A 40421-nucleotide genomic window follows, 5' to 3' on the forward strand; every position below is an offset into this window, starting at 1 on the left:
GTCAAGGATCATCTCGCCAATCGCAACTCCGCAGCGTGCATCACCGCCCTTGGGCGAAAACACGCCATAGGGCAGGTTGTTGAGGGGGAAATCGGTCTCGGGGTCATTGGCGCTGTCGACCCAGCTGTGTCGTAATCCGGTCATGCGGTCCTCATTCGGCGTCGGGTTGGGTTTCAGGGCGCGCCGCGTCGAAGGCCGGAAGGGCCAGCGCGGCACGCTCGATCTCTAGCAGGCGGGGGAAGCGGAACAGGCCCACCCCCCACCGATGAGCGTTGTATAGCTGCGGGATCAGGCAAATATCGGCCCAGGTCGGCGCGTCGCCCAAGCAGAAACGACCTTCCGGCGCAATCAGCCTCTCAAAGGCCGCGAAGTTGCGCTCCATGAAATGCACCATCCAGTCGATGCCGCCCTGTTGATCGGCGCCACAGGCGGATTTTAGATGCGCCACGACGCCCACATTGGTGACCGGCTGCGTGTCCATGGCAATGACATGGGCCGCCGCCAGCACGCGGGCACGGGCCAGCGGGTCGGCGGGCAGTAGCGGCGGATTGGGCCAGGCCGCCTCCAGGTAGTCGAGAATGGCCAGCGACTGAACAAGTTCTGTCCCATCGTCCAGCACCAGCACCGGCACGAAACCAGACGGGTTATGCGCCAGGTAGGAGGGATCGCGCTGTTCACCTTTCACCAGGTGGACCGGGATACTCTCCCACGCCAGCCCCTTCAGTCCGAGCGCGATGCGCACCCGGTAGGAACAGCTCGACCGCCAATAGGTGTAGAGTTTCATCTCGTCTCCGCGAAACTTTCTTCGAAGAAAGTTCCCAAGAATTTTCGAAAATTCTTGGTCACCCTACTTCACACCCGGCGTGCCGTCGAACTTCTTTTCAAGGCTCTCCCAACAGTCGATATAGTCGTCCTGCAGGGGGGCTTCTTTCGCGGCAAAGGCCGTCAAGTGCTGCGGAAAGCGGGTTTCGAACATGAAGCTCATGGTGTTGTCCAGCTTCTCAGCCTTGAGTTCCGCGTTGGAAGCGCCTTCGAAGGCGCTTTTGTCCGGCCCGTGCGGCAGCATCATGTTATGCAGAGACATCCCGCCGGGAACAAACCCCTGAGGCTTGGCATCGTACTGGCCATAGATATTGCCCATCAGCTCCGACATGACGTTCTTGTGATACCAGGGCGGGCGGAAGGTATTTTCGGCCACCATCCAGCGTTCGCGGAACAGCACGAAGTCGATATTCGCCGTGCCTTCCACGCCCGAAGGCGCGGTCAGCACCGTGAAGATCGACGGGTCGGGATGGTCAAAGAGGATCGCACCCACCGGGCAATAGGTGGTCAGGTCATATTTCACCGGCGCGTAATTGCCATGCCACGCCACCACGTCGAGCGGGCTGTGCCCGATCCGCGTCTCGTGGAATTGCCCGCACCACTTGATGGTCAGGGTCGAGGGCACTTCGCGGTCTTCAAACGCCGCGACCGGCGTCTTGAAATCGCGCCGGTTCGCCATGCAGTTGGCCCCGATGGGGCCGCGCCCCGGAAGGTCGAATTTCTGGCCGTAGTTTTCGCAAACGAAGCCCCGGCAGGGTCCGTCCAGCACCTCCACCCGGTAGACCAGCCCGCGCGGCAGAATGGCGATCTCCTGCGGCTCCAGGTCGATCACGCCCAATTCCGTGCAAAACCGCAGCCGCCCCTCTTGAGGGACAACCAGTAATTCGCTGTCGGCGGAGTAGAAATAGGCGTCCACCATCGACTCCGTCACCAGGTAGATATGGCTCGCCATACCGACCTGCGTGTTCACGTCCCCCGCTGTGGTCATCGTCCGCATGCCCGTCAGCCAGGTCAGCCCTTCGTCGGAATGGGGCACCGGGTCCCACCGGTACTGGCCGAGCGAAATCACGTCCGGGTCCACATGCGGGGCGGATTTCCAGTAGGGCAGGTCGATCTTGGTGTAGCGCCCGGAATGCTTGACAGACGGCCGGATGCGATAGCACCAGGTCCGTTCGTTCTGGTGGCTCGGCGCGGTGAAGGCCGTGCCGGAAAGCTGCTCACCATAAAGCCCGTAATTGCATTTCTGGGGGCTGTTCATGCCCTGCGGCAGGGCGCCGGGCAGCGCCTCGGTTTCGAAATCATTGCCGAAACCCGGCATGTATTGCAGTTCATTGGGACGGGTCGCCGCCGTCACCATGCCCTTGGGCAGATCATGGGTGGTCATCGCGCGTTTCCTTTTGCGTAAGAACCGGGGCTGGTCCTCTCCCCCCTGCCCCGGCCCTGAAATTCAGGCCTTGTTCAGCTCCTTGGCGTGCAGCCATGCGGCATGCTGCGGGGCTTTCTTGGTCCGCGACCATTCCTCCAGCATATCCCATTTCACCGCGTCCATGCGCTTGAGCAGCGCCTCTTCCTCCGGGTCCGGGCAGGCCAGTTCGATCCGGTGGCCATTGGGATCGAAGAAATAGATGGAATGGAAGATGGAATGGTCGGTGACACCCAGCACCTCGACGCCATTGGCCTCCAGATGCTCCTTGAAGGCGATCAGCTCATCGCGGTCCTTCACCTTGAAGGCGATATGCTGCACCCAGATGGGCGTGTTGGGATCGCGGCCCATTTCAGGCTTGGTGGGCAGCTCGAAGAAGGCCAGAACGTTGCCGTTCCCCGCATCCATGAAGATATGCATGTACGGGTCAGGCTCGTGGGTCGAGGGCACGTGGTCCTCGGCAATCGCCAGCACGAAATCCATCTTGAGCATCTTGTTATACCACTCGACGGTTTCCTTCGCGTCCTTGCAGCGATAGGCGACGTGGTGAATCTGTTCGATCTTCATGCGGCGTCCTCCTTGGACAGGGCGGCGGCTTTCAGGGCATCGCTCAGGATCGCCCGGTCGCCGATATGGTTGGCCAGCACCAGCACCAGCCTTGCGTTCAGTGCATCGCTTTCGGCTTTGCTCAGGCCCTCATGGCTGGCCAGAAGCTCGGCGTAGAAATCATCCGCGCCAGGAATGTTGGGGGTCAGGATCAGGTCGGACATGGGGCTCACTCCTTGCCGATGGCGCGTTTCAGCGCGGTTTCGACGGCGGCGGCGTCATAGGCGGGCCAGCGGGCGGCGACGTGCTGATCGGGGCGGATCAGATAGACCGCGCTTGCCGCGTCGCCCAGATAGCGTTCCCTGACCTCCGGCGTGGTGTCCAGTGCAAGGCGATGAACACTCAGCCCCTCCGCCTCCACGCGCTCCGGCGCCTCGGCTCCGATGGTCAGCAGCGTAAACCGGTCCCCCAGGTGCGGCAGCAGGTAGCCGTCGCCCATAGGCGCATCCGCGCAAGGGCTGCCGGGGCGCGAGCGCGCCGGGCCGCCGGGCAGCGCGTCGGGCGTGTTGAGCGGCGAACCGTCATAGGTGCAGGGCACGCTGAGGCGGCCGGAATTCACCAAGGGCCGGGCAAATGCGTAATGTTCGGACAGGTCCAGCACCGCGTCGCGCAACACCCGGCTCATCTCCGACTTCGGCGTGATGAAATCCGTGGAACGCGAGGAATTGAGGATGTTCTCATCCGCGCCATGCACCCGCTCGACATCATAGCTGTCCAGCAGGCTTTCGGGCGCGATGCCGTCCATCACCAGCTTCAGCTTCCAACCGAGATTGTCGGTATCCTGAAGCCCGGAATTCGCGCCCCGCGCGCCGAACGGCGACACCTGATGCGCGGAATCGCCCGCGAAGATCACCCGGCCATGGCGAAACTTCTCCATCCGCCGGCACTGGAAGGTGTAGATCGAGACCCATTCCAGCTCGAACCTCACATCCTCGCCCAGCATCGCCTTCAGTCGCGGAATGACGTTCTCGGGTTTCTTTTCTTCCTCCTTATCGATGTCCCAACCCAGTTGCAGGTCGATCCGCCAGACCCCGTCGGGCTGCTTGTGCAGCAGCGCCGATTGCCCCCGGTTGAAGGGCGGGTCGAACCAGAACCAGCGTTCGGTCGGGAAATCGGCCTCCATGATCACATCGGCGATCAGGAAATTGTCCTCGAAGACACGGCCCACGAAATCGAGCCCCATCATCGCGCGGGTGGGCGAGGCTGCCCCGTCGCAGGCGATCAGCCAGTCGGCCTCCAGCTTGTATTCCCCCTCGGGCGTGTCGATCAGCAGGCTGACATGGTCGCCCGTGTCTGTCACGCGCAGTACCTTGTTGCGGCCCCGGATCTCGATCGGTGCGCCTTGGGCCTGCATCGCGCGGACCCGGTTCACCAAGTACTCTTCGAAGTAATACTGTTGCAGGTTGATGAAGGCCGGGAACTCGTGGCCCTTTTCAGGCAACAGGTTGAATTCATAGACCTGCCGCTCGTCGAAGAACACCTTGCCAAGCTGCCATTCAACGCCCTTTGCCACCATCTCATGCCCGCAGCCGAGCCGGTCGAGAATTTCAAGCGGCCGCTTGGCAAAGCAGATCGCGCGGCTGCCGAAACTGACCTTGTCATTGTCGTCCAGAACGACGACCTCCACCCCCTGCTGCGCAAGGTCGATGGCGGCCCCAAGCCCGATGGGCCCCGCCCCGATCACCACCACCTTGCGGCGCACGGGCGCGGGCGCGTCCTGATCGGGGGACCGCTCATAGGCATAGAGCGGCACCTCGAAAATCTTCTTGTCGCTGATCTGGTTCATCGGCTCCTCCTCCCCGAGGATCAATTCCAATAGGCCTGCGCGCTTGGCACGCGGCCATAGTCCAGGTGAAAATCGTCAAGCTGCGGCGGCGCGATCCCGGCGTCATGCACCATCGTATGCGCCTGCCCCCGGTGGTGAATCTGGTGCTGGAAAAGATGCAGCAGCAGCGCGCCGACCTTCTCCGTCACCTTGCCCTCACGGCGTTCCGTAACGCGGTCCTCTTCCAGCATCTGCGGTGTCAGGCCCTGACAGAAGCGCGCCAGCCGCATGTCCACATCAGCCTGCGCCTTGGCCAGTTCCGCCACCGATCCGATCTCCTCCCGGTCATAAACGGACCGGGCACACCCACCCGCCTCCAGCGCATCAACGTAGTAGAGATCGACCTCGTAGATGTGGTTTAGCGTGGCCTTGAGCGACGGAAAGAACCCCGGCCGCGGGGCGGCAAACGCCGCCTCTGACAGCCCGGAAATCGCCCCGTAAAGCGTCGCATTCGCCCAGGCATTGTTCAGCGCCATGGTCAGGAACGGATCGCGCATCACCGCTTACCCCTGCAGGGCCTCCCACATTTCCAGGTCGCGCTGCGCCGTCCAGATGCGCGGCGTGTCGATGCCGCGCGCCTCGTCATAGGCGCGGGCCACGTTGAAGGGCAGGCAGTGTTCGTAGATCGCGTAGTCGCCGAACTTGGGGTCGCATTCCGCGCGCACCGCGTCCCAAGCCTCTTTCAGGCTGCCACCACGCGCCGCGACACGGGCTGCCGGGCGATAGGTCGACTCCACGAAATCGCGGGTGTTCTCGATGGCCGCATTCACCATCTCCTTGCCGACCAGCGCATCGCCGCGCCCCGGCGCAATCGCGTCCACGTCGAACCACTTGATATTGTCGAGCGTATCGCCCCAATCCGCGAAATGCCCGTCGCCGCAATAGCAGGCGGAGTGATATTCGACGATATCGCCGGTGAACATGACGTTCTGATCAGGCACATGGATCACCGCATCGCCCGCCGTATGGGCGCGCCCCAGGTGCATGATATCGACCCGGCGATTGCCGAGATAGACCGTCATCGCATCGCTGAAAGTGGTTGTCGGCCAGGTCAGGCCGGGAATACTCTCATGACCCTCGAAGAGGCGCGGGAAGCGCTGGAATTCGCTGTCCCAGTCCTCCTGCCCGCGTTCGACGACCATGGCCCGGGCCACGTCCGACATGATGATCTGCCCAGCGCCATAGGCCGAGGCCCCCAGCACCCGCACCGCGTGGTAATGGGTCAGCACCAGATGGCTGATCGGCTTGTCGGTCACGCCGCGCACGCACTCAATGACCTTGTTCGCCAGACGCGGCGTCGCCTGCGCCTCGACGATCATCACCGACTCATCCCCGATGATGACGCCCGAATTGGGGTCGCCTTCTGCGGTGAAGGCCCACAGTCCCTCGCCCACTTCCGTAAAGGAAATCTTTTTCTCCGACATGTCCCCCTGGGACGCGAAGGCCTTGGCCATATTCTGTCTCTCCCGTGTGTTCGCGCGCTTTGACGGTGCGGCCCCTTGGCCCTTCCCGCCGGTCCTTGGCTCTGGTATCGTTGCAATTGCAACAAATGTCAACGCCGTTGCAACTGCAACGAATTATCGGGGAAAATCGGACGGATGGCGAGCGGAGACTTCATGCTGGCAGAATTCCTGCCCTACCGAATCGCGGTCCTGTCCGAGCGTATCAGCCGCCGCCTGTCGCTGATCTATGGGGCCGAGGCGGGGATCAGCATGGCGGAATGGCGGGTGATGGTGCACCTGGCGCGCTGCCAAGAGGTCTCGGTGCGTGAAATCCACGACTGCGTGAACCTCGACAAACCGCGCGTCAGCCGCGCCGTCAGCCGCCTGACCGAGGCAGGACTCGTCGCCAAGACCGGCAGCGCGACGGATCAGCGTCTGCTTTCGATCTCTTTGACCGAAGAAGGACAGAGCCTTCTGGCGCGCATCCTGCCCCCGGCGCGGGCCTATGAACGCCGCCTGCTGCACGCCCTGTCACCCGAGGAACAGGCGATGCTGTCTACGATCATGGAAAAGCTGCACCGGGTCATGGACACGGACCCGGACGCCCGGCCCCGCTCCCGCCTCGACCTGCCCCGCGACGCGGCAGAATAGCACCCGCTGTCATACGGATCAGGCCGGAAAAGGACAGTTCAGCCCATGGCGCTGTCGAGCGCGTTTTCCAACCGGGCCACGGTCGCATCCACGTCATAAAGCTTGTCCAGCCCGAATAACCCCAGCCGGAAGGTGGAAAACCCCTGCGGCTCATCCACCTGCAACGGCACACCCGCCGCGATCTGCACTCCCTGGGCACTGAACTTGGACCCGTTCTGAATGCCCGGATCATCGGTGTAGCTCACCACCACCCCCGGCGCGCCGAACCCCTCCGCCGCGACCGAGCGGATTCCGCGCGCGGCAAGCAGAGCGCGCACCTTGGTCCCTAGGTCCCATTGCGCATCGCGCAGGCGCTCGGTTCCATAATCCAGCGTCTCGGCCATGGTATCGCGGAAGGCTTTCAGCCCATCCGTGGGCATTGTGGCATGATAGGCATGGCCACCGCCCTCATAGGCCGCCATGATCGACCGCCATTTCTTCAGATCAGCGGCAAAGCTGCTGCTCTGGGTCTCCTCCATCCGCGTCAGCGCCCGCTCCGACAGCATCACCAGCCCCGCGCAGGGGGTCGAGGACCAGCCCTTCTGCGGGGCCGAGATCAGAACATCCACGCCAGTGGCTTTCATGTCGACCCAGGCACAGCCCGAGGCGATGCAGTCCAGCACCATCAGCGCGCCCACCTCATGGGCCGCCTCCGCCAGCGCAGACACATAGTCCTCCGGCAGGATGATACCCGAGGAGGTCTCCACATGCGGTGCAAAGACCACGGCGGGCTTCCCCGCATGGATCCGCGCCACGACCTCGTCAATCGGGGCCGGTGCAAAGGGCGCTGTCGCCTCATTCCCGGTCTGGCGCGCCTTCATCACCACGGTGTCCGCCGCGATCTGCCCGGCATCAACAATCTGCGACCAGCGGAACGAGAACCAGCCATTGCGCACCACCAGCACCTTTTCGCCGCCAGCGAACTGCCGCGCCACGGCCTCCATCCCATAGGTGCCGCCACCGGGGACCAGCGCCGTCGCATCGGCGTTGTAGACCTGCTTCAACCCGGCATCGATATCGCGCATGACCTCGCAAAACTGCTTCGACATATGGTTCAAAGACCGGTCAGTGAAGACCACCGAAAACTCCAGCAACCCATCAGGATCGACGGTATCGAGCAATGCGGACATGAAAGCCTCCCTTTCGCGGCATGAATTTCTTCTTGGTTCAAATACTCACGATCCGACGAAAAACGCCAGCGCCGGTTTCACGGCAAGGGCGCCAAACGGGATGGCGGGTGGGGCGATGGCCCGTCCCGAAGGGCGGGCCGAGCGTCACCCCGCCATCAAAGGCCCCGGCCGGCGTTCCTCGCTCAGCAGCACATTGGCCTCCACATTGCCCACGCCGGGCAGAGTCATGATCCGCCGCCGCAAAACCCTCTCGAAATCGGCAATGTCGCGGGCCACCACCCGCAGCCGGTAATCATACAGCCCCAGCACATGGCTCACCTGCTGCACCTCGGGGATCGCGCTCACCGCCCGCTCGAAATCATCCAGAGACACCCGCCCTTTCGTCGCCAGCTTCACGCCCAGGAACACCGTCACCCCGAAACCGAGCCGCGCGATGTCGAGGTCAAGCGCCCGCCCCGCGATCACCCCCGCCTCCTCCAGCCGCTTGACCCGCCGCCACGCGGCGGGCTGGCTCAGCCCCAACCGCCGCGCCAGCGTGGCAGAGCTTTGGCCCGCCTCTTCCTGCAACGCCCGAAGAATGGCGAAATCCACTTCGTCCCATCCGCTCATATCGGCAATGTCCTCACGTCTTTCAGCGTCGCCACCTGCATCAGCGCCTCGATATCGGTGATATGGGGCAGCGCCAGGATGCGGTCGCGATAGACCTGCTGGTAATGGGCCATGTCGCGGGCCAGAACGGACAGGCGCAGATCGACCCGGCCCAGGAAGGTCTGGATCTCCACCACTTCCGGAATCTCGCGCGCCGCCGCCATCACCTCGTCGAAGGCGCGGCTCTGGGTCTTGTCGAGCGTGATGCGCAGGCTGACCTCCACCGTGAAGCCAAGCGCGCGCCAGTCGATCACTGCCCGTGTGGCGCGCAGCACACCCTCCTCGCGCAGCCGGTCGAGCCTCTTGTAGCAGGTGGCAGGCGCGATCCGGGCGGCCTCGGCCAGATCGGCCACCGGCATGTCGGGATCGGCCTGAAGATGGCGCAGAAGGCGCCTATCCGTGTCATCGAGCATGATCTACACACATATTTCTGTATACGTGAATGATTTTCTATCAGAATGTATAATTTCTTCCAACCCAAACCTCGCCCCCACCTAAAAGGGCGGATAGATAGGGCGCCAGAGTTTTATCCAACGGAGGAGAGATCCGATGCGCGTTTACTATGACCGCGATTGCGACATCAACCTGATCAAGGACATGAAAGTGGCCATCCTGGGCTACGGCTCCCAAGGTCACGCCCATGCGCTGAACCTGCGCGATTCCGGCGCCAAGAACGTCGTCGTCGCCCTGCGCGAAGGCTCTGCCTCCGCTGCGAAGGCCGAAGGCGAGGGCCTGCAGGTCATGGGCATCGCGGAAGCTGCGGCCTGGTGCGACCTGATCATGTTCACCATGCCCGATGAACTTCAGGCCGAGACCTACAAGAAATACGTGCATGACAACCTGCGCGACGGCGCGGCGATTGCCTTCGCCCACGGCCTGAACGTGCATTTCGGCCTGATCGAGCCCAAGCCCGGCGTCGACGTGATCATGATGGCCCCGAAAGGCCCCGGCCACACCGTGCGCGGCGAATACACCAAGGGCGGCGGCGTGCCCTGCCTGGTGGCCGTGAACAACGACGCCTCCGGCAAGGCGCTGGAAATCGGCCTGTCCTACTGCTCCGCCATCGGCGGCGGCCGCTCGGGCATCATCGAGACCAACTTCCGCGAAGAATGCGAAACCGACCTCTTCGGCGAGCAGGCGGTTCTCTGCGGCGGCCTCGTCGAGCTGATCCGCATGGGCTTCGAGACCCTGGTCGAAGCAGGCTACGCCCCCGAAATGGCCTATTTCGAGTGCCTGCATGAAGTGAAGCTGATCGTGGACCTGATCTACGAAGGCGGCATCGCCAACATGAACTACTCGATCTCGAACACCGCGGAATACGGCGAATATGTCTCCGGCCCGCGCGTCCTGCCCTACGAGCGGACCAAGAAAGAGATGAAGGCCATTCTGCACGACATCCAGACCGGCAAGTTCGTGCGGGATTTCATGGCGGAAAACCAGGTGGGCCAGCCCTTCTTCAAAGGCACCCGCCGCATGAACGACGCCCACCAGATCGAAGAAGTCGGTGAAAAGCTGCGCGCCATGATGCCGTGGATCTCTGCCGGCAAGATGGTCGACAAGTCGAAGAACTGATCCTCTCGGGGACCGTCACAGGAAAGGCGCGGGCTGGACAACCACCCCGCGCCTTTTCCTGTTCCCGACGGGCCGCGATCACCCGCCACCCATCATCCTCTCATGCACCGCCTGCATGCCGCGCGCGGCCATGTCGCTGACCTCGGCGGCGTGGGTGTGGAGCGCGGCGACGAGATCGGGGTCGTCCGTGGTCTGGGTCACCACGATGCCCGCTTCGGTCACTTCGATGTCATTCACCAGCCCCTCGTAACGGGCGAAGAAGATGTCGAGCGTTGGGCTCTGGATGAAGATCTGGGGATCATCCCCCGCCTCGACCCGCGCAATCATCTGGGTCACGTGGCGGGTCAGCGCGTCCATCACGTAAGCGTCGGTCGCGCCAGTCACGGTGCGGATGCCGTTTGGCAGGTTCTCCACCTCGCGAAAAAGCGTGTCGAAATGGTGGAACATGACCATCAGATCGGCGCTTTCGCCGGGCGTGGCGTTTAACCCGCGCAGCCCCGGCATGGTGACCTCGTCATGGCCGATGCCGTCCTGGCCGTGATGCATCATGCCATGCCCGCCACCGTGGCCGTGCATCTGCGCGGGCGCGGCACCGGTCAGCGCAATAAGCGTCAGCGCGGCAGCGGCAAGCCTTCCAGCAACTGGAATGATTGTCATTGTCAATTCCTCCTGACAAGACCCTACACGGGTTTCGCGGCTCTGCAATCCGGCCCTGCCCCTGTGCATGGGTGCGGATTGTCACATTTGCGTGCGCCCCCATCTGGGGGGCATGACCCACCACATCACCGTGCGGGAGGGCCTTCCGCCCGAGATGCGGAGCCTCCTGCGGGACCTGCCACGCGACAGCTGGCAGGCGCATCCCGCTTTCGCCCGCTCCATCCAAAACTGGATGGGCGCCCACCAGATGTTCCGCCAGCTTGGCGAAATCGTGCAGAAGGATAGCGAGACCTTCCTCGACAAGGGGATGGAGACCGACCGCTACGCCGGGCGGCTGGCGCATTTCGGCAACCTCTTGGTGCGAAACCTGCACGGGCACCACACATGGGAAGACCGCAGCTATTTCCCCGAGTTGCAGGCCGCCGACCCACGGTTTGCCGACGGGCTGGAGATGCTGGAAGGCGACCACGCGGACTTGGACGCGCTGCTTGACCGCTTCACGCGGGGGGCCAATCGCGTGGTGCAACTGGCCACGCTCGACCCTACCCAGATGGCGGAAGAGGCCGGACCGGTGCGCGACATGGCCGAGCAGTTGGGCGGCTTTCTTCACCGGCACCTGACCGATGAGGAAGACCTGATCGTGCCGATCCTGCTGCATCACCGGCTGCGGGGCTGACTGTCCGGGCGCGACCTGTGCGCGCCCGGCTCAAAGCCCGGACCTCGTCCCGAGGGTGCAGATGGCCCTTCCCGCGAGACGCTGCCTACCCCGCGTCGCGCCCCGTCGCGTCCGAGACGAAGGTCGTGGCAATCTCGCCCTTTAGCAGGCCAATCAGAGTTCTGGCGATCGCCTGTCGGTTCTGGTCCGGATCAATCTCGGGCAGATGCCGCAGGGCCCAACGGCTGACCGCCCCGTCATGGCTGGCGGCAGCCAATTGACCGAAGGCCTGTTCCAGTGCCGCGTGATCGACACTGCCGCCGGTAAGGGTGTCGTAATCGAGCCGCTCGTCGAACCGGTGCACACCCGGCATGTCCGCCATCCAGCTGACCCCGAACAGAAGCGCGGGCTTGCCAGAGGTCACCGCCTCCCATGCGGCGGTGCCGGAAATCGTCGCGACGCATTCCGACGCGGCCGTCAGCTTGTGCGTATTCGCATGCGAAGGCAGCAGGCGGACCGAAGCAATCCGGCGCAGACGGTGAAAGAACATCGGGCTGCGATACTGGCCGTTCTGCTTGGGGTTTTCCTTGACAAGGATGCGGACATCCTCGGGCAGAATCGCCGCCAGTTGCTCGATGGCCAAAGCCTGATCGCGGTAGATCCCGCCAAGGATGGCGGTCGTCATTTCGGGCTGCATCTGAAGCGGGAAGTAGACAAAGCGCTGATCCAGGTCGACCGGGGCCTCCTCCAGCTCCGCCAGCGTTTCGGCATAGTCCAGCGCATCGGTGTGAAAGAACCGCGCGAACGGATCGCGCCAGTCCGGCAGCCGCCGGGCCACGCGCCACATCCGGCGGATCGTCCGGGCCAGCGACATGGGCCGCACCAGCAGCGACGGCTCCTGCATCATGACATGCGCGGCAAGCTGGCCAAGCGCCCGCCCTGACAGGCGCCCGCGCGGCCCCTGCTCTTGCGAGATCCCTTTCATGTAATAGAGATCCGACGCGGCACCCGGTTCGATGGGAACGGGCGGCGCGGGGTCCGCTTTTGGCGACAGGCGGCCCAGATCCTCGATCCGATCCATGGAATAGAAGGTCGCCGGGTCATAGCCGACCCGCAGGATCAGCGTGCGTATCCCGAGATGGCGCGCCAGACGGTACAGCATGATGTCGTAGAACAGGTGCGGGATATCGAAGAAGACCACCGCATTGATCCGCTCCGATTGCAGAATGCCGGCCAGCCGGTCCGCGACGATGCCGACATAGTTCGCGTAGTCTGAAGGGTGTTTCAGATCGTGACTGCGATAGGCATGGCCCGCCGCACCGCGTTGCAGGCTGTCCATCGCCTCGTGCAGGATCCGGTCGAAGCCGGGCGCGCGGGTAAAACTGGCCGCCGCCCCGCAGAACCGGTCGCCTGCCATGACATGGCCCCGGCGTCCCCAGGCATCGGTCATCCGCAGCAGGCTGGAGGCCTTGTAATCCGCATCCGTGCCACCAAAGGTGACAAGGTGTTCAATGCCGCTGTCAGGCTGGCGCATGATCTCGCGCACCACATCGACACCCGGAGAGGACGTGGCGACCGCGCAAAGACGAAGGGGCGTTTCACTCATTCTGGGGACCTACCCGCGCTTCCCGTCATCAATGCACCCCCTGAGAGGAGCGTTGCCCCGAGGGTCCTCCGCCACATGTGCCATGCGTCGCTGCCCCCCGTTCCTCGTGCGCATCCTGCCTGTGGGCGCCAGACTTACCCGGTTTGACTGGCCGCGCCAAGTGGGGCCGGGGTCAGCTGTCCGCGACCTTGGTAAAGTTCCACTGCGGAATGCCCAGAATGGCGGCCCGCCCGCCCTGTTCGGCCATTTTCCGGGCCTGATCGGCATGGGCGCGGGCATTTATGGCCTCGGGGTCCATGATCGCCGTCAACCGCGCCTCCGCCTCGGCCCGGATATCGGGGCGCGCGGTGGCGAGGTCCGTGGTCTCACCGGGATCGGCAGTGAGGTCGAAAAGCTGCGGCGGATGACCCTCGGCGTAGTGGACGAATTTCCACTGGGTCCCGTCCGGCGCCTGCCAGCGCAGCATGGTCATGCCGACCGAGCATCCCCCGTCATGGTATTCCGACAGAACCGAACGCCCCGGTTCGGGCGCAGCCAGCAGGGACCGGCCCGAGAACCCTTTGCTGCTTTGCCCCATGGCCCCGGCAATCGTCGGCGCGATGTCGATCAGGCTGACCGGATCGGCCCGCCGCCCCGGCGCCACCCCCGGCCCCGCCACGATCAGAGGCACGCGGGTCGCGCTGTCATACATCACGGATTTGGTCCAGAAGCCCTTTTCCCCCATCATGTCGCCATGGTCCGAGGTGAAGATCACCAGCGTATCGTCCGCCTGCCCGCTGGCCTCCAGCGCCGCCAGCACCTTGCCCACCTCGGCATCCACGAAACTGCACAGCGCCCGATAGGCGGCATGGGCCAGCCCCCGCGTGTCATCCGTGAAATGCCGGTCATGGGCGAAGAACCCGGCAATCTCGCGCAGGATCGGGTGGTCGGGGACAGGCTCCGCCGGACGGGCATAATCGGCAGGGTCGTAGAGCGACAGGAATTCTTCGGGCGCGATCAATGGGTAATGCGGGCTGAGATACGACACGAAGGCCGCCCAGGGCCGCTGCGCCCGCTCCGGCTCCGCCAGCCAGGCACAAGCGGCCTCTGTCACCCCAAGGTCATACCGCGTGTAGCCGGTCCACCCCGCGCCAAGCTCCTCCGCCAGCCCCGCCGTGGCGTCATATCGCGGCACCGGGCGGCGGACGAGGCCAAGCAGCCAACCCTTGCCCTCATGCACATGCAGCGGCTGGATCTGACGGTCGAACCCGGAGTCGTCGCGTTCATCCCGGTAATGCAGCTTGCCGATGGAGACGACCTCCACCCCGCCCTCGCGCAGCCGATGCCCCCAGGAGGGCACCGCGCCGTCATAAGGCTCGGCTGACGACCAGTATCCGGTCTCGTGCACATCCCGCCCGGTGGCAATCGCCGCCCTTGCGGGCACGCAGATGGGCGAAGGCGTATAGGCCGCGTCGAAGACCATCCCCCGTGCCGCAAGCGCGTCGATGTTCGGCGTCTTCGCCCCAAGCGACGAGGCGGACCCAACGGCCCACCACGCCATTTCATCGACCATCAGGAAAAGCGTGTTCACCCCGCATGCATCCGTTTCTTGCGCGCCCGTGTTTCTGCCGTGCCCTCGGCGCTGCCGTCATGGAAGGTGCCGAACCAGCGGTCCCAGGGCATCTCCTGGTTGCCGTAATTGCACTCGTAATAGCGGTGATGCAGCTGGTGATAGAAGGTGCCAAGCGCCAGCCGCCGCTTGTCGCGGATCAGCAGGTCCTCATAGCCCGTATGGGTCATCGCTGCCCCCGGCCCCTGATAGACAACGTGGAAGATCAGGTGGATCGGATGGCTGGGCACCACACAGTGGATGAGCAGGGTGGAGAGATAGAGGAAATGCTCTACCGGATGCATGGAGAAGCCCGACCAAGGCCCGATATTGACGTTGCGGTGATGCAGCGAATGGACGTGGCGATAGAGCACCGGCACATGCAACAGCCTGTGCACCCAGTAGAAATGGAAGGCCGACCAGATCGGCAGCAGGATCAGCGCCAGAACGAACCAGACGGGATGCTCCGCGAAGGACATCACCGGGGCATAACCATTTGCCATCATCCACATGACGAACACCTGAAACCCGGTCAGCTGCAACACGCCGGACCCGAGCGACCAGAACATGTTGTCATGTACCTGGTTGCGGAAATTCCACAGCGCGTTGCCCTTCGCCTGATCGCGATGGTCAAACTTCAGCCGCTTGCCCTGCCCCTTGCGCATATAGAAGAACCAGTGCAGCCCGCCCGCCGTCAGGAAAATGATGGCGAAATTCACCGCCCAGACCTGCGCGATCCAGCCAAGGGCAAACTCCTCTGCCCGGTCGAGCGACGGATAGGCCCAGTACCACAGGGCCACAGAGACGATCACCATCATCACCCGTTCCGAAAGCGTCAGCCAATTGCGGGCAAACCACCGCGCCAGAAAGCCCGGATCGGGCGGCCAGCGAAAGATCGAGGGGTCGTGCAGGGGCAGGTCCGGGTGGTAGTTCCACTCACGGCTCATCCCCTCCATGTCGCCTGTGTCGCTCATGGGCTCATCTCTCCTGTTCGTGACATCTGTCAGCGCGCGTAATCCGAGCCTTCCTCGTCGAGGATGGCTTTCAGTTCGGCCATGTGCCGTTCGGCCTGACCGGGATAAGTCTCGATCTCGCTCGCGGTCTTTTCCGCGATCTCATCGGACAGCACCCGCAGCGGGCGGCCGGTCTGAAGCGCGCGGATATAGGTCTCGGCGGCACGCTCGAAATAATAGAGCCGGTTGAACGTGTCGGCGACGCTGTCGCCCAGAACCATGACGCCGTGGTTGCCCATGATCATGACCTTCTTCGACGGGTCCTGCAGCGCCGCGGCGCAACGTTCGCCCTCGTCCTCGAAGGCCAGCCCGCCGAAATGTTCATCCACCACATAGCGGTTGAAGAAGGTCGCGGTGTTCTGGTCGATCGGCGGCAGGGTGCTGTCGGCGAGGCTGGCCAGAACCGTGGCATGGATCGAATGCACATGCATCGCGCAGCGATGATGCGGGCAGCGGCGGTGGATCGCGCCATGCAGGCCCCAGGCCGTGGGATCGGGTGCGCCGGGCATCTCCAGCGTATCGGGATCGTTCGCATCCAGCAGCAACAGGTCCGAGGCCTTGATGCGCCGGAAATGCATCTGGTTGGGGTTCATCAGGAAGCGCGTGCCGTCCTCGTTCACCGCGAGGCTGAAATGGTTGGCCACGGCCTCGTGGAAATTCAGCCGCTCCGTCCAGCGGAAGGCGGCGGCAAGGTCCACCCTCTCCTGCCAGTGGGACATGTTGGGATGGGCGGCAATGCTGGCGGTCTGGGTCATCTGGGCGTCTCCTGTCCTGCGCGTAAGACTGCCGCAAATCAGCCTGTCTTTACCAACGATGAATTCGCAAGTATTACATTAGAAAAACTGATCCATAAGGGGAGCACCCGCCCATGCAGCCCTCTGCCCTGCCGCCGCTTGGCTGGCTGCGCGCCTTCGAAGCCGCCGCGCGGCACCTGTCCTTCACCCAGGCCGCCGTGGAACTGAACCTGACCCAATCCGCGATCAGCCAGCATATCCGCAATCTGGAGGGCTTTCTGGGGCGGGAACTGTTCGTGCGCCGCACCCGGTCGCTGATGCTGACCAATGCGGGCGTGAATTACCTGCCCATCGTGCGAGAGGCCTTCGACATCCTCGCCGCCGGCACCCGCAGCTTCATCGGTGGCGCGCCCCACAACACGCTGAACCTGCAATGCAACCTGGCCTTCTCCACCTTCTGGCTGGCGCCCCGCATGGCGCGGCTGAAGGCGGCGCATCCGTGGCTGGTGCTGAACCTCGTCACCCCGATTTGGGACCCCGAGAAATTCGCCCATACCGCCGCGGTGGAAATCCGCTTCGGCCGCGCCGCCGACATGCCCGCCACGGCGCAGCGCATGACCCGCGACCGGGTGTTTCCCGTCTGTGCCCCCGGCTATGCCGAGGGTGCGCCGGACTGGCGGCGCGATCCGCTCTTCGACTGCGGGGGGATCATGTCGAACTGGGACTACTGGGCCGCCAGTCAGGGGCAGAGCCTGCCGCCGGACCAGCAGGTGACGATTTCATCGAGCTACACGTTTTCCCTGACGGCGGCGCGGTCGGGCGCGGGGCTGGCCATGGGGCATGAAACGCTTTGCGCCGATCTGTTGGACCGGGGCGAGCTGATCCGCCCCTTCGACCACGAGGCCGACCTGCTGGAGGCCTATTTCCTGATCGCCCCGCCCGAGCGTGACGCCACGAAGCCAAGCCGCGCCTTCTGCGACTGGCTGATGCAGGAATTCAGCGCCTGACCTCAGCCATGCGCCTCGTCATCATCGAGCGGCCGGGTGCCGTCATCGCCGGTGCCATGATATTTCGGCAGACCATCCCGCATTTCGATCCAGGGCAGCCGTTCGTTATAGTAGATATGCGCCTTGGGAACGTAGGCCGAGGGATCGTCCAGCGTCACCGCCGGGATATGCGTCTCATCCGGCCAGCGGGTATGGTTGCGATAGAACAACGGCGTTCCGCAGGTTTCGCAGTGTCCACGCTCCACATCGTCCGACGAGGCATATGTTGCCACCGGCCCCGACCATGTCAGCCCACTGTCCGGTACCCCGAACAGCGCCACGAAGGGCGTCGATCCCGCCCTCCGGCAGCTCTCGCAATGACAATAGGCGGTCCATCTCATTCGCCCGGTGGCAGACCAGGTCACCTGGCCGCACAGGCATCGTCCCGTAAGTGTCGTCATAAAATCCTGAACCCAACTATTCTCAATGTCAGAATGGACAGCATGGGAATGGACCGGCAAGCAAGAGGACCGATGGTCACGCAAAGGTGATCGGCAGGTTCAACAGTGATCTTCGGCCAATTACCGCCGAATTCAGCCCGCCGCGTCCCAGGCCACCGGCATCGACAGAGGCCCTCTGAACGCCCATCCCCCGAATCGGCCCGCCTCCGGCGGGTCAAGGCGCAGGCCCTTGAGGCGATCGAACAGCATCGGCAAAGCGACCTCGCCGATCAGCGCCTTCGAGGCCCATGCCCCGGCGCAGAAATGCGGCCCCGCCCCGAAGGCGATGGAGGCGCTGCAATCCTGCGTCAGGTCGTAGAAATCGGGCCGGGCGAACACCGACTCGTCGCGGTTGCCCGATCCGAACATCAGGAAGACGCGGTCCTCGGGCTCGAACGTCACGCCGTTCACCGTATCGCGCTTTGCCACCCGGCGCGGTGACATGCCGATGGGGCTGATCCAGCGCGCATATTCCTCGAAGGCCTGCATCCATGTGGCCTGACCGGTCTGCACCATCGCCAGTTGATCGGGATGGGTCAGCAGCGCCCATGCCGTGCCCGCAAGGGCATCGCGCGGCTCGTTCTGGCCGCCGGAAATGGCCAGCTTCACATTGGCCCGGATCTGCGCGTCCGACAGCCCCGCCTGCATCTGCACCGACAAAAGCGAGCGGTCCGGGCATTTGCGCAACTCCGGCATCCGGTCGTCAATGTGCCGGTCAATCGAGGCCGTGCAGTCATGGCACCGCGCCTCGACCTCCGGGTCGCCCGCGTAATTCGCGCAGCCGTCGATCATGCCCTGACTCACGCGGTCCATTTCCGCGTAGCTCATGTTGGTGAGCCCCGTGATCGCCTTCAGCGCCTCGCCCGAGACCGGCAGCGCGAAGTCCTTCACAAGGTCACAGCGCCCAAGCGGCGCGATCCGGTCCAGCACCTCGCCCGTGCGCGCCCGGAATTGCGCGGTCCACACGTCGCGCACCGTTTTGGGGGACACCGTGGGGAAGACCGCCTTGCGCTCCGCTGCATGATCCGCCCCGTCCTTGCGCATCATGTTCTGGCCCATCAGCACCGTCATCAGCCCGTCGGGCTGGTCCGAGGAAAACACCTCGACCCGCTTTTCCTGGGTGAAGATATCGTCGCGCCGGGTGATCAGCGTGGCATTGAGCTGCGGCACATAGGCAATCGGCACCTCGGCCCGCATGCGTTTGAGCGTTGGATAGGGATCGGCCCAGAAGGTGGGCGGGTCGATCTCGAAAACCGGGGCGTCGGACATGGCTTTCCTCCAGTGTTGTCATGTCAACACACGCAACGGTGCCGCATCTCTGTTGTCATGTCAACATACATCCCCTACCCTGCCCGCATGACCACAGACCTGCCCGACGAGCTGTTCCTGATCCACCCCGACGACACGGGCGGCCCCGCCACGCCCACGCTCAGCTTTTCGCGCAGCCCCACGGTCCTGCTGAACTTCACCGCCAACCGCTTCACCCGCAGCGCCGCCCGCGCTTATCAGGATCGGTTCGGCATCGGCGCGATGGACTGGCGGATGCTCGTCATGCTGGCGAGAGAGCCGCGCAGCACCGCCGCCCATGCCAGCCGCACAATCGGCATCGACAAGGCCGCCGTCAGCCGGGCGCTGGCACGACTGGAAACCAAGGGCCTTGTGGCCCCCGCCGATCCCGACCAGGGACGTCTCGGGCGCGAATGGGTGCTGACCGAATCTGGCATCGCGCTGCACCGGCAGGTTCTGAGCGAGGCGCTGAACCGGCAGAAGGCGCTGCTGGACGGTTTCACGCCAGAGGAGGTCGCGCAGTTCACCGGCTTCCTGACCCGGTGCCTCGGCAATCTCGACAAGCTTTCAGGCGACTAACGCGCAGGCCTTGCGCGGGGGGCGGGCTTGGGGCAAATCCTGTGCATGGCCAAGCTCTATTTCAACTACTCCACCATGAACGCAGGCAAATCGACCCTGCTGCTTCAGGCGTCCTACAACTACATCGAACGCGGCATGCAGACCTATCTGCTGACCGCGAATTTCGACGACCGGGCGGGCATGGGCCAGATCGGCAGCCGCATCGGCATCGCCGCCGAAGCCGACACCTATACCCAGTCCGACGATCTCTACGCCAAGATCGCGGCGCGGCTGTCGGACGGCCCCTGCGCCTGCGTGCTGGTCGATGAGGCGCAATGGATGACGCGGGACCAGGTCTGGCAACTGGCGCGCGCGGTGGATGACCTGCGGGTTCCGGTCATGTGCTACGGGCTGCGCGTGGATTTCCAGGGCGAGCTGTTTCCGGGATCTGCGGCGTTGCTGGCGCTGGCAGACGAGATGCGAGAGGTGCGCACCATCTGCCATTGCGGCAAGAAGGCCACGATGGTGATCCGGGTGGGCGAAGACGGCAAGGCGCTGCGCGAAGGGGCACAGATCGAGGTCGGCGGCAATGACCGCTACGTGTCGCTGTGCCGGGTTCATTGGCGCGAAGCGGTCGGGGATCGGTAGGGATGCGGTTTCGAAACCGCGTGGAAGGGCCTTCGAAGGCCCTTTTCCGCGAGCGGACAGGACAGCGTGTAACCAGTGAGGCCGGGACCGGCGCATCCTGTGATGCGCCAAAACGCGGTTTCGAAACCGCGTCGCCGCCGGTCTTCACCCGATCTTAACCCCGATCTGTCACGATGAGCGCCGGTTAACCGATTCCCACAGCGTGGCCCGGTCCGCCGATCCGATCCCCAGACCACCCCGACAAGGGTGCAGGTGACGAGACGCGCCAGAAGCTTCGCCAGACCATCCGGCTACGCACGCCCCAACGGGCGGCGCCGCCCATCCGATTACGCCACCCCGACACTCCGGGGCTTTCCAGCCAGAGACATGTGGCACACTCGACCGGGACCGGCCCCGCTCGGGCAATTGGCAGGCCCTATTCATTGCAACTGCTGAATATGCGGGGCAGCGGTTGCAAATCCTCGCCAAGCCCGCCGCGCAGGCGATGCAGGCTCACCTCAACCGGAAAGAACCCGACCGGATACCAGACCAGCTCTCCGGGATGGGCATGGACCGGCAGCTCTGTCACCGTCCCGTCATCGACCAGAGTGAACAGGGCCGATCCCGTCCGGTTCGGCTGATCCCCGTCGCCCCGCGCCCCGACCAACAACAACCCGCGAAACGGCGCGCCCAGATCTTCCCAGCTTTCGCCATTTGCAAACGCGGCCTCGCCACAAAACAGCGCCGGCATGTCCTGCCCCGCCTGTTCCGCGATCAGATCAGGCGACAAAGCCCCCGTCGCGGGCCAGAGCAGGCGGAACTGGTAGCCCTCCAGCACCACGGAATTTTCCGCCAGCGCCGGGGTGGCCAATGCCAGCAGCGCCGCCAGCCATCTCATACCGGGTTGGGCAGGGCGCGGCCCTCGGCGAAGGCGATGACATTGTCCAAAGCCATGCGCCCCATATCCTCGCGCGGCTCAAGCGCCGAGGTGCCCAGATGCGGCAGCAGCGTCACGTTCTCCATCACCCGCAGCGCCTCGGGCACCTCCGGCTCGAACTCGTAGACATCGAGCCCCGCCCCCGCGATCCGGCCCGCCTGCAAGGCCGCGATCAGCGCCGCCTCATCGACGATATCCCCGCGCGCGATGTTGACGAAGATCGCATGGGGCTGCATGGCGGCAAACACCTCAGCCCCCACAAGGTGATGCGTCTCCGCCCCGCCCGGCGTCGCCACCACGACCACATCAGCCACGGCCAGCGCCTCGGCCATCTGCATCTGCTCGGCGGGGAAATCCACCGCCTTGCGCGACCGGTTCACATAGACCACCCGGCAGCCGAAGCCGAAATGGCAGCGCCGCGCGATGGCCTGCCCGATGCGGCCCATGCCGATGATGCACACCGTCTTGCCGCTGACATGCAGCCCCAGAAGCTGCGTCGGATGCCAGCCGGTCCAGCCCCCCGCGCGCACCAGCCGCTCGCCCTCGCCGGCCCGCCGCGCGGTCATAAGAATGAGCGTCAGGGCGATATCGGCGGTGGAGTCCGTCACCGCGCCGGGCGTGTTCGTCACCTCGATGCCAGAGGCCCGCGCGGCGGCCACGTCGATATGGTTGAACCCGGCCCCGAAATTGGCCAGCAGCAAGCAGCGCGGGTTGGGCACGGCGGCGAAGGCCTCGGCCCGGAAGGCATCGCCAAGCGTCGGCAGCACCGCGTCATAATCCGCCAGCGCGGCGACGCATTCCGCATGGGTCATCGGTTGTTTCGTGGCCCGGCAGGACACGTCGAACCGCGCCTCGGCGGCCTCCATCACACTTTCGGGCAGGCGGCGGGAAATAAGCAGTTTCAATGCATCCGCCCCCCCTTGGGCACGTTTCGGTCGGGGCCGATCAGAACGATCTCGCCGTTCTCATCGGGCAGGCCAAGCACCAGGATTTCCGACCTGACCGGCCCGATCTGCCGGGGCGGGAAATTCACCACCGCCATCACCTGCTTGCCGACCAGCCCCGCCGGATCGTAATGCGCGGTGATCTGGGCAGAGCTTTTCTTGACGCCAAGTGCCCCGCCAAAATCCACCCACAGCTTGATCGCGGGTTTGCGCGCCTCGGGGAAGGGCTCGGCCCGCACCACCTCGCCCACGCGGATATCGACCTTGAGGAAGTCGTCGAAGGAAATCTCGTCGCTCATCCCTTCAGCTCCCGCGACCGGCCCGCCGCCGCGCCCACCGTGGCGCGCATCAGCGGCATCAGCCCATCCTCGGCCATCAGCACCTCCAGCCCCGCCTGCGTGGTGCCATTGGGAGAGGTCACGTTGATCCGCAATTGCTCCGGGCTTTCCGCCGCAGCCTCCGCCAGCGCCCCTGCACCCGAGACGGTGGCCTTGGCCAGCTGCATCGCCATGTCGTCGGGCAGCCCTTCAGCCCGCGCGGCGGCGGCCAAGGCGTCGATCATGTAGAAGACGTAAGCCGGCCCCGAGCCCGATACGCCCGTCACCGCGTCGATCTGGTCCTCGTCCGAGAGCCGCACCACCTGCCCTACGGCGGACAGAAGCGCCTCGGCCATGTCCGCATCCGCAGGGCCGGACGCTGCATTGCCGATGATCGCGGTGATCCCCTTGCCCACGGCAGCAGGTGTGTTGGGCATGGCGCGGATCACCCGCGTGCCATCGCCCAGGACGGATTCGAAATAGGCAATGGGCGTGCCCGCCGCGACCGAGACGATCAGCGTCGCTCCGCCGCCAAGCGGCTGCAATTGCGGCAGCGCCTCTGCCATGAACTGCGGCTTGACAGCGACGATGGCCACCGCCGGATCCTCGGGTAGCCCCTCATTCACATGCAGCCCCTGCGCACGCACCCAGTCCGAGGGGTGCGGGTCCAGGACCCAGACGGAACCGGGCGGCAGCCCCCCGGCCAGCCAGCCCTCCAGCATAGCCTGTCCCATCTTGCCACAGCCCAGCATCACCAGCCCGCGGCGCGCGATCTCGTCGAAAGTCATGTCCTCTCCCGGCATTGCGGTGCCCCGGCCGATGGCCGAGAGGCACCCGCTTCAATTGCCGGGCAGGTTAGGCGCGGCCGTAGCTCTCTGCAATGGCGACCTGCATCGCCTCGGCCGGGGTCTTGTCGGTCCAGCAGGCCAGCTGGAAGGCCGGGTAGAACCGCTCGGCGGCCAGAACGGCGGTTTCCACCATGCAGGCGATCTGGTCGGGGCTGGCCATCTGCTCGCCCGCCAGGACGAGGCCATAGCGATAGACCATCAGCCGCTGCTCGCGCCAATAGCTGAAGGCCCCGGCCCAGCATTTGTCATTGGCGAGGTTCAGCACCTCGTAAAGCGCCGGAAGCGCGGCCTCGGGCGGCTCCATGTCGAAGGTGCAGATCATCCGCAGGGTTTCGTCATAGGCGGACCAGGCCAGGGTGACGGAATAGGTCCGCCATTGCCCTTCGATCGCCATGGCGATCTGGTCATCGGCGACGCGGTCGAAATCCCATTCGTGATGCGTCGCCAGCGTTTCCACGATGTCGATGGGATGGAGGTCGTCGACCTCGATATACTGCTCGGATAGCGACATTGCCCAGGCCTCTTTGTTTTGGCAGCTTCGCGCGCCGCTGGTCTGGCGACCAGAACGACCCACTAGAAGCTGGGTGTCTGACTATGGGTCGCCGGGGCAGGCCCGACCCCATACCAGATATGGTGGAGCCAATGGGAATGTCTGTAAAGGATAAACTTTGGGAGTCGAGGCAGGAATCCGCCCTGCACGGACCTATCCACAAGATTCTCGCTTCGGGGCCAAGTTATTCACAAAGAACCGCTTTTCGCCGGATAACCCGTCAGGATCACCCCCGGAAACACCCACCCTGCCCTTTCATCTTGGCAAAAATACCTCCGGGGTTTGGGGTGGAACCCCAAGCGGCCCTTTGAGGCCCCCGCGCAAGCGGGGGTTGAAAAGGGCCGCCCCCGGATCGACGCCAAAGGCGGCGAAACCGCATGGCAAGACATCTGAAACGATGGATGCAGGGAACCGGGCGACGCTACGCGCCCTTCTCCTCCAGCGCCGCGATCCGCGCCTTCAGGGCTTCGTTTTCTTCGCGGGCCTTTTGGGCCATGGCGCGCACCGCGTCGAATTCTTCGCGGGTGACGAAGTCGCGGTCGGCCAGCCAGCGGTCCATGAGCGAACGCATCGCGGTTTCCGCCTCGTCCTTTGCCCCCTGCGCCACGCCCATGGCGTTGGTCATCAGCTGGGACATGTCTTCCATGAACTTGTTGCGGGTCTGCATGAGGGGCCTCCTGTCGCTTGTCCCTCATATGGCCCCGCAGGCGCCCGGCATCAAGGTTGACTTCGCCGCAGGGGCCAGCCATCCAATCGGCGACCCGAGCAGACGAGGCCCATGATGCTGCCAGCCGCGATCCCCTTTCCCGATATCTCGCCCGAGATCTTCTCGATCACGCTTGGCGGGATGGAGTTCGCCCTGCGCTGGTATGCGCTGGCCTATATCGTCGGCATCCTTCTGGGCTGGCGGCTGGCGCTCGTCACCCTGCGTCGGCCGGCGCTCTGGCCCGCGAACACCGCCCCGATGACCGGCGAGCAGCTGGAAGGGCTGATGACTTGGATCATCCTGGGCATCGTCGCGGGCGGGCGGCTTGGCTATGTGCTGTTTTATCAGCCCGGATACTACCTGCAGAATCCCGCTGAAATCCTGATCCTCTGGCAGGGCGGCATGTCCTTTCATGGCGGTTTCCTGGGCGTGGTCATCGGCGGCGGTCTCTATTGCTGGCGGCAGGGCATTCCAATGCTGCAGGCGGGCGACCTGATGGCACTCTGCACAGCGCCGGGGCTGCTCTTCGGGCGGCTGGCCAATTTCATCAATGCCGAGCTTTGGGGCCGCGCATCGGATGTGCCCTGGGCAGTCATCTTTCCCGGAAGCGCGGCGCAGGATTGCCCCTGGCCACAGGGGCTGGTGACCATCGACGGCGCAGTTTTCTGTGCCCGCCACCCGTCACAGCTCTATGAAGCCGCGCTTGAAGGGCTGATCCTTGGCGCTTTGCTGATCTGGCTGGCCTATCGGCGCGGGGCGCTGACACGGCCGGGGATGATCATGGGGGTATTCTTTGCGGGCTACGGTCTGGCGCGTAGCATCGTGGAGCTGTTCCGGCAGGCCGATCCGCAGTTCATTACCGCTGACAACCCGCTTGGCCACGTGCTGTCCCTGTCGCCCGGTATCGGCCTGACCACGGGGCAGATCCTGTCGCTGCCGATGCTGATCGTGGGGATCGCGCTCATGAGCCTTGCCCGCAGGCGCAAGGCATGAGCGCCCTGCTCGACAGCCTGCTCACGCGCATCGCCCGCACCGGCCCGATGACGCTGGCGGAGTTCATGACCGAAAGCCTGCTGCATCCCGCGCATGGCTATTACACCACCCGCGATCCGCTCGGGGCATCCGGCGATTTCACCACCGCGCCGGAGATCAGCCAGATGTTCGGCGAGCTTCTGGGCCTGTGGCTGGCGCAGGTCTGGATGGATCAGGGCGCGCCCGCGCCGTTTCTGCTGGCCGAGCTTGGGCCGGGGCGCGGGACGCTGATGGCCGATGTACTGCGCGCCACGCGGGCCGTGCCCGGTTTTCACGATGCGGCGCGGCTGCATCTGGTCGAGGTCTCTCCCGCGCTTCGCGCCAGACAGGCCGAGGCGTTGACGGGCCACGAGGTCAGTTTCCACGACCATCTGGCCAGCCTGCCCGACGGGCCGATCTTCCTGCTCGCCAACGAGTTCTTCGACGCCCTGCCGATCCGCCAGTTCCAGCGCGGCAAGACCGGCTGGCATGAACGGATGATCGGGGCGGAAGACGGGCGGCTTATCTGGGGGCTTGGGCCGGACACGGCGCTGGAGATGCTGGAGGATCGCCTGACGGAAACGACCAGGGGCCAGATCGTCGAGGTCAACACCCCCGCCCTGCCGCTGGCCGAGGATATCGGCCGCCGGATCACAGACTATGGCGGCGCGGCGCTGATCGTGGATTATGGCGAGGCGATGAGCCATGGCGACACGTTTCAGGCCCTCAAGGCGCATAAACCTGTCGATCCGCTGACCTGTCCGGGAGAGGCCGACCTGACGGCCCATGTGGCCTTTGCCCCGCTGGCCAAGGCCGCCGCGCCTGCCCGCGCCTCCGCCCCCACGCCGCAGGGCGTGTTCCTCGAACGGCTCGGCATCACGGCACGGGCGCAGGCGCTGGCCTCCCGATTAAGCGGCCCGGCCCTCGATTCGCATATCGCTGCACACAGACGGTTGACGCATGGTCAGGAAATGGGAACGCTGTTCAAGGTGATGTCCCTGACACCACCCGACGCTGCCCTGCCCCCCGGCCTCGACCCATGAAAGGCCCCGCAATCCGATGACCGTGACCACAAGCCTCGAGATCATCACGTCAGACCTGCTGGACGGTGTCCGGCACGGGTTCTTCACCCGTCGCGGCGGGGCGTCCTCGGGCATCTTCAAGGGCCTGAACTGCGGCACCGGATCGTCGGACCAGACCAGCATGGTCGACACCAACCGCGCCCGCGTGGCCGATGCGATGGGGGTGCCCGTATTGCGGCTGGTCACCGTCCACCAGACCCATTCCGCCCGCGCGGTGGCGGTCGAGGATGCGCAGCCGCTGCCAAGGCCCGAGGCCGACGCGATCGTCACGGCAACCCCCGGCACCGCCATCGCCATCCTGACCGCCGATTGCCAGCCGGTTCTGTTTGCCGACCGCGCGGCGGGTGTCATCGGCGCGGCCCATGCGGGCTGGCGCGGGGCGGTGGACGGGGTGCTGGAGTCGACGCTGGAGGCCATGGAGGAGCTTGGCGCACAGCGGGAAAACATCCAAGCCGTGATCGGCCCCTCGATCAGCCAGCGCGCCTATGAGGTCGGGCCGGAGTTTTTCGAGACCTTCTTTGACGAAGACCGCGAGAATTCCATGTTCTTCATCAATGGCGAGGGCGACCGGTTCCTTTTCGATCTGCCCGCCTACGGGCTGCACCGGCTGCGCCGCGCGGGTGTGGGGCAAGCGGAATGGACACGGCATTGCACCTATTCGGACCCGGAGCGGTTCTTTTCCTACCGCCGGTCGGTGCATCAGGGCGAGGCCGATTACGGGCGACTCATTTCCGCGATTCGGCTTTGATGCCGATCTGGAAATCGGGCGAGACTGCCACGCTTGGTGCAATGACCGGCTAAATCTGGCGCATCCTTGACAAGCCCTGCCCTATTGCTGCCCAGAAGCCCTTGCGCGCGGCCGATTGGCACCAAGAAAACAAGGCCGGCGCCTGCCACATTTTCGCCCCTGCCTTTTACGGAAAATTAGGACCGGGGCCGTAAGACTGCCCGAAAGTTCCGCCAGATTGTCCTCAACCCGGAAACGGGAAAATCAATGGTCCGGAAAGGGCCGGCATGAAAAGAGGACGAGAGAGATGCTGAAACGGCGCTGGATGGAAAAGGTTCTGGAAGAAAGCCAGAAGGAACAGATCGAAATGCCCTGGTCGCGTGGCAAACGCCATCGTCGCCGGAGCATGCTGCGCAAGGCGGCATCGGCCTGATTCCATGCATGGGCCAGACACGGTCCGAACAGCAGAACGCTGAAAAAATGGCGGCCTTCCGGGGCCGCTTTTTCTTTGCGCGGTCCAGATGGGCGCCCTACCCGATCGGCCGGAGGGGAATCGGGCGCTGTTCCTCGATCGCTTCCATCGCGAAGAAGGATGTCACGGTGTCCAGTTCCACCCCCTCGATCAGCCGTTTGTAGCACAGGTCGTAATCGGCCATGTCACGCGCCACGATCTTCAGCATGTAATCGTACTCCCCGCCGATCCGGAAGAAATCCACCACATTGGGGATCGTCCGCACATGGCGGCGAAAGGCGTTGAGCCAGTCGGCAGAATGATGCCGCGTCTTGACCATCACGAAGACCACCAGCGTGGCCCCCAACTGTGCCCGGTCGAGCAGCACGGTGCGCCCCCGGATCACGCCGCGATCCTCCAGCGCGCGCAGACGCCGCCAGCAGGCGTTCTGCGACAGGCCCACCTTTTCCGACAGTGCCCGTTGCGACAGGCTGGCATCTTGCTGAAGCGCCTCCAACAGGTTGCAATCAATCTGATCTAGTTTCACAGGCAATCTCCGATCATTTGACCCAATTTAGGCCTTTATCATGAAAAGATCGGTGATGAAATCGCGGTAACTGGGGGTCAGATTCTCGATATCAGCGAATTGGAGCCCGACATGACCCCCCTTGCCCGTTTTCAAGCCTCTCTCGACCGAAGCGACCTGGTGGATTTCCTGCGCTCCGGGGTCATCGGCGACGGCATCCTGATCGACACGCCGTTCGGGCAGAAACCCCTGATCTACGCCGATTATGTCGCCTCTGGCCGGGCGTTGACGGTGGTCGAGGATTTCGTGCGCGACGCAGTGCTGCCCTATTACGCCAACAGCCATACCGAGGCGTCCTATTGCGGCGCGGCCATGACCCGGATGCGGGAAGAGGCCCGCGCGCGGATCGGGGCGCTGGTCGGGGCGGATGACGGGTGCAGCGTGGTATTCACCGGGTCCGGCGCGACGGCGGGGCTGAACCGGCTGGTGGCGTTGCTCGACATTCCGGCGCGGCTGGCGCGCGGGCACCGGGTGGTGGTGCTGGTCGGCCCCTATGAACATCATTCCAACCTGCTGCCCTGGCGCGAAAGCGGGGCCGAGGTGATCGAGGTGGCCGAGGACGCGGCAGGCGGCCCGGATCTGGATGATCTGCGGGCACAGCTTGACGCCGCACGGGGCGCGGACCTGATCGTCGGCAGCTTCTCGGCGGCGTCGAACGTGACCGGGATCGTGACCGACACCGATGCGGTCACACGGGTGCTGAAACAGGGCGGCGCACTGGCTTTTTGGGATTTCGCCGGGGGTGGCCCCTATATGGAGATGTCCATGCAGGGCGGAACCGACCATGCCAAGGATGCCATCGTCTTTTCGGCCCATAAGTTTCCCGGCGGGCCGGGCGCGTCGGGCGTGATGATCCTTCGCGACGCGATGACCACGCGGGCCACGCCCACCCTGCCCGGCGGCGGAACGGTCAGTTTCGTCTCGCCCTGGCGGCACAAGTATTCGGACCGGTTGTCGACCCGCGAAGAGGCGGGCACGCCCAATGTCGTCGGCGATATCCGCGCGGCGCTGGTGATGATGGTGAAGGCGGCGCTCGGCCAAGGCTGGCTGGACCGGAGGCAGGCCGATCTGCGCGCCCGCGCGCTGTTTCGGTGGCAGGCCCATCCGCGGCTGGACCTGCTGGGAAATACCGACGCCCGGGCCCTGCCGATCTTCGCCTTCCGCATCCGCGACGGGCGCGGGGGCTATGTGCATCATCAGCTGTTCACCCGGATGCTGTCCGACATTCACGGCATTCAGGCGCGTGGCGGGTGTGCCTGCGCGGGGCCCTATGCGCACCGGCTGCTCGGCATCGGGCAGGCGCAATCCGAGTCGCTCTTCGCGGCGCTGGAAGCGGGCGAGGAACTGGCCAAACCCGGTTGGGTGCGACTGAACCTGTCGGCGCTGATGACCGATGAGAAGGCGAATTTCGTCATCGACTGCGTCGCGCAACTGGCCGAGACCGCCGAAGATCATGCCGCCCTCTATAGCTGCGACGAGACCACCGCCCGGTTTGCACGGACCGCTGCCTGATGTGCCGGTTCCTCGCCTGGACGGGCGCGCCGCGCTATCTTGAGGAGCTGGTGATCGAGCAGAAACAATCGCTGGTCGAGCAGAGCCGCAATGCGCTGATCGGCAAGACTCCGATCAACGCGGACGGGTTCGGGCTGGCCTGGTATTCGCCCGAGCGCACAGTGCCCTGTTTCTACAAGGATACCGGCCCCGCATGGTCCGATGCCAATCTGAAACAGATTGCCCATCACACGAAGGCGGGCCTTTTCATGGCGCATGTACGCGCCTCGACCGGGACGGCGACATCGCGCAACAATTGCCACCCGTTCGGCCATGGCCGGTGGAGCTTCATGCATAACGGTCAGGCGGGCGGGCACGATCGGTTCCGCCAACGTCTGGACGCGATGATCCCCGAGCATCTTTATACGCAGCGCCTCGGCGCGACCGAAAGCGAGGCGATCTTCCTGATCGCCCTCGGGCATGGGATGGCGGCTGATCCGGTCGGGGCAATGGCCCGTGCCGTAGGGCAGGTGGAAGGGTTGGCGCGCAGGCATGGCAGCACGCCCCATATGCGCTTTGCCGCCTGCTGGTCCGATGGGGCACGGCTGTTCGCCGCGCGCTACGCGTCGGACCGCTATGCCCCAAGCCTCTACTACCGCCATTGCCGAAAGGGGGTGGTGGTCTCCTCGGAACCGCTGGACGAGGTGGCCGGGGTCTGGACCGAACTGCCGCCGGGTCGTGCCATCGAACTGCGCCGATCAGAGGTGATCGGGCATGACTTCGATCCGGCAGCCCATGCGATGCACGAGGCGCCGCTTCCCGTTTGATCGCCCCCGGCCCGGCACGGCACGGCGTTACAGCGAAACGGGCTTTTCCAGCGCTTCCAAAAGCGGTTCCAGTTCCGTTTCATAGCGTGTCCAGCCCGCAACCGAGGCCCGGTAGATGGGCTGACGCACCTGCGCGAAGCTGAGCGTTGCCACATTGCGCCGCGCCTTGTGCGGTTCCAGACAGGCGGCGTCCCAGTCCAGTCCGGCGGCCGCGACCAGGGCACGGATCTGCTGCTCTGGCTCGGCGGTCAGCGCCTCGTAGTCCACGACATGCACCCGGTCGGGCAGCGCCTCGGCCCAATGGTCCAGCATCGCCTCGTAAAGCCGCAGGTAGCGCCCGATATCGGCCAGATCGGTGGCAAAGAGCTGCCGCCCCTGCGGGAACATGTTGCGGTAGATCGACAGGCCCACATCGCGCGGATCGCGGCGCAGCATCAGGAACCGGGCATTGGGCAGTGCCAGCGAAGCTTGCCCGACGCGCGAGAAGGTCGAAATGGCCTTGTCGGTCAGGATATCCACGCCCCCCGAGCGGCGGCGCGCGGCGGTCATGTAAGCCTGGCCCGCCTCTGCAAAGCCCGCTTCGGCAGCGGGGAGGCCATCGGCCACCCGGTCCAATGGCAGGTGCAGGGCGCGCACGAGAAACGGCATCTCGCCCCCCGCCGTTACACGCGGATGCGCGGCAAGGATGGTTTCCACCAGCGTCGTTCCCGACCGGGGCGGACCGGTGACGAAAACCGGCGCATCGTCCGGGCAATCGCGCGGGACGGGGGCCCTGCGCAGGGCGTCATAGCTGCCAACAAGCGCGCGGGCTGCGTCCAGATCTGCCTCGAACCGGTAGGGGAACTCGGCCCGCATCATCCTGTTTGCGCGGTTGAGATATCGGAAGACCCGGTCATGGTGGCCAAGATCCTCCTGCGCCTTGGCCATGGCGAAGGCCAGCACCCGGCGGCTGAGCGCGGGAAGGGTCGCGTTGTCAGACCGCGCCTCAAGGATCGGCAGGATCGGGTCATCGGGTGTGATCTTGCCGCCCCCGACATAGGACCGGATCGCCTCGGCCGCGTCGGGGCTGATCCGCGTGGCTTCCAGCAAATCGGCGCGCGCGCCATCCATGTCGCCCGCCGTCTGGCGTTGCTGGCCCCGGATGGTGCGGAAAGCGACGTTCTTCGGGTCCGATTTCACCAACTCGTCCATCAGCGCCGCAGCGGCCCCGGTTTCGCCTTCGGCGGCCAGCGTTTCCGACAGCCGCGCCAGAAAGCCGCGCGACCGGCCAAGGCGGATGGCGGCGTCATAGGCGCGGCGTGCCTCTTTCGGGCGGCGCAGAGCGGCAAGCGTATCGCCGTGATCCAGATGCAGGTCGGGGCGTTTCTTGTGGCGGGCAATGGCGCTTGCCAAGAGCGCCTCGGCCTCTTCCACGCGGCAGGTTTCACGCAAGGTTCGGGCCAGCGGCAATGCCACATCCGCCCCCCGATCAGCGGCGCGTGTCAGGGCCGTTTCGGCCCGCAGCCATTGTCCCAGATGCACATGGCATTCGCCAAGAGCCAGCAGCGCGCGGGGATCGTCCGGGGCGCGGTCCACGGATTTTTCGAGCGGTCCAATGGCCCCCGCCCAATGTCCCAGAGCCATTCGGGCAAGACCAAGTGCAAGCGCGGGCTCGGCCGCATTCGGAAACCGGGTGACCAGTGCGAATGCGGCGGTTTCGGCGGCCTTGGCCTGCCCCTGTTCGATCTGGCGCAGGATCGGGGCGATGTCGGGACCGGAGGTCAGGGAAATACCCGCGGCCGCCGCCTCGCGTTGCAGTTTCTTGAGCTTGCCGCCGGTCAGCACCGACGCCAGCCCCTGCCATATCGCGGGTTCCTTTGGCCGGGATTTCAGCGCCTTGCGCAGGGCGGTTTCGGCCTTGGCGGCATCCCCGCGCGCGGCATGGATGCGGCCCACCTGGAAATGCGCTTCGGCCAGATCGGGACGGGCCTGCAACACCTGCGCGTAAAGCGCCAGTGCCTCCTCGGTCCGGCCTGCGGTTTGGGCGGCCATCGCCTGCCCGTAAAGCTGCTTGATCCGTGCCGGGTTGACCGGAAGCATGGCCTAGCCCTCGCGAGCGATACGTTCCTCAAGCACGTCGAAGGGCACACCGGGGTCGTCCTTGGCACCGCGAATGACCAGAGAGGTGCGCACATGGGCGACATTGTCGGCGGCGGTCAGCTGTTCGGTCAGGAAGCTCTGGAAGGTGGACAGATCGGGGGCCACGCATTTCAGGATGAAGTCAATCTCGCCGTTCAGCATGTGGCATTCGCGGACCAGCGGCCACGCCCGGCAGCGGTCCTCGAAGGCGACCAGATCGGCCTCGGCCTGACTGTGCAGCCCGACCATGGCGAAGACCTGCACCTCGAAGCCCAGTTGCCGTGCATCCACATCGGCGTGATAACCCTTGATGAAGCCCTGCTCCTCCAGCGTGCGGACCCGGCGCAGGCAGGGGGGCGCGGAAATGCCGACGCGGCTGGCCAGTTCCACATTGGTCATGCGGCCATTGCCCTGAAGCTCTGCCAGGATCATGCGGTCGGTTTGGTCCAGTTTTGCCCCTGGCATGTTTCTGCTCGCCTCCCCAGACGTTTAATATTCCTGTTATCGGACATGCCCTTTGCGCAAGAATATTTCAAGGGCGCGCAAGATATGTACCGGACAAGTCGGAAATGCAAGTGCCACCACACGACCCGGCATCGCGCAGAAGAATGTGTTATGGTGTGAATGTTTATGAGCGGATTCAAACAAAGGAGAATTATGATGAAGCTGCACAGCCTGATCCTGATCCCGGTTGTCGCCCTTGCGAGTTGCGGCGACTCCTTGCGCATGCCAGACCTACCGGAGTCCACGTTCTACGACAGAACAGTCGTGGCAATCGACGGGCAGACCTACACAGTGGCCACGCGACCGGCGGAGTTCGGCGGCAGCGAGCAGTATTTCGTCTTCGTCAACGGGCGCTATTATGAATGCGAAGCACCCACGGCGGAAGGTTGCATCGAGGCCGTGCGCGGGGCCATGACCCGAGGCGGCGGAGATTCGGACTACTAAGACAGGGGCAGGCACAGGCCCTGCCCCCCCCTTTTGCCTCCCGCGCGGGGTGGCTACATTGGCGGCGACTCATGACACACCCAAGGAAGCCCCCATGTCCGACACCCGCCACACCCGCGTTCTGATCATCGGCTCCGGCCCCGCTGGCTATACTGCCGGCGTCTATGCCAGCCGCGCGATGCTGAGCCCGATCCTCGTGCAGGGGATCGAACCGGGCGGGCAGCTGACCACCACGACCGAGGTGGAGAACTGGCCCGGCGATACCGAGGTGCAGGGCCCTGACCTGATGGTGCGGATGGAGGCCCATGCCAAGGCCATGGGCTGCGAGATCATCGGCGACATCATCACCTCGCTCGATACCTCGGTCCGCCCCTTCGTGGCGCAGGGTGACAGCGGCACCACCTACACCGCCGACGCGGTGATCCTGTGCACCGGCGCGCGTGCCAAATGGCTTGGCCTACCGTCGGAAGAGGCGTTCAAGGGCTTTGGCGTCTCGGCCTGCGCCACCTGCGACGGGTTCTTCTACCGCGGGCAGGACATCGTGGTGATCGGCGGCGGCAACACCGCCGTGGAGGAGGCGCTGTTCCTGACCAATTTCGCCAGCAAGGTCACGCTGATTCACCGCCGGGATGAACTGCGCGCCGAAAAGATCCTGATCGACCGGCTGATGAAGAACCCCAAGATCGAACCGCTGTGGCACCACGTGCTGGAGGAAGTCGTCGGCACCGACAACCCCAAGGGCGTCGAGGCCGTCCGCGTCAAGCATGTGGAAACCGGCGAGATCACCGAGATCCCCTGCAAGGGCGTTTTCGTCGCCATCGGCCATGCGCCTGCAAACGAGTTGGTGAAGGACGTTCTGGAACTGCACAACGGCGGCTATGTGAAGGTCGAGGCGGGCAGCACCCGCACCTCGATCCCCGGCATTTTCGCGGCGGGCGACCTGACCGACCACAAGTACCGTCAGGCCGTGACCAGTGCCGGGATGGGCTGCATGGCCGCGCTCGACGCCGAACACTGGCTGGCCGAACAGGACGACTGATCGTTCAATCCGGGTGGATGTCGCGCGGCGTGCACCCGGCCTCGATCACCACGGCGATCCAGTTCACATCGGGTTCCAGCCCGAGGTCGTTCAGCCACGCCTGCTGGATGCGGTAGGCGGGCAGTTCCTGCGCGCCGGGGCAATACCAATGGCCCGCTGCCGCCTGCCGGTGATGCACCAGTTCGTGCAGCAGCACGCTGACGTCATAGGGGTTGCGGGCATCCCAGGGCTGCACCAGCCAGACCGTTTCGGCCTCGGGGTCGTAGAGCCCCCGCAGGGTTGGGCTGGCCGAGGTCTGGTGGCTATGGGCGATGCCCGAGGCGTGGGCATGGCTGGTCAGCTGGATCATCGGCGGGGCCTCCCGCCTTGGCAGATCGGTGTGAATATCCAGCCACGCCTCCATATGGGCGACAAGCGCCTGCATCGTGGGGGCCTCGCGCCATGCCAGCAGATCCTGCGCCGTTGCGGTGACCGGCGCCAGTGCCAGTGCCGCGCACAGAGAGAGAGAGCGCACCAGCCGGCGGCTGGCCCGGAAAGGGATGGTCATGATGACCTCCGTGGGTTTGGATCAGGAATGAATTCATGCTAAGGTCTGACCCGCGACCGACGCAAAAGACCTTTTTTCATTGGCGCATGAAGGGAATTCACCTGCCATGGGACGCCAGCTGCCACCCTTCGCCGCCGTCCGCGCCTTCGAGGCTGCCGCGCGGCACAGAAGCTTCAAGAAAGCCGCAGAGGAGCTGTGCCTGTCGCCCTCGGCCATCAGCCACCAGATCCGCGCGCTGGAGGAATACCTGGACACGGCCTTGTTCGAACGGGTCGGCAACCGGCTGGAATTGACGCTGACCGGGCGCGGCTATGCTGGCCGGCTGACCGGGCTTCTGAACGGGCTGGAGGACAGCACCCGCGCCATTCGGCAGGCCGGGGAGCGCCCGCTGAGGGTGCTGTGCACGCCCGGTCTGGCGGCGCGCTGGCTGGTGCCCCGACTCGATCGGCTGGAGTTCGGCGATCGGGTGCGGCTACGGGTCTCGACCGGCGCGCCCTCGACCGACTTCGCCAGCAATGACAGCGACGTGGTGATCCAGTGGTCGACCGACCTTACCCCCGGTGTGGTGACGGAACCGCTGATGCAATCCAACCGCTACCCGGTGATCAGCCCGCATCTGCGCGACACGGAAAGCGTGGAGCGGCCCGAGGACCTGCTGCGCCTGCGGCTGATGTATGATGAAACCGACGACGCCTGGGGCGACTGGTTCGCCGCCGCGGGCCTGCCGGACCCCGTGCTGCCCAAAGGCCCCGTCTTTCCCAATTGTGAACTCGCCACCACCGCCGCCGAACGCGGTCAGGGCGTGTCGCTGGCCTATGACTCGGTCGTGCGGGGCACCCTGGAATCCGGCAGGCTGGTGCGCCTGTTCGAGACCGTGACGATGCCGATGATCATCTATTCCGTGGCGTATCGCGAAGACCGGGCAGGCGATCCGATCATCCGTGCCTTCCGCGACTGGCTGTTCGATCAGGTGGCGCAGGATGGCAACGCCGTTCCGTCGGTCTCGGCTGCCGAATAGGATCGGGCAGGCGATATTGCCCTGCGGTCAGGGTCGGTCCAGGCTCACGAGCCATGCCTTTGCGCACATCCAGTTTTGACCCAAGCCCAAGGAAATTGAATGACCTACGTGAAGCTTCTGCGTTTTCTCGCCCTGTCCCTGATGCTCTGGACAACAGCCGCCGCCGCACAACCGGTGGTTATCGGCGTGTCCGAGGATTATCCGCCCTATGCCTACCGCGACACCCTTGGGCAGATCACCGGGTTCGATGTTGATGTGGCCTCCCGGATCTGTGCGCGGCTTGGGCAGGATTGCCGGTTGGAGATGCGCCCGCTGGCAGGGCTTCTGCGCGGGATATCCGAAGGCTCGCTCGATATCGCCATTGGCGGTCTGGCGGCAACGCCCGCGCGGGCCGAGATGGGCAACCTGACCTGCCCCCTCCTGTATTTCCTGAGCCGGGAAGAGATGTTCTATGCCCGCACGGCAGGTGTGAACGTGACCACGGCCACCATCGCCACGGTGCGCGGGTCGCTACAGGAATGGGCGCTTGTGCAGCGGGGGCTGCGGCTGGCGGTGTATGAGACCACCGAGGCAGCGGTGCAGGCCGCTCTGTCCGGGCAGGTGGATGCCGTCTTTGGAACCACGCGCTCGCTTGAGGCCGTGGCCGGGGCCTCACAGATGCTGGTCGAGGTGGACCGAATGGAGATGCCGCCCGTGGGGGCCGCCTTCATGGTGTCCCGCCAGAGGCCCGATCTGCTGGCACAGTGGAACGGGCAGATCCTGCAATTGTTCGACAGTGGCGAGATTGACCGGCTGCACACGCAGTACGAGAATTTCAACGGCGACTTCCCGCAAACGCGGCAGCTGTCTGTGGCCTGCCTGCGCGGCAACCGCCCGCTGTTTTGAGCCCCGGCCCCCCACGCACTGCGCGACATCGCGCCGCCCCGTGCCACCACGGGGGCAATTTCCCCTTTTCTGCACCTGCATCCTGTGACATATGTTCATTCGTGAACAAACTTTGAGTCGTCTGCGATGCCCGCACCAACGCCCACCCTGCCGGAAGAGGACCTGCTCTTTCGCCTTCTGCGCCAGCTGGATCTGGCGCCGGACGCGTCTCAGCGGGCGACGGCGGCGGCGCTTGGCATCTCGCTCGGGCGGCTCAATGCGGTGTTGCGCGCGGTGACAGACGCCGGGCTGATCAAGGTCACCGACCGCGACAGCACCGACAAGCGCCAGCGTTTCGCCTATGCGCTCACCTCTCGCGGGGCGGCTGAAAAGGCCCGTCTCACCGATCGTTTTCTTTCCCGCAAACTGGCCGAATATGACGCGCTTCATGCCGAATTGACCGGTGCGGCCAGCGGGCTTCTTTCCCCCAAGTACAGGACCCAAGTGATGCAGAACCACCTTGCCCCCGTTCAGGAACTTTTCGTTTCCGCCGACAGCGCCCAGAAACTCAAGCGCGAGGCGTCCGAACTGGTCAGCTGGGATCTGACCCCGCGCCAGATCTGCGACCTGGAACTGCTGATGAATGGCGGTTTTGCGCCGCTCAAGGGCTTTCTGGGTCAGGAAGACTATGAGAGCGTCGTCGAAACCATGCGTCTGGCCGATGGCACGCTCTGGCCGATGCCGATCACGCTGGACGTAAGCCAGGCCTTCGCCGACGGGATCGAAGCCGGTCAGGACATTGCCCTGCGCGATCAGGAAGGCGTGATCCTTGCGATCCTGTCGATCAGCGACAAATACGTGCCCAACAAGGCGCGCGAGGCCGAGATGGTGTTCGGGGCCGATGACGTCGCCCACCCTGCCGTCAACTACCTGCACCACGTGGCCGGCCCCGTTTATCTGGGCGGTGCCGTGACCGGCATCCAGCAGCCCGTGCATTACGATTTCCGCGCCCGCCGCGACACGCCCAATGAACTGCGGTCCTATTTCCGCAAACTGGGCTGGCGCAAGATCGTCGCCTTCCAGACCCGCAACCCGCTGCACCGCGCGCATCAGGAACTGACCTTCCGCGCCGCGAAAGAGGCACAGGCCAACCTGCTGATCCACCCCGTTGTGGGCATGACCAAGCCGGGCGACGTCGACCACTTCACCCGCGTGCGCTGCTACGAGGCGGTTCTGGACCAGTACCCCGGCGCCACCACCACCATGAGCCTGCTGCCGCTGGCCATGCGCATGGCCGGCCCGCGTGAGGCCGTCTGGCACGGGCTGATCCGCAAGAACTACGGCTGCACCCATTTCATCGTCGGCCGCGACCATGCGGGCCCCGGCAAGAACTCCGCCGGTGAGGATTTCTACGGCCCCTATGACGCGCAGGACCTGTTCCGCGAACATCAGGACGAGATGGGCATCGAGATGGTCGATTTCAAACACATGGTCTATGTGCAGGAACGCGCCCAGTACGAACCCGCCGACGAGATTGCGGACAAGGACAGCGTGACGATCCTGAACATCTCGGGCACCGAGCTGCGCCGCCGTCTGCGTGAGGGGCTGGAAATCCCGGAATGGTTCTCTTTCCCCGAGGTGGTGAAGGAACTGCGCCGCACGTCGCCGCCGCGCTCCAAGCAGGGCTTTACCGTGTTCTTCACCGGCCTGTCCGGCTCGGGCAAGTCCACCATCGCCAACGCCATCATGGTCAAGCTGATGGAACAGGGCGGACGTCCGGTGACGCTGCTCGATGGCGACGTGGTGCGCAAGCATCTGTCCTCGGAACTGGGCTTCTCGAAGGAACACCGCGACATCAACATCCGCCGCATCGGCTATGTCGCCTCCGAGATCACCAAGAACGGCGGCATCGCCATCTGTGCGCCGATCGCGCCCTATACCGCGACCCGCCGCGCCGTGCGCGAGATGATCGAAGCCTTCGGGGCCTTCGTCGAGGTGCATGTTGCCACGTCTCTGGAAGAGTGTGAACGCCGTGATCGCAAAGGGCTCTATGCCCTGGCGCGTGAAGGCAAGATCAAGGAATTCACCGGCATTTCCGACCCCTACGAAGCACCGACCGCCGCTGAACTGGTGGTGGATACCGAGGGCATGGACGTGGATTACTGCGCACAGCAGGTGCTCTTGAAGCTGGAATCCATGGGGCTGATCTCCGCCTGATCCCACGCGATCCGACACATCCTGAAACGCCCCGGCCAGCCTGTCTGTCCGGGGCGTTTTTCTATCCGCTGTTTACCGGTTGGAAAGTTCTGCGGCGGATGCTGCCCGGAATTGTCCAGATCGCGGCAGGATTGCGCCCCGGTCCGTCCATATTCGCGGGGTACAAGACGGGCGGGGGCATCCGGCCCATGGGCAACCGTGCGGCCAGTGCGAGGATGTGTGCGCGATGCCAAGTTACGACATGCAGGCCTGGAGCCTTCAGGACATAGGCAACCCAACTTCGCTTGGGGTGGGTGACAGTTTTACAGTTTCAGCCGCTGCCACGGCAGATATCGTGACCGTCACCGATGGTGGCACGGATGACACGCCGGACGATTTCAACCCGGTTGACAGCGATCAGCTGGTCAGCGGCACCGTGGATGGCACCACATATACCAACCAGTTGCATGAATACGAACTGGCGTATCAGGTCACCGATGGTGTGAATACCTTCGTAATGGTCTGGGTGAATACCGGCGCCAGCCAGCAGGGCAACAATCAGGGGATCACGCAGGACGGTTATTTCGTGGTGATGGAGGACCCGTCAAATCCCGGACAGGGCGGGATTGTTCCGGGAACCACATACACGATCCTCGACGACGATATCTCGGTCAACTATTCCAACGGCACCGGGTTCGAGGTGAACCCTGTCTACACCGACTTCTTCGTCTGCTTCGCGCGCGGCACGCTGATCGGCACGGTCGAGGGCGACCGCCCGGTGGAATCCCTGCATCCCGGCGACCTGATCCGCACCCGCGATGACGGCCCGCAACCCCTGCGCTGGA

At 64.7% G+C, this 40421-nt stretch carries 45 protein-coding genes and 1 pseudogene; 18 read left to right on the forward strand and 28 right to left on the reverse strand.

Annotation, left to right across the window (positions count from 1 at the left end; translation table 11 throughout):
- The 8 genes and pseudogenes from BKY26_RS01075 to BKY26_RS01110 form a co-directional block, all read right to left on the reverse strand.
- Positions 1-144: pseudogene (locus BKY26_RS01075) on the reverse strand (fumarylacetoacetase); the annotation flags it as partial.
- Positions 145-151: 7 nt separating this feature from the next.
- On the reverse strand, positions 152-784 hold the full coding sequence (maiA, locus tag BKY26_RS01080; RefSeq protein ID WP_071688554.1) for a maleylacetoacetate isomerase: 633 nt from the start codon (positions 782-784) through the stop codon (positions 152-154).
- A 63-nt stretch (positions 785-847) separates the two neighbouring features.
- Positions 848-2206: a homogentisate 1,2-dioxygenase gene (gene hmgA / locus BKY26_RS01085; RefSeq protein ID WP_071688555.1), complete on the reverse strand. Its 1359-nt coding sequence runs from the start codon at positions 2204-2206 to the stop codon at positions 848-850.
- A 63-nt stretch (positions 2207-2269) separates the two neighbouring features.
- A complete protein-coding gene (locus tag BKY26_RS01090; RefSeq protein WP_071688556.1) occupies positions 2270-2812 on the reverse strand; it encodes a VOC family protein in 543 nt (180 codons plus the stop codon).
- The gene (locus tag BKY26_RS01095) at positions 2809-3015 is read right to left on the reverse strand and encodes a DUF2783 domain-containing protein (RefSeq protein WP_071688557.1); all 207 of its coding nucleotides are present in this window, start codon (positions 3013-3015) and stop codon (positions 2809-2811) included. Before BKY26_RS01095 ends, BKY26_RS01090 begins: the two co-directional genes overlap by 4 nt.
- A 5-nt stretch (positions 3016-3020) precedes the next feature.
- Positions 3021-4637 (reverse strand): FAD-dependent oxidoreductase, encoded by a 1617-nt coding sequence (locus tag BKY26_RS01100; protein ID WP_071688558.1) that lies wholly within the window; start codon positions 4635-4637, stop codon positions 3021-3023.
- Between the two features lie 20 nt (positions 4638-4657).
- Positions 4658-5173: a DinB family protein gene (locus BKY26_RS01105; protein ID WP_071688559.1), complete on the reverse strand. Its 516-nt coding sequence runs from the start codon at positions 5171-5173 to the stop codon at positions 4658-4660.
- A 6-nt stretch (positions 5174-5179) separates the two neighbouring features.
- Positions 5180-6130 (reverse strand): MBL fold metallo-hydrolase, encoded by a 951-nt coding sequence (locus tag BKY26_RS01110; protein WP_071688560.1) that lies wholly within the window; start codon positions 6128-6130, stop codon positions 5180-5182.
- 162 nt (positions 6131-6292) lie between these two features.
- On the opposite strand from BKY26_RS01110, the gene BKY26_RS01115 reads away from it, so the two are divergent.
- Positions 6293-6769, forward strand: a complete 477-nt coding sequence (locus BKY26_RS01115; protein WP_227434865.1) for a MarR family winged helix-turn-helix transcriptional regulator — start codon at positions 6293-6295, stop codon at positions 6767-6769.
- Positions 6770-6807: 38 nt separating this feature from the next.
- On the opposite strand, the gene BKY26_RS01120 is transcribed toward BKY26_RS01115, so the two are convergent.
- The 3 genes from BKY26_RS01120 to BKY26_RS01130 form a co-directional block, all read right to left on the reverse strand.
- On the reverse strand, positions 6808-7938 hold the full coding sequence (locus BKY26_RS01120) for an aminotransferase class V-fold PLP-dependent enzyme (protein WP_071688562.1): 1131 nt from the start codon (positions 7936-7938) through the stop codon (positions 6808-6810).
- A gap of 144 nt (positions 7939-8082) precedes the next feature.
- Positions 8083-8547, reverse strand: a complete 465-nt coding sequence (locus BKY26_RS01125) for an Lrp/AsnC family transcriptional regulator (protein ID WP_071688563.1) — start codon at positions 8545-8547, stop codon at positions 8083-8085.
- Positions 8544-8999 (reverse strand): Lrp/AsnC family transcriptional regulator, encoded by a 456-nt coding sequence (locus BKY26_RS01130; protein ID WP_071688564.1) that lies wholly within the window; start codon positions 8997-8999, stop codon positions 8544-8546. Before BKY26_RS01130 ends, BKY26_RS01125 begins: the two co-directional genes overlap by 4 nt.
- A 136-nt stretch (positions 9000-9135) precedes the next feature.
- Between BKY26_RS01130 and ilvC the strand changes: the two genes are divergently transcribed.
- Positions 9136-10158 (forward strand): ketol-acid reductoisomerase, encoded by a 1023-nt coding sequence (gene ilvC / locus BKY26_RS01135; RefSeq protein ID WP_071688565.1) that lies wholly within the window; start codon positions 9136-9138, stop codon positions 10156-10158.
- Between the two features lie 78 nt (positions 10159-10236).
- Here the strand turns inward: ilvC and BKY26_RS01140 are convergent, their stop codons facing one another.
- The gene (locus tag BKY26_RS01140; RefSeq protein ID WP_227434867.1) at positions 10237-10815 is read right to left on the reverse strand and encodes a hypothetical protein; all 579 of its coding nucleotides are present in this window, start codon (positions 10813-10815) and stop codon (positions 10237-10239) included.
- A gap of 112 nt (positions 10816-10927) precedes the next feature.
- Here BKY26_RS01140 and BKY26_RS01145 point away from each other — a divergent pair, with 112 nt between their 5' ends.
- Positions 10928-11491, forward strand: a complete 564-nt coding sequence (locus BKY26_RS01145) for a hemerythrin domain-containing protein (protein WP_071688566.1) — start codon at positions 10928-10930, stop codon at positions 11489-11491.
- Between the two features lie 85 nt (positions 11492-11576).
- Here BKY26_RS01145 and BKY26_RS01150 read toward each other — a convergent pair whose 3' ends face one another.
- The 4 genes from BKY26_RS01150 to BKY26_RS01165 form a co-directional block, all read right to left on the reverse strand.
- The gene (locus tag BKY26_RS01150; protein WP_071688567.1) at positions 11577-13076 is read right to left on the reverse strand and encodes a capsular polysaccharide export protein, LipB/KpsS family; all 1500 of its coding nucleotides are present in this window, start codon (positions 13074-13076) and stop codon (positions 11577-11579) included.
- 172 nt (positions 13077-13248) lie between these two features.
- Entirely contained in the window at positions 13249-14646 is a 1398-nt protein-coding gene (locus BKY26_RS01155; protein ID WP_131541737.1) for a sulfatase-like hydrolase/transferase, read from the reverse strand.
- A complete protein-coding gene (locus BKY26_RS01160) occupies positions 14643-15638 on the reverse strand; it encodes a sterol desaturase family protein (protein WP_071688568.1) in 996 nt (331 codons plus the stop codon). The genes BKY26_RS01155 and BKY26_RS01160 overlap by 4 nt, the downstream gene beginning before the upstream one ends.
- Positions 15639-15667: 29 nt before the next feature.
- The gene (locus BKY26_RS01165; RefSeq protein ID WP_071688569.1) at positions 15668-16432 is read right to left on the reverse strand and encodes a class II aldolase and adducin N-terminal domain-containing protein; all 765 of its coding nucleotides are present in this window, start codon (positions 16430-16432) and stop codon (positions 15668-15670) included.
- A gap of 113 nt (positions 16433-16545) precedes the next feature.
- Between BKY26_RS01165 and BKY26_RS01170 the strand changes: the two genes are divergently transcribed.
- Positions 16546-17418: a LysR family transcriptional regulator gene (locus tag BKY26_RS01170; RefSeq protein ID WP_071688570.1), complete on the forward strand. Its 873-nt coding sequence runs from the start codon at positions 16546-16548 to the stop codon at positions 17416-17418.
- Positions 17419-17420: 2 nt separating this feature from the next.
- Here the strand turns inward: BKY26_RS01170 and BKY26_RS01175 are convergent, their stop codons facing one another.
- A complete protein-coding gene (locus tag BKY26_RS01175) occupies positions 17421-17858 on the reverse strand; it encodes a GFA family protein (RefSeq protein ID WP_071688571.1) in 438 nt (145 codons plus the stop codon).
- A gap of 132 nt (positions 17859-17990) precedes the next feature.
- Complete coding sequence (locus BKY26_RS01180) at positions 17991-19166, reverse strand: cytochrome P450 (RefSeq protein WP_071688572.1); 1176 nt, start codon at positions 19164-19166, stop codon at positions 17991-17993.
- Positions 19167-19223: 57 nt separating this feature from the next.
- Between BKY26_RS01180 and BKY26_RS01185 the strand changes: the two genes are divergently transcribed.
- Both BKY26_RS01185 and BKY26_RS01190 read left to right on the forward strand, forming a co-directional pair.
- Positions 19224-19763, forward strand: coding sequence for a MarR family winged helix-turn-helix transcriptional regulator (locus BKY26_RS01185; RefSeq protein WP_071688573.1), 540 nt, complete (start codon positions 19224-19226; stop codon positions 19761-19763).
- A gap of 45 nt (positions 19764-19808) precedes the next feature.
- The gene (locus BKY26_RS01190; RefSeq protein ID WP_071688574.1) at positions 19809-20390 is read left to right on the forward strand and encodes a thymidine kinase; all 582 of its coding nucleotides are present in this window, start codon (positions 19809-19811) and stop codon (positions 20388-20390) included.
- Between the two features lie 415 nt (positions 20391-20805).
- Here BKY26_RS01190 and BKY26_RS01195 read toward each other — a convergent pair whose 3' ends face one another.
- The 6 genes from BKY26_RS01195 to BKY26_RS01220 all read right to left on the reverse strand — a co-directional run bounded on the left by BKY26_RS01195 (position 20806) and on the right by BKY26_RS01220 (position 24632).
- Complete coding sequence (locus tag BKY26_RS01195; protein WP_071688575.1) at positions 20806-21267, reverse strand: hypothetical protein; 462 nt, start codon at positions 21265-21267, stop codon at positions 20806-20808.
- On the reverse strand, positions 21264-22211 hold the full coding sequence (locus BKY26_RS01200) for a 2-hydroxyacid dehydrogenase (protein ID WP_071688576.1): 948 nt from the start codon (positions 22209-22211) through the stop codon (positions 21264-21266). The genes BKY26_RS01195 and BKY26_RS01200 overlap by 4 nt, the downstream gene beginning before the upstream one ends.
- Positions 22208-22549 (reverse strand): tRNA-binding protein, encoded by a 342-nt coding sequence (locus BKY26_RS01205; RefSeq protein ID WP_071688577.1) that lies wholly within the window; start codon positions 22547-22549, stop codon positions 22208-22210. The genes BKY26_RS01200 and BKY26_RS01205 overlap by 4 nt, the downstream gene beginning before the upstream one ends.
- Positions 22546-23355 (reverse strand): pyrroline-5-carboxylate reductase, encoded by an 810-nt coding sequence (gene proC, locus BKY26_RS01210; RefSeq protein WP_071688578.1) that lies wholly within the window; start codon positions 23353-23355, stop codon positions 22546-22548. The genes BKY26_RS01205 and proC overlap by 4 nt, the downstream gene beginning before the upstream one ends.
- A 67-nt stretch (positions 23356-23422) precedes the next feature.
- Positions 23423-23926, reverse strand: a complete 504-nt coding sequence (locus BKY26_RS01215) for a type III secretion system chaperone family protein (RefSeq protein WP_071688579.1) — start codon at positions 23924-23926, stop codon at positions 23423-23425.
- 460 nt (positions 23927-24386) lie between these two features.
- Complete coding sequence (locus tag BKY26_RS01220; RefSeq protein WP_071688580.1) at positions 24387-24632, reverse strand: accessory factor UbiK family protein; 246 nt, start codon at positions 24630-24632, stop codon at positions 24387-24389.
- Between the two features lie 117 nt (positions 24633-24749).
- Between BKY26_RS01220 and lgt the strand changes: the two genes are divergently transcribed.
- From lgt to BKY26_RS20760, 4 genes are all read left to right on the forward strand, one after another.
- Positions 24750-25664: a prolipoprotein diacylglyceryl transferase gene (lgt, locus tag BKY26_RS01225; protein WP_193600165.1), complete on the forward strand. Its 915-nt coding sequence runs from the start codon at positions 24750-24752 to the stop codon at positions 25662-25664.
- Positions 25661-26725, forward strand: coding sequence for a class I SAM-dependent methyltransferase (locus BKY26_RS01230; protein ID WP_071688581.1), 1065 nt, complete (start codon positions 25661-25663; stop codon positions 26723-26725). Before lgt ends, BKY26_RS01230 begins: the two co-directional genes overlap by 4 nt.
- Positions 26726-26741: 16 nt before the next feature.
- Positions 26742-27512, forward strand: a complete 771-nt coding sequence (gene pgeF / locus BKY26_RS01235; protein ID WP_071688582.1) for a peptidoglycan editing factor PgeF — start codon at positions 26742-26744, stop codon at positions 27510-27512.
- A 286-nt stretch (positions 27513-27798) separates the two neighbouring features.
- Complete coding sequence (locus BKY26_RS20760; RefSeq protein WP_281249797.1) at positions 27799-27924, forward strand: hypothetical protein; 126 nt, start codon at positions 27799-27801, stop codon at positions 27922-27924.
- Positions 27925-28021: 97 nt separating this feature from the next.
- On the opposite strand, the gene BKY26_RS01240 is transcribed toward BKY26_RS20760, so the two are convergent.
- The gene (locus BKY26_RS01240; protein WP_071688583.1) at positions 28022-28495 is read right to left on the reverse strand and encodes an Lrp/AsnC family transcriptional regulator; all 474 of its coding nucleotides are present in this window, start codon (positions 28493-28495) and stop codon (positions 28022-28024) included.
- Between the two features lie 105 nt (positions 28496-28600).
- On the opposite strand from BKY26_RS01240, the gene BKY26_RS01245 reads away from it, so the two are divergent.
- A complete protein-coding gene (locus BKY26_RS01245) occupies positions 28601-30040 on the forward strand; it encodes an aminotransferase class V-fold PLP-dependent enzyme (RefSeq protein ID WP_071688584.1) in 1440 nt (479 codons plus the stop codon).
- Positions 30040-30846 (forward strand): class II glutamine amidotransferase, encoded by an 807-nt coding sequence (locus BKY26_RS01250; protein ID WP_071688585.1) that lies wholly within the window; start codon positions 30040-30042, stop codon positions 30844-30846. Before BKY26_RS01245 ends, BKY26_RS01250 begins: the two co-directional genes overlap by 1 nt.
- Before the next feature lie 27 nt (positions 30847-30873).
- On the opposite strand, the gene BKY26_RS01255 is transcribed toward BKY26_RS01250, so the two are convergent.
- Entirely contained in the window at positions 30874-32925 is a 2052-nt protein-coding gene (locus BKY26_RS01255) for a tetratricopeptide repeat-containing sulfotransferase family protein (protein ID WP_071688586.1), read from the reverse strand.
- A gap of 3 nt (positions 32926-32928) precedes the next feature.
- Complete coding sequence (locus tag BKY26_RS01260; protein WP_071688587.1) at positions 32929-33429, reverse strand: Lrp/AsnC family transcriptional regulator; 501 nt, start codon at positions 33427-33429, stop codon at positions 32929-32931.
- Between the two features lie 195 nt (positions 33430-33624).
- Here BKY26_RS01260 and BKY26_RS01265 point away from each other — a divergent pair, with 195 nt between their 5' ends.
- Positions 33625-33912 (forward strand): hypothetical protein, encoded by a 288-nt coding sequence (locus BKY26_RS01265; protein WP_131541738.1) that lies wholly within the window; start codon positions 33625-33627, stop codon positions 33910-33912.
- Positions 33913-34006: 94 nt separating this feature from the next.
- Complete coding sequence (gene trxB / locus BKY26_RS01270) at positions 34007-34951, forward strand: thioredoxin-disulfide reductase (protein ID WP_071688589.1); 945 nt, start codon at positions 34007-34009, stop codon at positions 34949-34951.
- Between the two features lie 4 nt (positions 34952-34955).
- Here the strand turns inward: trxB and BKY26_RS01275 are convergent, their stop codons facing one another.
- Positions 34956-35498 carry a DUF6647 family protein gene (locus BKY26_RS01275; RefSeq protein WP_071688590.1) on the reverse strand — a complete coding sequence of 181 codons (543 nt, stop codon included), beginning with the start codon at positions 35496-35498 and terminating at the stop codon, positions 34956-34958.
- Between the two features lie 106 nt (positions 35499-35604).
- On the opposite strand from BKY26_RS01275, the gene BKY26_RS01280 reads away from it, so the two are divergent.
- The 4 genes from BKY26_RS01280 to BKY26_RS01295 form a co-directional block, all read left to right on the forward strand.
- A complete protein-coding gene (locus BKY26_RS01280) occupies positions 35605-36516 on the forward strand; it encodes a LysR substrate-binding domain-containing protein (protein WP_071688591.1) in 912 nt (303 codons plus the stop codon).
- A gap of 99 nt (positions 36517-36615) precedes the next feature.
- The gene (locus tag BKY26_RS01285; protein WP_071688592.1) at positions 36616-37401 is read left to right on the forward strand and encodes a substrate-binding periplasmic protein; all 786 of its coding nucleotides are present in this window, start codon (positions 36616-36618) and stop codon (positions 37399-37401) included.
- Positions 37402-37527: 126 nt separating this feature from the next.
- Positions 37528-39597, forward strand: coding sequence for a bifunctional sulfate adenylyltransferase/adenylylsulfate kinase (locus BKY26_RS01290; RefSeq protein WP_071688593.1), 2070 nt, complete (start codon positions 37528-37530; stop codon positions 39595-39597).
- A gap of 226 nt (positions 39598-39823) precedes the next feature.
- On the forward strand, positions 39824-40421 hold a 598-nt coding region (locus tag BKY26_RS01295; RefSeq protein ID WP_193600164.1), incomplete at its 3' end, for a Hint domain-containing protein.

This window comes from Nioella sediminis (assembly GCF_001879695.1).
Taxonomy (GTDB): domain Bacteria; phylum Pseudomonadota; class Alphaproteobacteria; order Rhodobacterales; family Rhodobacteraceae; genus Nioella; species Nioella sediminis.

Excerpts from the sequence above, each read along its gene's own strand:
- BKY26_RS01285 (WP_071688592.1), top strand. The coding sequence starts at position 36,616 with ATGACCTACGTGAAGCTTCTGCGTTTTCTCGCCCTGTCCCTGATGCTC.
- BKY26_RS20760 (WP_281249797.1), top strand. The coding sequence starts at position 27,799 with ATGCTGAAACGGCGCTGGATGGAAAAGGTTCTGGAAGAAAGCCAGAAG.
- BKY26_RS01125 (WP_071688563.1), bottom strand. The coding sequence starts at position 8,547 with ATGAGCGGATGGGACGAAGTGGATTTCGCCATTCTTCGGGCGTTGCAG.
- BKY26_RS01190 (WP_071688574.1), top strand. The coding sequence starts at position 19,809 with ATGGCCAAGCTCTATTTCAACTACTCCACCATGAACGCAGGCAAATCG.
- BKY26_RS01290 (WP_071688593.1), top strand. The coding sequence starts at position 37,528 with ATGCCCGCACCAACGCCCACCCTGCCGGAAGAGGACCTGCTCTTTCGC.
- BKY26_RS01105 (WP_071688559.1), bottom strand. The coding sequence starts at position 5,173 with ATGCGCGATCCGTTCCTGACCATGGCGCTGAACAATGCCTGGGCGAAT.
- BKY26_RS01230 (WP_071688581.1), top strand. The coding sequence starts at position 25,661 with ATGAGCGCCCTGCTCGACAGCCTGCTCACGCGCATCGCCCGCACCGGC.
- BKY26_RS01095 (WP_071688557.1), bottom strand. The coding sequence starts at position 3,015 with ATGTCCGACCTGATCCTGACCCCCAACATTCCTGGCGCGGATGATTTC.
- BKY26_RS01245 (WP_071688584.1), top strand. The coding sequence starts at position 28,601 with ATGACCCCCCTTGCCCGTTTTCAAGCCTCTCTCGACCGAAGCGACCTG.
- BKY26_RS01260 (WP_071688587.1), bottom strand. The coding sequence starts at position 33,429 with ATGCCAGGGGCAAAACTGGACCAAACCGACCGCATGATCCTGGCAGAG.
- BKY26_RS01120 (WP_071688562.1), bottom strand. The coding sequence starts at position 7,938 with ATGTCCGCATTGCTCGATACCGTCGATCCTGATGGGTTGCTGGAGTTT.
- BKY26_RS01180 (WP_071688572.1), bottom strand. The coding sequence starts at position 19,166 with ATGTCCGACGCCCCGGTTTTCGAGATCGACCCGCCCACCTTCTGGGCC.
- BKY26_RS01205 (WP_071688577.1), bottom strand. The coding sequence starts at position 22,549 with ATGAGCGACGAGATTTCCTTCGACGACTTCCTCAAGGTCGATATCCGC.
- BKY26_RS01140 (WP_227434867.1), bottom strand. The coding sequence starts at position 10,815 with ATGACAATCATTCCAGTTGCTGGAAGGCTTGCCGCTGCCGCGCTGACG.
- BKY26_RS01165 (WP_071688569.1), bottom strand. The coding sequence starts at position 16,432 with ATGACCCAGACCGCCAGCATTGCCGCCCATCCCAACATGTCCCACTGG.
- BKY26_RS01110 (WP_071688560.1), bottom strand. The coding sequence starts at position 6,130 with ATGGCCAAGGCCTTCGCGTCCCAGGGGGACATGTCGGAGAAAAAGATT.
- BKY26_RS01150 (WP_071688567.1), bottom strand. The coding sequence starts at position 13,076 with ATGAGTGAAACGCCCCTTCGTCTTTGCGCGGTCGCCACGTCCTCTCCG.
- BKY26_RS01265 (WP_131541738.1), top strand. The coding sequence starts at position 33,625 with ATGAAGCTGCACAGCCTGATCCTGATCCCGGTTGTCGCCCTTGCGAGT.
- trxB (WP_071688589.1), top strand. The coding sequence starts at position 34,007 with ATGTCCGACACCCGCCACACCCGCGTTCTGATCATCGGCTCCGGCCCC.
- BKY26_RS01170 (WP_071688570.1), top strand. The coding sequence starts at position 16,546 with ATGCAGCCCTCTGCCCTGCCGCCGCTTGGCTGGCTGCGCGCCTTCGAA.
- BKY26_RS01215 (WP_071688579.1), bottom strand. The coding sequence starts at position 23,926 with ATGTCGCTATCCGAGCAGTATATCGAGGTCGACGACCTCCATCCCATC.
- pgeF (WP_071688582.1), top strand. The coding sequence starts at position 26,742 with ATGACCGTGACCACAAGCCTCGAGATCATCACGTCAGACCTGCTGGAC.
- BKY26_RS01250 (WP_071688585.1), top strand. The coding sequence starts at position 30,040 with ATGTGCCGGTTCCTCGCCTGGACGGGCGCGCCGCGCTATCTTGAGGAG.
- BKY26_RS01090 (WP_071688556.1), bottom strand. The coding sequence starts at position 2,812 with ATGAAGATCGAACAGATTCACCACGTCGCCTATCGCTGCAAGGACGCG.
- BKY26_RS01145 (WP_071688566.1), top strand. The coding sequence starts at position 10,928 with ATGACCCACCACATCACCGTGCGGGAGGGCCTTCCGCCCGAGATGCGG.
- BKY26_RS01255 (WP_071688586.1), bottom strand. The coding sequence starts at position 32,925 with ATGCTTCCGGTCAACCCGGCACGGATCAAGCAGCTTTACGGGCAGGCG.
- BKY26_RS01160 (WP_071688568.1), bottom strand. The coding sequence starts at position 15,638 with ATGAGCGACACAGGCGACATGGAGGGGATGAGCCGTGAGTGGAACTAC.
- BKY26_RS01175 (WP_071688571.1), bottom strand. The coding sequence starts at position 17,858 with ATGACGACACTTACGGGACGATGCCTGTGCGGCCAGGTGACCTGGTCT.
- hmgA (WP_071688555.1), bottom strand. The coding sequence starts at position 2,206 with ATGACCACCCATGATCTGCCCAAGGGCATGGTGACGGCGGCGACCCGT.
- BKY26_RS01130 (WP_071688564.1), bottom strand. The coding sequence starts at position 8,999 with ATGCTCGATGACACGGATAGGCGCCTTCTGCGCCATCTTCAGGCCGAT.
- BKY26_RS01220 (WP_071688580.1), bottom strand. The coding sequence starts at position 24,632 with ATGCAGACCCGCAACAAGTTCATGGAAGACATGTCCCAGCTGATGACC.
- BKY26_RS01185 (WP_071688573.1), top strand. The coding sequence starts at position 19,224 with ATGTCAACATACATCCCCTACCCTGCCCGCATGACCACAGACCTGCCC.
- BKY26_RS01280 (WP_071688591.1), top strand. The coding sequence starts at position 35,605 with ATGGGACGCCAGCTGCCACCCTTCGCCGCCGTCCGCGCCTTCGAGGCT.
- BKY26_RS01195 (WP_071688575.1), bottom strand. The coding sequence starts at position 21,267 with ATGAGATGGCTGGCGGCGCTGCTGGCATTGGCCACCCCGGCGCTGGCG.
- proC (WP_071688578.1), bottom strand. The coding sequence starts at position 23,355 with ATGACTTTCGACGAGATCGCGCGCCGCGGGCTGGTGATGCTGGGCTGT.
- ilvC (WP_071688565.1), top strand. The coding sequence starts at position 9,136 with ATGCGCGTTTACTATGACCGCGATTGCGACATCAACCTGATCAAGGAC.
- BKY26_RS01275 (WP_071688590.1), bottom strand. The coding sequence starts at position 35,498 with ATGACCATCCCTTTCCGGGCCAGCCGCCGGCTGGTGCGCTCTCTCTCT.
- maiA (WP_071688554.1), bottom strand. The coding sequence starts at position 784 with ATGAAACTCTACACCTATTGGCGGTCGAGCTGTTCCTACCGGGTGCGC.
- BKY26_RS01100 (WP_071688558.1), bottom strand. The coding sequence starts at position 4,637 with ATGAACCAGATCAGCGACAAGAAGATTTTCGAGGTGCCGCTCTATGCC.
- BKY26_RS01115 (WP_227434865.1), top strand. The coding sequence starts at position 6,293 with ATGCTGGCAGAATTCCTGCCCTACCGAATCGCGGTCCTGTCCGAGCGT.